This is a genomic window from Actinoplanes sp. CA-252034 (assembly GCF_050956125.1).
Classification (GTDB): domain Bacteria; phylum Actinomycetota; class Actinomycetes; order Mycobacteriales; family Micromonosporaceae; genus Actinoplanes.
On sequence record NZ_CP191846.1, the window covers coordinates 8,795,252 to 8,852,922 of the forward strand.

At 71.5% G+C, this 57,671-nt stretch carries 49 protein-coding genes (2 of these 49 running past the window's edge); 18 read left to right on the plus strand and 31 right to left on the minus strand.

Translation table 11 applies throughout. The features are described from left to right. The 8 genes from ACQPZW_RS39875 to glgX form a co-directional block, all read right to left on the minus strand. Nucleotides 1-2,409, minus strand: partial view of a putative bifunctional diguanylate cyclase/phosphodiesterase gene (locus ACQPZW_RS39875; RefSeq protein ID WP_433791217.1) — the 5' portion only. Its footprint begins 201 nt before the window's first position; only the first 2,409 of its 2,610 coding nucleotides appear in the window; the start codon lies at nt 2,407-2,409; its stop codon lies beyond the left edge, outside the window. Between the two features lie 45 nt (nt 2,410-2,454). After that, the gene (locus ACQPZW_RS39880) at nt 2,455-3,177 is read right to left on the minus strand and encodes a PP2C family protein-serine/threonine phosphatase (protein ID WP_433791218.1); all 723 of its coding nucleotides are present in this window, start codon (nt 3,175-3,177) and stop codon (nt 2,455-2,457) included. A gap of 81 nt (nt 3,178-3,258) precedes the next feature. Continuing rightward, complete coding sequence (locus tag ACQPZW_RS39885) at nt 3,259-4,308, minus strand: hypothetical protein (protein ID WP_433791219.1); 1,050 nt, start codon at nt 4,306-4,308, stop codon at nt 3,259-3,261. Continuing rightward, complete coding sequence (locus ACQPZW_RS39890; protein WP_433791220.1) at nt 4,305-5,540, minus strand: transporter substrate-binding domain-containing protein; 1,236 nt, start codon at nt 5,538-5,540, stop codon at nt 4,305-4,307. Before ACQPZW_RS39890 ends, ACQPZW_RS39885 begins: the two co-directional genes overlap by 4 nt. A 45-nt stretch (nt 5,541-5,585) precedes the next feature. Next, a complete protein-coding gene (yidD, locus tag ACQPZW_RS39895; protein WP_433791221.1) occupies nt 5,586-5,960 on the minus strand; it encodes a membrane protein insertion efficiency factor YidD in 375 nt (124 codons plus the stop codon). A gap of 27 nt (nt 5,961-5,987) precedes the next feature. Then, the gene (treZ, locus tag ACQPZW_RS39900; protein WP_433791222.1) at nt 5,988-7,718 is read right to left on the minus strand and encodes a malto-oligosyltrehalose trehalohydrolase; all 1,731 of its coding nucleotides are present in this window, start codon (nt 7,716-7,718) and stop codon (nt 5,988-5,990) included. Then, nucleotides 7,715-10,027 carry a malto-oligosyltrehalose synthase gene (treY, locus tag ACQPZW_RS39905; protein ID WP_433791223.1) on the minus strand — a complete coding sequence of 771 codons (2,313 nt, stop codon included), beginning with the start codon at nt 10,025-10,027 and terminating at the stop codon, nt 7,715-7,717. Before treY ends, treZ begins: the two co-directional genes overlap by 4 nt. 4 nt (nt 10,028-10,031) lie before the next feature. Further along, a complete protein-coding gene (glgX, locus tag ACQPZW_RS39910; RefSeq protein ID WP_433791224.1) occupies nt 10,032-12,143 on the minus strand; it encodes a glycogen debranching protein GlgX in 2,112 nt (703 codons plus the stop codon). 210 nt (nt 12,144-12,353) lie between these two features. Between glgX and ACQPZW_RS39915 the strand changes: the two genes are divergently transcribed. Together ACQPZW_RS39915 and ACQPZW_RS39920 are read left to right on the plus strand one after the other, a co-directional pair. Beyond that, nucleotides 12,354-14,249, plus strand: a complete 1,896-nt coding sequence (locus ACQPZW_RS39915; RefSeq protein ID WP_433791225.1) for an amylo-alpha-1,6-glucosidase — start codon at nt 12,354-12,356, stop codon at nt 14,247-14,249. Then, nucleotides 14,246-15,499: a glycosyltransferase family 4 protein gene (locus tag ACQPZW_RS39920; RefSeq protein WP_433791226.1), complete on the plus strand. Its 1,254-nt coding sequence runs from the start codon at nt 14,246-14,248 to the stop codon at nt 15,497-15,499. The genes ACQPZW_RS39915 and ACQPZW_RS39920 overlap by 4 nt, the downstream gene beginning before the upstream one ends. A gap of 294 nt (nt 15,500-15,793) precedes the next feature. Here the strand turns inward: ACQPZW_RS39920 and ACQPZW_RS39925 are convergent, their stop codons facing one another. The 5 genes from ACQPZW_RS39925 to ACQPZW_RS39945 are packed head-to-tail and all read right to left on the minus strand — an operon-like array spanning nt 15,794 to nt 19,807. Next, a complete protein-coding gene (locus ACQPZW_RS39925; protein ID WP_433791227.1) occupies nt 15,794-16,702 on the minus strand; it encodes a ketopantoate reductase family protein in 909 nt (302 codons plus the stop codon). Then, complete coding sequence (locus ACQPZW_RS39930) at nt 16,699-16,962, minus strand: UBP-type zinc finger domain-containing protein (RefSeq protein WP_433791228.1); 264 nt, start codon at nt 16,960-16,962, stop codon at nt 16,699-16,701. The genes ACQPZW_RS39925 and ACQPZW_RS39930 overlap by 4 nt, the downstream gene beginning before the upstream one ends. Continuing rightward, entirely contained in the window at nt 16,959-18,533 is a 1,575-nt protein-coding gene (locus ACQPZW_RS39935) for a Na+/H+ antiporter (RefSeq protein ID WP_433791229.1), read from the minus strand. Before ACQPZW_RS39935 ends, ACQPZW_RS39930 begins: the two co-directional genes overlap by 4 nt. 34 nt (nt 18,534-18,567) lie before the next feature. Next, nucleotides 18,568-19,170, minus strand: a complete 603-nt coding sequence (locus ACQPZW_RS39940) for a fibronectin type III domain-containing protein (protein ID WP_433791230.1) — start codon at nt 19,168-19,170, stop codon at nt 18,568-18,570. A gap of 31 nt (nt 19,171-19,201) precedes the next feature. Continuing rightward, nucleotides 19,202-19,807, minus strand: coding sequence for an EcsC family protein (locus ACQPZW_RS39945; RefSeq protein ID WP_433797752.1), 606 nt, complete (start codon nt 19,805-19,807; stop codon nt 19,202-19,204). 238 nt (nt 19,808-20,045) lie between these two features. On the opposite strand from ACQPZW_RS39945, the gene ACQPZW_RS39950 reads away from it, so the two are divergent. Then, nucleotides 20,046-20,951, plus strand: coding sequence for a proteasome assembly chaperone family protein (locus ACQPZW_RS39950; protein ID WP_433791231.1), 906 nt, complete (start codon nt 20,046-20,048; stop codon nt 20,949-20,951). Between the two features lie 3 nt (nt 20,952-20,954). On the opposite strand, the gene ACQPZW_RS39955 is transcribed toward ACQPZW_RS39950, so the two are convergent. From ACQPZW_RS39955 to ACQPZW_RS39965, 3 genes are all read right to left on the minus strand, one after another. Beyond that, nucleotides 20,955-21,698, minus strand: a complete 744-nt coding sequence (locus tag ACQPZW_RS39955; protein WP_433791232.1) for an alpha/beta hydrolase — start codon at nt 21,696-21,698, stop codon at nt 20,955-20,957. Between the two features lie 22 nt (nt 21,699-21,720). Further along, a complete protein-coding gene (locus tag ACQPZW_RS39960; protein ID WP_433791234.1) occupies nt 21,721-22,461 on the minus strand; it encodes a class I SAM-dependent methyltransferase in 741 nt (246 codons plus the stop codon). 142 nt (nt 22,462-22,603) lie between these two features. Next, nucleotides 22,604-23,026, minus strand: a complete 423-nt coding sequence (locus ACQPZW_RS39965) for a GNAT family N-acetyltransferase (RefSeq protein WP_433791235.1) — start codon at nt 23,024-23,026, stop codon at nt 22,604-22,606. Nucleotides 23,027-23,586: 560 nt separating this feature from the next. Between ACQPZW_RS39965 and ACQPZW_RS39970 the strand changes: the two genes are divergently transcribed. From ACQPZW_RS39970 to ACQPZW_RS39990, 5 genes are all read left to right on the plus strand, one after another. Next, nucleotides 23,587-24,201 carry a hypothetical protein gene (locus ACQPZW_RS39970; protein WP_433797754.1) on the plus strand — a complete coding sequence of 205 codons (615 nt, stop codon included), beginning with the start codon at nt 23,587-23,589 and terminating at the stop codon, nt 24,199-24,201. Nucleotides 24,202-24,976: 775 nt separating this feature from the next. Beyond that, nucleotides 24,977-26,056: a DMT family transporter gene (locus ACQPZW_RS39975; RefSeq protein WP_433791236.1), complete on the plus strand. Its 1,080-nt coding sequence runs from the start codon at nt 24,977-24,979 to the stop codon at nt 26,054-26,056. A gap of 1,259 nt (nt 26,057-27,315) precedes the next feature. After that, on the plus strand, nt 27,316-28,032 hold the full coding sequence (locus ACQPZW_RS39980; RefSeq protein WP_433791237.1) for a TolB family protein: 717 nt from the start codon (nt 27,316-27,318) through the stop codon (nt 28,030-28,032). A 180-nt stretch (nt 28,033-28,212) separates the two neighbouring features. Then, complete coding sequence (gene trmB / locus ACQPZW_RS39985) at nt 28,213-28,830, plus strand: tRNA (guanosine(46)-N7)-methyltransferase TrmB (RefSeq protein WP_433791238.1); 618 nt, start codon at nt 28,213-28,215, stop codon at nt 28,828-28,830. A 193-nt stretch (nt 28,831-29,023) separates the two neighbouring features. Continuing rightward, the gene (locus ACQPZW_RS39990) at nt 29,024-31,174 is read left to right on the plus strand and encodes an ATP-binding protein (RefSeq protein ID WP_433791239.1); all 2,151 of its coding nucleotides are present in this window, start codon (nt 29,024-29,026) and stop codon (nt 31,172-31,174) included. 6 nt (nt 31,175-31,180) lie between these two features. On the opposite strand, the gene ACQPZW_RS39995 is transcribed toward ACQPZW_RS39990, so the two are convergent. The 3 genes from ACQPZW_RS39995 to ACQPZW_RS40005 all read right to left on the minus strand — a co-directional run bounded on the left by ACQPZW_RS39995 (nt 31,181) and on the right by ACQPZW_RS40005 (nt 35,200). Next, nucleotides 31,181-31,762 (minus strand): hypothetical protein, encoded by a 582-nt coding sequence (locus ACQPZW_RS39995; protein ID WP_433791240.1) that lies wholly within the window; start codon nt 31,760-31,762, stop codon nt 31,181-31,183. Nucleotides 31,763-31,818: 56 nt separating this feature from the next. Continuing rightward, nucleotides 31,819-33,612, minus strand: coding sequence for a gamma-glutamyltransferase (gene ggt / locus ACQPZW_RS40000; RefSeq protein WP_433797756.1), 1,794 nt, complete (start codon nt 33,610-33,612; stop codon nt 31,819-31,821). A 67-nt stretch (nt 33,613-33,679) separates the two neighbouring features. Next, nucleotides 33,680-35,200, minus strand: coding sequence for an alpha/beta hydrolase (locus ACQPZW_RS40005; protein ID WP_433791241.1), 1,521 nt, complete (start codon nt 35,198-35,200; stop codon nt 33,680-33,682). A 102-nt stretch (nt 35,201-35,302) separates the two neighbouring features. Between ACQPZW_RS40005 and ACQPZW_RS40010 the strand changes: the two genes are divergently transcribed. Beyond that, complete coding sequence (locus tag ACQPZW_RS40010; RefSeq protein WP_433791242.1) at nt 35,303-36,391, plus strand: PQQ-dependent sugar dehydrogenase; 1,089 nt, start codon at nt 35,303-35,305, stop codon at nt 36,389-36,391. 4 nt (nt 36,392-36,395) lie between these two features. Here ACQPZW_RS40010 and ACQPZW_RS40015 read toward each other — a convergent pair whose 3' ends face one another. The 4 genes from ACQPZW_RS40015 to ACQPZW_RS40030 all read right to left on the minus strand — a co-directional run bounded on the left by ACQPZW_RS40015 (nt 36,396) and on the right by ACQPZW_RS40030 (nt 39,371). Then, nucleotides 36,396-36,647, minus strand: a complete 252-nt coding sequence (locus ACQPZW_RS40015; protein ID WP_433791243.1) for a hypothetical protein — start codon at nt 36,645-36,647, stop codon at nt 36,396-36,398. 89 nt (nt 36,648-36,736) lie between these two features. Continuing rightward, nucleotides 36,737-36,997: a hypothetical protein gene (locus ACQPZW_RS40020; protein WP_433791244.1), complete on the minus strand. Its 261-nt coding sequence runs from the start codon at nt 36,995-36,997 to the stop codon at nt 36,737-36,739. Nucleotides 36,998-37,010: 13 nt separating this feature from the next. After that, on the minus strand, nt 37,011-38,657 hold the full coding sequence (locus ACQPZW_RS40025; protein WP_433791245.1) for a sodium:solute symporter family protein: 1,647 nt from the start codon (nt 38,655-38,657) through the stop codon (nt 37,011-37,013). A 60-nt stretch (nt 38,658-38,717) separates the two neighbouring features. Beyond that, entirely contained in the window at nt 38,718-39,371 is a 654-nt protein-coding gene (locus ACQPZW_RS40030) for an HAD family hydrolase (RefSeq protein WP_433791246.1), read from the minus strand. Between the two features lie 331 nt (nt 39,372-39,702). On the opposite strand from ACQPZW_RS40030, the gene ACQPZW_RS40035 reads away from it, so the two are divergent. Further along, on the plus strand, nt 39,703-41,283 hold the full coding sequence (locus tag ACQPZW_RS40035; RefSeq protein ID WP_433791247.1) for a glycosyltransferase: 1,581 nt from the start codon (nt 39,703-39,705) through the stop codon (nt 41,281-41,283). A gap of 220 nt (nt 41,284-41,503) precedes the next feature. Here the strand turns inward: ACQPZW_RS40035 and fgd are convergent, their stop codons facing one another. From fgd to ACQPZW_RS40050, 3 genes are all read right to left on the minus strand, one after another. Further along, complete coding sequence (gene fgd, locus ACQPZW_RS40040) at nt 41,504-42,502, minus strand: glucose-6-phosphate dehydrogenase (coenzyme-F420) (protein ID WP_433791248.1); 999 nt, start codon at nt 42,500-42,502, stop codon at nt 41,504-41,506. A 69-nt stretch (nt 42,503-42,571) separates the two neighbouring features. Then, nucleotides 42,572-43,564, minus strand: a complete 993-nt coding sequence (locus ACQPZW_RS40045) for a glycoside hydrolase family protein (RefSeq protein ID WP_433791249.1) — start codon at nt 43,562-43,564, stop codon at nt 42,572-42,574. Next, entirely contained in the window at nt 43,513-44,391 is an 879-nt protein-coding gene (locus ACQPZW_RS40050) for an RNA polymerase sigma factor (RefSeq protein WP_433791251.1), read from the minus strand. The genes ACQPZW_RS40045 and ACQPZW_RS40050 overlap by 52 nt, the downstream gene beginning before the upstream one ends. A gap of 123 nt (nt 44,392-44,514) precedes the next feature. Here ACQPZW_RS40050 and ACQPZW_RS40055 point away from each other — a divergent pair, with 123 nt between their 5' ends. The 4 genes from ACQPZW_RS40055 (at nt 44,515) to ACQPZW_RS40070 (ending at nt 47,682) form a co-directional block, all read left to right on the plus strand. Next, on the plus strand, nt 44,515-44,907 hold the full coding sequence (locus ACQPZW_RS40055) for an ATP-binding protein (protein ID WP_433791252.1): 393 nt from the start codon (nt 44,515-44,517) through the stop codon (nt 44,905-44,907). Between the two features lie 194 nt (nt 44,908-45,101). Continuing rightward, nucleotides 45,102-46,244 (plus strand): PP2C family protein-serine/threonine phosphatase, encoded by a 1,143-nt coding sequence (locus tag ACQPZW_RS40060; RefSeq protein ID WP_433791253.1) that lies wholly within the window; start codon nt 45,102-45,104, stop codon nt 46,242-46,244. A 77-nt stretch (nt 46,245-46,321) separates the two neighbouring features. Then, on the plus strand, nt 46,322-46,783 hold the full coding sequence (locus ACQPZW_RS40065; protein WP_433791254.1) for a MarR family transcriptional regulator: 462 nt from the start codon (nt 46,322-46,324) through the stop codon (nt 46,781-46,783). A 23-nt stretch (nt 46,784-46,806) separates the two neighbouring features. Further along, complete coding sequence (locus ACQPZW_RS40070) at nt 46,807-47,682, plus strand: LLM class flavin-dependent oxidoreductase (protein ID WP_433791255.1); 876 nt, start codon at nt 46,807-46,809, stop codon at nt 47,680-47,682. Nucleotides 47,683-48,084: 402 nt separating this feature from the next. Here ACQPZW_RS40070 and ACQPZW_RS40075 read toward each other — a convergent pair whose 3' ends face one another. Continuing rightward, nucleotides 48,085-48,435, minus strand: a complete 351-nt coding sequence (locus ACQPZW_RS40075) for a histone-like nucleoid-structuring protein Lsr2 (RefSeq protein ID WP_433791256.1) — start codon at nt 48,433-48,435, stop codon at nt 48,085-48,087. 184 nt (nt 48,436-48,619) lie between these two features. Between ACQPZW_RS40075 and ACQPZW_RS40080 the strand changes: the two genes are divergently transcribed. Together ACQPZW_RS40080 and ACQPZW_RS40085 are read left to right on the plus strand one after the other, a co-directional pair. Continuing rightward, complete coding sequence (locus tag ACQPZW_RS40080; RefSeq protein ID WP_433791257.1) at nt 48,620-49,051, plus strand: hypothetical protein; 432 nt, start codon at nt 48,620-48,622, stop codon at nt 49,049-49,051. Between the two features lie 269 nt (nt 49,052-49,320). Then, nucleotides 49,321-50,550, plus strand: coding sequence for a D-alanyl-D-alanine carboxypeptidase family protein (locus ACQPZW_RS40085; RefSeq protein ID WP_433797757.1), 1,230 nt, complete (start codon nt 49,321-49,323; stop codon nt 50,548-50,550). 272 nt (nt 50,551-50,822) lie between these two features. On the opposite strand, the gene ACQPZW_RS40090 is transcribed toward ACQPZW_RS40085, so the two are convergent. Further along, on the minus strand, nt 50,823-51,323 hold the full coding sequence (locus ACQPZW_RS40090) for a DUF456 domain-containing protein (protein ID WP_433791259.1): 501 nt from the start codon (nt 51,321-51,323) through the stop codon (nt 50,823-50,825). Nucleotides 51,324-51,762: 439 nt separating this feature from the next. Here ACQPZW_RS40090 and ACQPZW_RS40095 point away from each other — a divergent pair, with 439 nt between their 5' ends. After that, entirely contained in the window at nt 51,763-52,686 is a 924-nt protein-coding gene (locus ACQPZW_RS40095) for a sigma-70 family RNA polymerase sigma factor (RefSeq protein WP_433791260.1), read from the plus strand. Nucleotides 52,687-52,873: 187 nt separating this feature from the next. Here ACQPZW_RS40095 and ACQPZW_RS40100 read toward each other — a convergent pair whose 3' ends face one another. Continuing rightward, nucleotides 52,874-53,758: a GNAT family N-acetyltransferase gene (locus ACQPZW_RS40100; protein WP_433791261.1), complete on the minus strand. Its 885-nt coding sequence runs from the start codon at nt 53,756-53,758 to the stop codon at nt 52,874-52,876. A 159-nt stretch (nt 53,759-53,917) separates the two neighbouring features. Continuing rightward, nucleotides 53,918-56,224, minus strand: a complete 2,307-nt coding sequence (locus tag ACQPZW_RS40105) for a HelD family protein (RefSeq protein ID WP_433791262.1) — start codon at nt 56,222-56,224, stop codon at nt 53,918-53,920. 175 nt (nt 56,225-56,399) lie between these two features. Here ACQPZW_RS40105 and ACQPZW_RS40110 point away from each other — a divergent pair, with 175 nt between their 5' ends. Then, nucleotides 56,400-56,924 carry a hypothetical protein gene (locus ACQPZW_RS40110; RefSeq protein ID WP_433791263.1) on the plus strand — a complete coding sequence of 175 codons (525 nt, stop codon included), beginning with the start codon at nt 56,400-56,402 and terminating at the stop codon, nt 56,922-56,924. Between the two features lie 50 nt (nt 56,925-56,974). Here ACQPZW_RS40110 and ACQPZW_RS40115 read toward each other — a convergent pair whose 3' ends face one another. Beyond that, a protein-coding gene (locus ACQPZW_RS40115) for a sigma-70 family RNA polymerase sigma factor (RefSeq protein ID WP_433791264.1) crosses the window boundary here: on the minus strand, nt 56,975-57,671 show its 3' portion. The gene runs 158 nt beyond the window's last position; the window shows 697 of its 855 coding nt (coding positions 159-855); its start codon lies beyond the right edge, outside the window; its stop codon occupies nt 56,975-56,977.

The window sequence follows — 57,671 nt, forward strand, 5'->3', positions numbered from 1 at the left end:
GACGTCGGTCAGGGTGGAGTCGAGTTTGACGATGTCGACCGGGATGGCGTGCAACTGGGCGAGCGCGTTGTAGCCGCTGCCGAAGTCGTCCAGGGCCACCCGTACGCCCAGGGCCCGCAGCCGTTCGACGAGCCCGGCGGCGCAGGGCAGGTCGGGGATCCGCAGCGTCTCGGTGATCTCGATGATCAGGCGGGCCGGGTCGAGACGGTGGCGGGCCAGCGCGGCCCGGACGGCGTCCTCCAGTCCCGGGCCGGCGAGACGGCCCGCCGAGACGTTGACGTGCACGTCGATGGGACGGCCGTAGAGCTCGGCCAGGCGTGCGGTGTCGGCGCAGGCCCGGTCGAGCACGAAGTCGTCGATCGCCGCCACCAGGCCGGTTCGCTCGGCCATCGTGACGAAGACGTCGGGGTGGACGGGGCCGGCTACCGGGTCGGTCCAGCGGGCCAGTGCCTCCACCGCGACGGTCGCGCCGTCACTGAGCCGGACGATCGGCTGGTAGTGCACGTCGAAACCGGCGGACGCGGGACTCCCGCCGGACAGCGCTCCGGCCAGAAGCTTCGGCAGGTCGGCGTGCTGGCCGGAGTCCTTGGGGCCGGTGTAGCGGATCAGCTCGCCCTTGCCCCGGCGCTTCACCGCGTACATGGCGGCGTCGGCTCGGCGCAGCAGCAGGTCGGCGCTCAGGTCGTCGCCGGGTTCGGCGGTGACCAGGCCGATGCTGACGCCGACCCCGACCGAACGGCCGTCGATGACGTACGGCTCGCGGAGGGTCGCCAGCACCCGCTGACCGATGGCTTCGGCCTCGGCTTCCCAGCCCTCGTCGAACTCGGCCGCCCCGTCCGACGAGGAGGACGAGGAGAACGACGAGGGCGAGGGCGAGGAGGACGAGGAGGGCGACGGCGACGGGGAGGCCCCGGCGGACGGCAGAGGACCCGAGGCGCCGGAAGGCAGAACGGACGCCGACGTGGCGACGGCCGGGGCTGCGGAACCGGTCGAGGCGTCCCACGAGGGCGACACGGTGGCGCCCCCGGCGAAGGCGGCTTCGGAGACCCGTACCCCGGCGGCGGAGAGGACGTACCGGCGCTGCCGCAGGACGCCGTCCGCCCGACGTCGCCAGGGCGCGCGGTGGCGGGGTGCCGGAACCGCGACGCCGCCCTGGTCGAGGACGATGGCGAACTCGTCGCCGCCGAGCCGGGCGACGAGGTCACCGGCGCGGACCCCGGCCCGCATCCGCTCGCCGATGGCCTGCAGCACCCGGTCGCCGATGGCATGCCCGAACGTGTCGTTGATGAGCTTGAAGTCGTCGAGGTCGGCGAAGAGCACGGCCACGGGCGTGCCGCGTCTCTGGTGGGCGTCGATGGCGAGGACGAGTCGTTCCCGGAAGAGCGCGCGGTTGGCGAGGCCGGTGAGCGGGTCGTGGTAGGCCTGGTGGTGCAGGCGGCGCTGGGCGGTGGCGACCCGGTCGAAGAGGAGTGTGTTGTCGACGATGGTGATCATCTGGCGGGTGACGACGAGGGCCAGGCCCAGCCAGCCGAGGTAGGCCTCGAACGGGCTGAGCGAGCCTTCGGCGACGGTACGCACGACGAGCACCACCCCGGTGACGACGACCGGCCCGTACGGAAGGAGGAGCCGGAACCAGTCGCGTTCCAGGACCTCGGGGTCGGGCTGTGGCGTCGGGATCCGGTTGGGGCTGAGCGCCGCCATGGCGATGAACGCCGGCCCGAGCAGGTGCCCGAGCCCTTCCAGCCAGGTCGGCCCGCTGCCGAGGAGGCGGACGGTGTCGGCGACGCCGAAGGCGAGCAGCGCCGATCCGACGAGCCGCAGCGGCCGCCGCCCGGCCGGGGAGTCGGGCCGGGTGGTGAGCAGCAGCATCACCATGGTGAACAGCACCAGGTCGGCGATCAGGTAGACCAGGTGGACGACGGTCAGGCCGCGGAGGGCGACCGAGCCGGGCAGCACCGACCAGAAGAGGGCGAGCACCGAGCCGGTGATGAGCAGGCTGTCGATGACGAGGGCGAGCTGGTCGCGCAGCGGTGACGTGGGCACCGGGCGGGGCCGGGTGTGCACCGCGCCGAGCAGCCCGACGAGCATGCAGACCGGCAGCACGAACAGCGCGGCGTCGGTGAGTACGCGCGGCGGCAACCGGTCGGCGCCGGCGACGTCCTGGATCACCCACCAGAGCCGGTTCAGGGACCAGACGACGAGCCCGGCGGCGGAGAGCAGCCGCCAGCGGCGGGGTGTGCCGGCGCGGTCCCGGCCGACGGCCAGGCAGACGGCGGCAGCGACGAGCCCGGCGACCAGTTGCGCCGTGTCGGTGTAGAGGCGGGGCGTGCCGAGGACGAGTTCGCCGAAGGCGACCACACCCAGGGTGAGCGCCAGCGTGCCGAGCAGTCGCGCCGTCGTGATCACCACCAGAGTCCGGGCCGCGAGACGTCGCGGCCGGAGTAAAATACCCGCTCAGTCCCCCGCGGTCACGTCGGCGACGATCACCGTGATGTTGTCCGGCCCACCGCCGCGCAGGGCGAGATCGATGAGCCTCTCCGCGCAGGCCTTCGGATCGGTCACGGTCCGCAGCTCTTCCTCGAGGACCGGGTCGGGCACGACGCCGGTGAGACCGTCGCTGCAGAGCAGCCAGCGGTCGCCGCGCTGCGGCTCGACGATGACGTAGGCCGGGGTGACCGGCTCGCCCTGGAGCACTCGGGTGACGACGGCCCGACGTGGGTGGGCGGCCGCCTCCTCGGGTTTGATCAGGCCCTGGTCGACGAGCATCTGGACGTACGTGTCGTCCTTGGTCAGCTGGTTCAGCCGGCCGGCGCGGAGCAGGTAGGCGCGGGAGTCGCCGACGTGGGCCATGGCCGCCCGCTCGCCGTTGAAGAGCACCGCCGTCAGCGTGGTGCCCATGCCGGCCAGCGTGGGGTCGAGGGCCACCTGCTCGGCGATCCGCCCGTTGGCGAGCTCGAGTGCCCGGTGCAGGGCGTCCATCTGGTGATCGGTGGCGATCGGCATGTCGAGCGCGACCATGGCTTCGATGGCGATCCGGCTGGCCAGATCGCCGGCGGCCATGCCGCCCATGCCGTCCGCGACGACGAGAAGCGAGTCACCGGCGAAGTGACAGTCCTCGTTGTTGCTCCGGACGTGTCCTTGGTCGGTGACGGCCGCCCACCGGAGGTGCAAGGTCATGGCGTGCAGCCTGCCAGGTCGGCGCCAACCTGTCTGCACGTGGTGGGCGGCATGTCGCACATGTCGTTGCTGAAATTACACTCATCCACCGCCTGAGCCCCGATTCAGGGGCCGGCCGAGGCACCGGGGATCGATTTCGGTCACCGGCCGTGTCGGTGCGATCCATTCCAGTGCCGGGGCCTCGATCGGCCAGCCGCGCACCGTGATGCCGCTGGCCGGGTCGTCGGCGGCCTGCGGGCAGAGCGTCTTCGACCGGACCTCGCCGTTGGGGATGAAGGTGACCTCGCCGGTGGCCTGGAGCATCGTGGTGGAGGTGTCGTCGACGGAGATGAGCTGACCACGGACGACCTTCATCGGCTCGCCCCCGGTCTCCACCTCGATGGCGCTGTCCGGCAGGACGGGGGCGCGCAGGAAGACGACGCCGACCATGAAGGGCATGGCGAAGGCGACCGCCACGGCGGGCCAGTGGGTGGCGATGCGCGCCCAGCGTTCCGGGACCGGCCCGGTGAGGACCGGGCCGAAGAGCGGAGGACCCAGCAGGAGTACGGCCGTCGCGTACTCACCGGAGCGGAGGGAGGCGACCACTCCCGGCCAAACGAAGATCCACACGATGATCGCGACGAGCACCGGCACGCCCAGGGTGAGCCAGCGCATCAGCCACGGCTCACCGTGCTCACCCTGCACCGCGGTCAGCCCGAGGATCGCCACGACCAGCATCATCAGCAGCGGGAGCATGCGCAGCTGCCAGGTGAAGGCGGCGATGCCGACGGCGATCACGACGACCCAGCCGGGCATCCGGAACGCCGCCACGGCCAGGAACGACGTCGCCGTCTGGCCCGGGGAGCTGACCAGCGAGATGCCGCCGAGCACCCGGACCAGCAGGATGGCCGCGGGCACCGTCCAGCTCAGCGTGACGAACAGGGCGCCGAGCATGCCGAGCGGGTTGATGTACTGGACGAGCAGCAGCATCGTGGGCAGGTCCTGCCGGCTCAGATACCACAGCCGCAGCACGAGCAGCAGCAGCGGGAAGCCGGGCAGCACGGCCAGCAGCCAGTTCAGCTCGGCGCGGTAGCCGGGGCGGGAGCGGACGCGGCCCTTCGTGACCCGCCCGGTCCGGATGTCGGTCGTCATCCGAGCGGATCCTCCCATGGCATCCAGCCCACCTCCGGCCGCTCGGCGCGGGGCTGCTCGCCGACCGCGATCGCGGTCTTCTTGACCGGGTCGATCTCCACCTGGAGGTTCTGCTCGAAGGCCTTCTCCCAGCGGGTGTCCTTCGGATCCGCCCAGGACCGGTACAGGGTTAGATTGACGAGTTTCTCGAGCGCCGGGTTCTCACCCACGTTGATGCCCCATCGCTCGTTGGACTCCAGCCCCAGATCCCAGTGCTCGTACTTCTCCGGGAACTCGTGTTTCCAGCCGGCCAGGATGGCGGCGTCGGTGCTGATCGCGTCGACTGTGCCGGCGTCGAGTTCGGCGAAGCACTCCTTGACCCGGTTCTTCTGGGTCACGATCGCCTTGGCGTCGGTCAGCGCGTTCGCACTCGTCGACGTGGAGAGTGTGCAGACCCGCTGGTCCTGAAGGTCCTTCAGGGCGACGACCGGCCCGTGCCGGCCCTTGAGGGTGATCACCGATTGCTCGGTGTAGAGGTAGGGCTGGGAGAAGTGGACACCCTCGATCTTCCGCTTCTCGGTGATGCTGTAGCTGGCGATCACCAACTGGACCGGCACCCGGTTGCGATCGGCATCGGTCGCCTGCATGCGCGCCCGGTCCTCGCTCTCCAAGCCGTAGAAACGCACGTCCTCGCGACGAAAACCGAGATCCTCGGCGATCATGTAGGCGATGTCGATGTCGAATCCCGTCCAGATACCCGCTGCGTCGCGGTAGGCCGTCCCGTACTGGTCGTCCTTGACGCCGATGTCCAGCGTCGTCCACGTGTCGACTCCGGACTCGGCCCGCAGCTCGGCGACCGACGGCGGGCCGCCGACCAGCAGACGGCCCAGGGAGACCAGCAGGGTCAGGACGATGAGCACCCCGAGCCCGGCCAGCCGCCACACCTTGAACTGGTTGTCCCGCCGGGTGATCGCCGCGTGCTCCGCCTCGGCCCGGGCCTGCTCCATCGCCGCCTGCGTGGCGATGTCCCGGGAGGCGAGCTCCTCGACGGTCATCTCCTCGACCGGAACGACCGGGACGACCGGAACGACCGGGACGGGCGGTGGTTCCGGCGGGGCGGCGGCGGTCACGAACCGGCGCAGCGCGGCCAGCTGCTTCGGCGGAAGCTGTTGCAGCGTCCGCAGAAGCCAGCTGTCATCCGGCGGAGGCTGGCGTGGCGCAGCGCCGTCGTCGTCGTTGTCGGTGTCGGCCATCGACCCGTCCCTTCGTCCCCAGACGAGTCATCGTGCCCGACATCCTCAGGGAACGGGATCCCCGGTACCGAACGGAACACCCGGACGGCACCGGGCGAGGCGCGCGGCGGTCAGCCGCAGCCCGGCCCGGAGGCCGTGCCGCTCGATGGCGAGCAGCGCATAGGCGCTGCAGGTGGGCTGGTAGCGGCACCGGGTGGGCAGCCTCGGCGACACCTTCCGATAACCGCGGATGGCGGTCGTCACCGCCCGTTCGGCCCGGGAGCCTCCAGGGGTACGGCTGAGCGCCGCGAACAACCGCAGCATCATGCTCAGCGAGAAGCAGTCGCATCCCGGGATGTCACAGTCGCAGTTGGTGTTGGGGTTGCACGAGTCGAGCCAGGAGTGCTTCTTTTTCTTCTTCCGTGATCTTCCGAAACTCACGATCACATGATGGCGGAAGCCCGCACGTCACCGGACCGAGATCACCGCGGCGCTCTCCGGTGGCAGCACGAGCCGGTCCCGTTCGACGACGACGCCGGGCTCGGTGGCCAGCAGCACCGACCGTGGCAGGGCCCGCACACTGACCGTCTGCGGCATGCCGGCGAGGTTGGCGGCCACCACGTTCGGGCCGCGCCGGATGACCACGTGCTGGTCGCCGTGCCACACCTCCACCTGGTGCAGCCACGGGTCGGTGAGACCGGGGGTGCTCCGGCGCAGCGCGATCAGTTTGCGGTACAGGTCGAGGATCTCGGCGTGGCCGGCCTTGCCCAGCTCGGACCAGTCGAGCTTGGAGCGCTCGAAGGTCGCCGGGTCCTGCGGGTCGGGCACGTCGGCCTCGGCCCAGCCGTGACTGGCGAACTCGCGCCGGCGCCCCTGCTGCACGGCGGCGGCCAGGTCGGGCTCGGGGTGCGAGGTGAAATACTGCCACGGGCTGCTGGCCGCCCACTCCTCACCCATGAAGAGCATCGGCGTGAACGGGGAGGTCAGCAGCAGGGTGGCGGCGACCTTGAGCAGGCCGGGCGACAGGGTGGCGGTGAGCCGGTCACCGATCGCCCGGTTGCCGATCTGGTCATGGTTCTGCAGGAACGCGACGAACCGGTGGCCCGGAGTCCGCTGCCGGTCGACCGGGCGGCCGTGCCGGCGGCCACGGAACGACGACCAGGTGCCGGCGTGGAAGAACGCGCCCTCCAGGACGGTACGCAGGCAGTCGAGCGACCCGAAGTCGCCGTAGTAGCCCTGGCGCTCCCCGGTGAGCAGGGTGTGCAGGGCGTGGTGGACGTCGTCGTCCCACTGCGCGTGCAGCCCGTACCCCCCGGCTTCTCGTGGGGTGATCAGTTTGGCGTCGTTGAGGTCGCTCTCGGCGATCAGCGACAGCGGCCGGCGCAGCCCGGTGGAGAGCGTCTCCACCTCGACGGCCATCTGCTCGAGCAGGTGGACGGCGCCCTCGTCGTGCAGCGCGTGCACGGCGTCCAGCCGCAGCCCGTCGACGTGGTAGTCGCGCAGCCACATCAGCACGCTGTCGACGATGTAGCGGCGCACCTGCTCGGAGCCCGGCCCGTCCAGGTTGACCGAGTCGCCCCAGGCGTTGCTGTTGCTGCTGAGGTAGGGGGCGAACATCGGCGCGTACGCCCCGGACGGCCCGAAGTGGTTGTAGACCACGTCGAGCACCACACCGAGGCCCTTGGCGTGGGCCGCGTCGACGAACCGTTTGAGGCCGTCGGGCCCGCCGTACGCCTCGTGCGGCGCGAACCAGCAGACCCCGTCGTAGCCCCAGTTGTAGGTGCCGTTGAAGGCGTTGACCGGCAGCAACTCGACCAGGTCGACACCGAGGTCGACGAGGTGGTCGAGCCGCTCGATCGCGGCGTCGAACGTGCCCGCCGGGGTGAACGTGCCGATGTGCAGCTCGTAGAGGACCGAGCCGGGCAGCTGCCGGCCGGTCCAGCCCTGATCGGTCCACGCGAACGCCGAGTGGTCGTAGACGCGGCTCGGCCCGTGCACGCCCTGCGGTTGCCACGCCGACCGCGGGTCGGGCAGCGGGCTCTCGGCGTCCGGCAGCAGGAAGGCGTAGTCACTGCCGGGCTCGGCCGCGGGCACGTCGAGGTGCCACCAGCCCTCGTCACCGGGCTCCATCGCGCGGTCCTCGCCGGCGACACGAAGACGAACGGGCTTGTCCGGCGCCCACACCGAGAAGAGAGTCATTCTTTCACCAGGAGAGCGACGGGATAGGTGTGCAGCACCTCGGCCACGGCCAGGCGATTGCCACCGTAGCTGGTATTCGTGAAGACTTCCGTCCAACTGTGTCCGTCCAGTGACAGCGTGGTGTCTCCCCAGCCGCCGTGCCGTGACAATCCGACCGGGAGCCGGGTGGCGACCGCCACCACGCCGCCGCGGTCGAAGGCGAGCACGTGCTCCGGGACACGGCCGTCGGCGAAGACCGGACGGTAGCCGGCGAACAGCTCGGGCCGCTGCCGGCGCAGGCGTAGCACCCGGCTGGTGACCAGCAGCTTGGCCGCGCCGGTCTCGTCGACCGGTGGCAGCCAGCCGTCGTCGATCCGGCCGAGCAGCTCACGGCGGTCGGCGAAGTCGACCGGGCGGCGGTTGTCCGGGTCGACGAGCGAGTGGTCCCACAGCTCGGTGCCCTGGTAGACGTCGGGGACGCCGGGCATGGCGAGCTGCACCAGCTTCTGGCCGAGCGAGTTCGACCAGCCGGGCGGGGCGATCGAGGAGGCGAAGTCGGCGACCTCCCGGTGCAGCGCGGGATCGTCGAAGATCCGGTCGACCATCTGCCGCAGGGCCGACTCGAAACCCTCGTCCGGGCTCAGCCAGTTCGTGCCTGTTCCGGCTTCGCGGGCGGCCTTCACGGCGTACGCCTGAAGTCGCTCCCGGGAGATCGGCCACGCGCCGACCGTGACCTGCCAGATCAGATGGGCCAGCGCCGGATCCGGAAGCGGAGCGGAGCGGACCCACCGGCGAACCACCTCGGTCCAGTCGCCCGGCACCTCGGAGAGGACCGCCAGCCTGGCGCGTACGTCCTCGCCGCGTTTGGTGTCGTGGGTGGCCAGCGACGTCATGGTGTCCGGCCAATCGGCGAGACGCTGCTCGGCGGCGTGGTGGAACTCGTCGACGGTGACGCCGAACTTGACCGGGTCGTTGCCGACCTCGTTGCGGGCCACGAACCGGGTCCACCGGTAGAACGCGTTGTCCTCGACGCCCTTGGCCATCACCGCGCCGGTGAACTGCTGGAACCGGATCGCCAGCTCGTCGGCGGGGTTGCGCAGCCGGCCCGTCAGCTGGTCGAGCACGGTGATCATCTGCGGGCGGCGGCGGCCCGCCTCGGCCCGGGCGGTCGCCAGGTCACGGCTGCCGGCCGGCAGGTAGGAGCGGTAGACCGGGAAGCACGCGGCGAGCTCGGCCAGCGCCTTGGGGGCGGCCTCGACCTCGGGTACGAGCGCCGCGAGCCGTGCCAGCTCGGCGGCCAGGACGTTCGTGGCCACGTGCAGCTTGGCGTCGTGCACCAGGTCCTGCCAGGAGGTGGTGGCGCCGGTCAGGTGGTGGTCGAGGGTGTCGAAGAACGCCTCCGTGCCCGGGTCCACGAAGACGCCGTTGACCTCGGCCATCGCGTCGTAGCCGGTGGTGCCGGCGACCGGCCAGGCCGGCATCTTCTCGCCCGGCTCGAGGATCTTCTCCACCACGATCCACGCGTCCGGGGCGGCGTCGCGCAGCCGGTTGAAGTACTCCCCGGGGTTGCGCAGCCCGTCCGGATGGTCGACCCGGATGCCCTGCGCCAGGCCCTCGTTGTACCAGCGGAGGATCTCGGCGTGGGTGGCGGCGAAGACGTCCGGGTCCTCGACGCGCAGGCCGGCCAGGTCGGTGATGGCGAAGAACCGCCGGTAGTTGATCTCGGAGTCCCCGCGGGTCCAGTCGGCCAGCTCGTAGTGCTGCCGGTCGTGCACCTCGCGAGGTGTCCCGTCGCCGGTGCCCTCGGCGATGGGGTAGCGCTTGTCGAAGTAGCGGAGCTCGCCGTCCTCGATCCGCAGGTCGTCGAGCGCGTTCGGGGCGGCGGCCAGGACGGGCAGCAGGATCCTGCCGCGCGACCAGTCGATGTCGTAGTGACCCGAGAACTCCGAGTCCCGGCCGTTCTTCAGGACGTCCCACCACGACGGGTTGGTGTGCGGGACGCCCACTCCCGCGTGGTTGGGCACGATGTCGACGACCAGCCCCAGATTGGCGGACTTCAGGGCGCCGCTGAGCGTGTTCAGGCCCTCCGCCCCACCCAGAGCCGGGCTGACCTGCGAATGATCGACGACGTCGTAGCCGTGCTGCGACTCCGGCGCCGCGGTCAGCAGCGGAGCCGAGTAGAGGTGGCTCACCCCGAGATCGGCCAGGTAGTCGGCTATCTCGGCGGTACTGCTCAGGGGGAACTCGGGGCGGACCTGCACTCGGTAGGTACCGGAAGGAGGCTTCTCATCCTTTTGACGGGCGGCGGCGGGTTGGTTGGATGAGGGCATCAGATCAGACCGTCCTGTCCAGCACGATGAGGGACCGGTCCGGCACCCAGATCTTGTGTCCGGCCTCCACGACGGACGGGCGATCAGGGGACGGCTCGGCGGTTTCGATGACCTTCTCCCACTTCTCCCCGTACTCCGCGGGAGGCGTGGCGAACTCGAGCGGCGCGTCGTGCGCGTTGAAGAACAGCAGGAACGAGCTGTCCACGTGGCGCTGGCCGTACTGGCCGCGCTCGCGGATGCCCTCGCCGTTGACGAAGAGCGCCACCGCCCGGCCGAAGTCGTTGCCCCAGTCGTCGCCGGCCATCGGCCGGCCGTCCGGGGTGAACCACTCCAGGTCGGGCAGCGGGTCGCCGCCGCCACGGGCGGTCACCGGCAGGCCGGTGAAGAACCGGCGACGCTGGAAGACCTGGTGCCGGTGCCGGAACGCGGTCAGCTTGCGGGAGAAATCCAGCAGCTGCTCGTCGGCGTTCTCCCAGTCGATCCAGGCGATCTCGTTGTCCTGGCAGTAGGCGTTGTTGTTGCCCTGCTGGGTACGGCCCATCTCGTCGCCGTGCGAGATCATCGGCACGCCCTGGCTGAGCATCAGCGTGGCCAGGAAGTTGCGGCGCTGACGGGCCCGCAGCGCGAGCACGGCGGAGTCGGTGGCCGGCCCCTCGATGCCACAGTTCCAGGACCGGTTGTGGCTCTCGCCGTCCCGGTTCTCCTCGCCGTTGGCCTCGTTGTGCTTGTCGTTGTACGACACCAGGTCGTTGAGCGTGAACCCGTCGTGCGCCGTCACGAAGTTGATCGAGTGGAAGGGCTTGCGGCCGTCGTCCTGGTAGAGGTCGGCCGAGCCGGTGATCCGGGACGCGAACTCGGCCAGCGTCGCCGGCTCGCCGCGCCAGAAGTCACGGACCGTGTCCCGGTACTTGCCGTTCCACTCGGTCCAGTTCGGCGGGAAGTTGCCGACCTGGTAGCCGCCCGGCCCGACGTCCCACGGCTCGGCGATCAGCTTCACCTGGCCGACGACCGGGTCCTGCTGCACCACCTCGAAGAAGGTGCTGAGCCGGTCCACGTCGTAGAACTCACGGGCCAGCGTGGACGCCAGGTCGAACCGGAAACCGTCGACGTGCATCTCGGTCACCCAGTACCGCAGCGAGTCCATGATCAGCTGGAGGCTCTGCGGGCTGCGCACGTTCAGGCTGTTACCCGTGCCCGTGTAATCCATGTAGAACTGCGGCTGATCGTCCACCAGACGGTAGTAGGTCCGGTTGTCGATGCCCTTCAGCGACAGCGTCGGGCCCAGGTGGTTGCCCTCGGCCGTGTGGTTGTAGACGACGTCGAGGATGACTTCCATGCCGGCCGCGTGCAGCGCCTTGACCATGCCCCGGAATTCCTGGGTCTGCTGGCCGAGCGAGCCCATCGCCGAATAGCCGTGGTACGGCGCGAAGAACCCGAGCGTGTTGTAGCCCCAGTAGTTGTTCAGGCCCAGGTCGTGCAGCCGGTTGTCGTGCACGAACTGGTGAACCGGCATCAACTCGACCGCGGTCACGCCGAGGCTCTTCAGGTGCTCGATGATCGCCGGGTGGCCGATCGCGGAGTAGGTGCCGCGCATGTCCTTCGGGATCTCCGGGTGCCGCTGGGTGAGCCCCTTGACGTGCGTCTCGTAGATCACCGAGTGGTGGTACGGGATGTCCGGCCGGCGGTCGTTGCCCCAGTCGAAGTACGGGTTCACCACCACGGCCTTGGGCATGTACGGCCCCGAGTCCAGCTCCGACATCTGATCCGGGTTGTCGAAGTCGTACGCGTACAGCGACGGGTGCCAGTCGATGTCCGAGTCGACCGCCCGCGCGTACGGGTCGAGCAGGAGCTTGTGGGGATTGCACCGCAGCCCCCGGTGTGGCTCGTACGGGCCGTAGACGCGATAGCCGTACCGCTGCCCCGGCTCCACCCCGGGCAGATAGGCGTGCCAGACGAACGCGTCCTGCTCGTGCAGGAGCACCTTCCGCTCGTTGCCGGCCGGGTCGAACAGGCACAGCTCGACCGCCTCGGCCACCTCGGAGAAGATTGCGAAGTTCGTGCCCGTCCCGTCGTACGTGGCGCCCAATGGGTACCGATGACCAGGCCAGACCTGCATAACCGTGCTCCTACCCCTCGGCCGTGTCCCTGTAGATCGAGGCCGGCGGGCGCTTTCTATGCCCGTCCGTGGGACGGACTAACCTCGCAGGCCGCGTCACCGGCCATTCTGGCGGACTTCACTGCTAACGTCGGCCCGACTGTCCGGTTAGCCGCCGATATCTCCCCGTCCGGGGGTTTGGCGCATATCAGATTGAGCATTCGAGGGACCGTGCCGCGGAATGATCAGTTCGCCTTCGGGCCGCAGGTCTGCGGCTCCCTCTCCGCCGACGCGGGTGGCGGCCGGGAATGGCTGGTCACCGATGGTCTGGGAGGCTACGCGTCGGGCACCGTCAGCGGCCTGCGCACCCGCCGCGAACACGCTCTGCTGACCGTTTACGGCCACGTCGCGCTCGCCTCGCTAGACCTCACTGTGACTCTTCCCTCAGGCGCCAAGGTCCCGCTGTACACGCACGCCTGGGAGTCCGGGTCGGTCGAGCCGTCCGGGCACCGGCACCTGGAGACCTTCACCCTGGAGCAGGGCCTGCCCCGCTGGCGCTGGCGGATCGGCGACGTCGTCATCGAGCGGGAGCTGGCCATGCGGCACGGCCACCCGTCGGTCGCCGTCGTCCACCGCGTGCTGAGCGCGCCCGGGCCGGTCGGACTCGCCGTCGCCGCGATGTGCACCTGGCGGACCGCGCACACCAGCCGCCGCGCCGACGGTCCGGGCCTCGCCGTCGAGCCCGTCGCCGGCGGCGTGATCCTCGACGGCGCGTACCGCCTGCACGGCCCCGGCTGGCAACCCGCCGGATCGTGGCACCTCGGCGTACGCACCGGATCCTCCTCCTCCGCCGGGACCTCCCCCTCCGGCGACCTCGTCGAGGACCTCTGGCACGCCGGCACGTTCTTCCGGCAGGCCGGGCCCGGCGGGGCCTGCGAGATCTCGGCCTGGGCGGGACCGCTCGGCGAGACCCCGCCACCACCCCCCGCGGTCATCGCCGCGGAGCGCGAGCGGGCACACCGGCTGGTCGCCCTCTCCAAGACCGAGGGGTACGCGGAGACGCTCGTCCTCGCCGCGGACCGGTTCGTGGTCCGGACCGCGGACGGGCCCGACGTGGTCGCCGGATATCCGGGACAGGGCCGCTGGCAGAGCGACACGATGATCGCCTACGAGGGGCTGTTCCTCGACACCGGCCGCGTCGACGAAGGCCGTGAACTGCTGATCGCCCGGACCCGTTCGGCCGCCCACGACCTGCGCACCCCGGACGCGCCGTGGCTGCGGCACGACGCCCTCGACGCGCCGCTGTGGCTGGTGCACGCGGTCGACCGGCACGTCACCCGTACCGGCGACAGCGCCCTCGCCGTCAAACTCGCCGCGCCGCTCGGCCGTCTGCTGCGCCACCACCTCGGCGGGTCCGGTCCGCTCAGCATCGACCCGGTCGACGGTCTGGTCCGGCTCGCCTCCCCCGGCCCCGAGACGCCCCGGGTCGGCAAACCCGTCGACCTCAACGCTCTCTGGGTGAACGCGCTGGCCGCCATGTGCGACCTGCTCGGCGAGGGCGGGCACGACGACAGTGAGCCGCGAGCCCGGCACGCCCGGGCGCAGGCGTCGTTCACGTCCCGGTTCCCCGCGCCCGAGGGTTGGCTGTACGACGTGATCGAAGGACCCGCGGCGGCCTACCCGCTCGGCGCCGGCGCCCACCACGACGATCCGTCACTGCGGCCCCATCAACTGCTCGCCTGGTCGCTGCCGCACGCCCCGATGCGCGGCCGCCCGTCCGCCGCCGTGCGCGCCGTCGGCGAGTTCCTGCTCACCCCGCTGGGCCCGCGCACCCTGGCCCCCGGCGAGTACGGCTACCAGTCCCGCCGCCCGGCCGACCCCGACATGGCCCACCACCAGGGCCCGGTGTGGACGTGGCTGATCGGACCGTACGCCGACGCCTGCGCCGCCACCGGCCGCCCGGTCGACGGCCTGCTCGACGCTTTGGACGCCCACCTGTCCGAAGCGGGAGTCGGCTCCCTCGGCGAGACCGCCGACGGCGACGCCCCCCACCACGCCTCCGGCGTCCCGTTCTCCGCCCGCTCGGTGGCCGAGGTTCTACGAGTCAAGCAGAGGTACCTGACGTGAGCCGGATCCTGATGCTGTCGTGGGAGTACCCGCCGCTACTGGTCGGCGGGCTCGGCCGGCACGTGCACGCGCTCGCCACCACCCTGGTCCGGGCCGGGCACGAGGTCACCGTGGTCACCCGGCACGCCCCGGGCGCGCTGCTCGAGGAGTACACCGAGGGTGTCCGGGTGGTCCGTGCACCCGACGACCCACCGGCCTTCGACGTGACCGGCGGCAACCTGCTGGCGTGGGCTGTCGCGTTCAACCACACGCTCACCCGGGCCGCCCTGCACGCCACCCGTACCGGCGGTTTCGACGTGGTGCACGCCCACGACTGGCTGGTCGCGCACACCGCTGTCACGCTGCGCGAACACCTCGACGTCCCGCTGGTCGCCACCATCCACGCCACCGAGTCCGGGCGCCACCAGGGCTACCTGCCGTCCGCCCACAACCGCACCATCGACGACGTCGAACGCTGGCTGGCCGCCGAGGCGGTACGCGTGATCGTCTGCTCCGGCTACATGAGACACGAGATCAGCCGCCTCTTCGACGTGCCGCCGGACCGCGTCGACGTGGTCCCCAACGGGGTCGACGCGCTGCGCTGGCGGGCCCGGCCCCGCGCGGTGGCCGCCGCCCGTTCCCGCTACGCCGGCGACGGCCCGCTGGTCAGCTACGCCGGCCGGCTCGTCTACGAGAAGGGTGTCCAGCACCTGATCGACGCCGTGCCCACGCTCCGCTCCCGGTTCCCCGGCCTGCGACTGGTGATCGCGGGCGACGGGCCCTACCGGCCGGACCTGGAGACCCGCGCCTCCGGTACGCCCGAGGTGAGCTTCACCGGCTTCCTGGGCGGACACGAGCTGACCGCGCTGATGGGTGCCTCCGACTGCTACGTGGTGCCGAGCATCTACGAGCCGTTCGGGATGGTCGCGCTGGAGGCGGCCGCGGCCGGAACCCCGGTGGCCGTAGCCGGCACGGGAGGCCTGGACGAGATCGTCGACCACGGCGTGACCGGCGTGAAGTTCGCCCCCGGCGATCCGGCCGCACTGGCCGAGACGACCGGCTGGGTCCTGGGCGATCGCGACTTCGCCCGTTCCCTGGCCCTGCGCGCCCGCGAACGGGTCCGCTCCGACTTCAACTGGCCGGCCATCGCCGACCGGACGGCCACCGTCTACGACCGGGCCCGGGCCACCGACGCCGACCGCGTGGCTCGTGAGGCCGAGCAGGTCCTGTCCCGCATCCCGTCCCCCACCCGACCGCACCCGGCCAGCTGATCCGCGCGCGCAACCGCACCCCCGGCCCGCACCGCCGGCCACCAGAAACGCCCAACAGCGACCGCACCGCGGCCCGCACGACCGGGCCCGGCCCGCACGACCGGCCACCGCACCCCGGCCCGCACGACCCGCCACCGCACCCCGGCCCGCCCGGCCGGCCACCGGCGGCCGGCCGCACCGCACCGCGGGCCGCACGGCCCGCCACCGCATACGCCCCGGCGGGCGCGCTGGGATCCGGTGTGCCGCCTGCCTCGCGGGTCGGCACGAACAAGGGCTCGCGTAGCCCGTACGAGATCAGAGGTTTGCCGAATAGACCGCCAACCCGGTGTGGGCCGCCGCCAGCAACGGCACGCTGACCTGGTGTTTCGCCGCCTCGGCGACCATGTCGCCGACGATCGCGCCGCCCTCCACCGGCAGACCCTGGACGAGGTCGCGATACATCGACGAGGTCGTCGGCTCGGTCGTCACGATGGTGGCCTCCAGCATCGCCGCCGCCTTGCCGCGGATCGGGTGGCCGGCGGCTTCCGCGACCGCGGTCGTCTCGGCGGCCAGGGCATGCAGGAACTCGCTGCCGCCGGGCGCCTTGTTGATCGCTCCGATCGACCCGCGCAGCAGGGTCGTCGCCGCCCCGAGGGTCGCCAGCAGGACCCATTTGTCCCAGATCTCCTGGACGATGGTCGTCGAGGCCCGCGCGTCGAAGCCGGCGCCGGTCAGCGTGCCGGTGACGGAAGGCAGGCGGTCGTCGGCATCGCCGCCGTCGAGCGGGCCGAAGGCGAGCCGGTGTAGGCCGCTCATCTGATGCACGTCGCCGTCGTCGTCGAGCGTCGCGTGGATCATGCAGACGCCACCCCACGCCCGGTCCGCGCCGAATCGGCGGACCAGCGACTCGATGTGGCGGATGCCGTTGAGCAGCGGGATCACGACGGTCCGCGGGCCGACGGCCGGGGTCAGGCCGGCGAGGGCGGTCTCCAGCGAGTAGCTCTTGACCGCGACGAGCACCAGATCGTAATGCCCGTCCGGCTCGGTGATCGTGCGTGGTCGCAGCACCGTCTCGGCATCGGGGCTCTTGATCCGCAGCCCGCGATCGGCCAGCCGGGCCGCCCGCCCGGGCCGGACCAGGAACGTCACGTCCCGCCCGGCCAGGGCGAGGCGACCACCGAAGTAGCCGCCGGTCGCGCCCGCGCCGACCACCAGGATCCTCATCCGAGCTGCTCGTCCTCGTAGCACCAGCGCCACGACTCGCCCGGCTCGAACGAGCGCATCACCGGGTGGCGCTCGGCGGCGTGGTGCGCCGACATGTGCCGGGCCGGCGACGAGTCACAGCAGGCCACCAGCCCGCAGTTCATACAGAGGCGCAGGTGCACCCAGTTGTGGTTGCCGACAGCGTGGCACTGCGGACAACCGTCCTCGTAGGCGCTCAGCGGCGCCGGCTCGGTCGTCTCCTTGAGATGCTGACAGGTCAATCGTCACTCCGTTGCAGCTGGGACTCTTCCAGGTCTAGCTCACGCTGGGCGCGGACCAGCACCTCCTCGGGGATCCGCCCCTCGTTGCGGGCGATCTTGAAGACGTGCCGTTCCGCTCTGATCATCTCGCGGCGCAGCCGGCCGTACGCAGCCGACGGGGTTTCCCTGTCCTGACTGCCGAGTCGCTCCCAGGCGTTGTTGCCGCGGCTCTCGACCAGGTTACGCAGCCGGTCGACCACGCTCGGGGGCGCGTCGCCGGAGTGCTTCTCCAGCGCTTCGAGGGCGGCCCGGCCGGCGGCGTGCTGGACCCCGGCCTCGGCCAGCGCGTCCTGTGCGCTGTTGTCCTCGCGGACGCCGAGCCGGCGGGCCAGCCACGGCAGCGTGGTGCCCTGCACCAGCAGGGTCAGCACGATGATCGCGAAGGCCACGAAGATCAGCAGCTCGCGGGGATAGTCGGGCACGCCGTTCTCGCCGGGCGGCGGCAGGGTTTGCGCGGCGGCCAGGGTCACCACCCCGCGCATGCCGGCCCAGGCGATCACGGTCGGCACGGTGACCGGTGGTCGTGGCTCGCGGTTGCGGATCCGCGGGACGAGCCGGGCCAGGTAGGTCGCCGGATACATCCACAGGAACCGGATCAGCAGCAGCGCCCCGAACACCACCGCGGTGACCTGCACGGTGGTGGTGACGCTGGTCTCGATGGTGCCGATCACACCGCGCAACTGGAGGCCGACCAGCAGGAAGACGACGCCCTCCAGCAGGAAGTTGATCAGCCGCCAGACCGCTTCCATCTGCAGTCGCGAGGTGGGCGACAGCAGATAGGGGATGCGATGGCCGAGGTAGAGGCCGGCGATCACCACGGCCACCACGCTCGACGTGTGCAGCTTCTCCGCGATGATCACCACGACGAACGGGGTGAGCAGCGCCACCGCGTCGTCCAGCAGCGAGTCCTCGATCTTGCGGTGCAGCCAGGCCACGCCGGCCGCGAACGCCAGGCCGATCAGCAGGCCGCCACCGGCCGTCATCACCACCCGCAGGGCGATGTCTGCGAAGGTGGCCGCCGTCCCGCCCAGCGCGACGACCGCGACCCGCACCATCACCAGGGCGGTCGCGTCGTTGAGCAGGCTCTCGCCCTCCAGGATCGTCACGACACGGCGGGGGAGGCCCACCCGGCGGGCGATGGCGGTCGCGGAGACCGCGTCCGGTGGGGCGACGATCGCACCCAGCGCGATGCACGCGGCGAGCGGCACGCCGGGCAACAGCATGTGCACGAGAAAGCCGATCACCGTCGCGGTCAGCACCACGAGGCCGACCGCGAGCAGCAGGATGGGCCGTAACGCGAGTCGGAACGCGGGCACCGAGGTCTGCAGGGCCGCCACGTAGAGCAGCGGTGGCAGGATCCCGATCAGCACCAACTCGTGATCGAGATGCGCCTCCGGGAACCCGGGGACGTAGGACAGCCCCAACCCGGCGACGAGCAGCACCAACGGCGCGACGAACCCCAGTCGGCGGGCCAGAGCCGCACCGACGACAGCGATCGCGACCAGAACGACGGTGTCGACGATCGTTTCCATGCCGGGAAGCTTAGAGAATCCCTGTGACAAGTCCCTACGTGGTGCTGATTACCCCCGACCGCGCGATCGTCTGGGTGTAGACGCCCTCCAGGCTGAAGTTGTCCCGGGTGAGCACCACGTCGACGACGAAGGTGTACGGCGTCTTCGGGTCCAGCCCGGTGACGGTGGCACTGACGTCCCCACAGGTGGCCGGCGCGCTGCGGGTCCAGCCGACCTCCTTCTGGGCGCCGGTGACCAGGTCCTGGTTGATCGCCGTGACCCGGTAGTCGACGATGTTGCTGCCGCCCGGGTGGTACCAGGTGACCACGGCGCTGGTGCTGCCCGGCGTCACGGCCAGCCCGTCGATCCGCTTGATCCGCTGCATCGGCGTGCAGGTGCTGGTCGGTGTGCCGGACGGCCACGGGCTGCCACTGGGCAGCGGCGGCAGCGTGGTCGAGGGCGTCGGCGACGCCTTGCCGACCGGATCGGTGGGCGAGGGGGTGGGGTCACCCTCCTCCACCACGATCCAGTCGCGGCCGGCCGTGGCCGTCTCCTCCTCGCCCGGCCGGGTCGACGACGAGGACGAGGAGCAGCCCAGGAGCAGCAGCGGCAGCGCGACGGCGGTCAGAGCGACCGCGGACTTCCGAAATCCCAGCACGTCTGGTGCTTCGGGTCGGCGTCGCGGAATCTTAGGCGTTGCGGTAATGCTCCCGCGCACGTTTGGCCAGGTCCTTGGTGGCCGCCGAGTTGACCCAGGTGCCGAGGATGATGCCGGCGCCCGGGACCATCTTGGCGAACAGCCGCCTCGCCGCACGCACCCCGGCCATCTGTGCCAGTTTCACCCCGAGTCTCACCAGCACCCCGGCCAGCGGCCGGCCGGAGTCGCCGGTGAAGATCCGGCTGGCGCGCTCCCGGCCGGCCGCCACACCGAGCGCCGTCCGCGCGGTCTCCGCCACCTTGTGCACCCGCTGCAGCACGAGCAGGTCGGTGGCCCGCTCCGGGGCGGCCGGGTCGGCGCCGTAGGCGGCGGCGACGTGCAGCACGAGACGCGACTGGGTCCAGGCGAGGACGCCGACGTCGACGACCGCGCCGGGCAGGCCGGCCGCGCCGGAGACGGCCCCGGAGACCCGGGCCAGGGTGGTGAAGTGCTTGATCGCGAGGTTGGCGAGACCGTCGGCGTCGAGATCGGGGCGTTCCTGCCGGAGCCGGGCGTGCCAGGCGGCCGCCTCCGGGCCGAGCCGGCGCACCGCGTCGAGGGCGAGGTGCTCCGGCGCATACTGCGGGTCGGCCTTCATCCGGGCCCACAACGTGCTGGACGGGGCGAGGGACTCTGCGGACTGCTGTTGATTCAAAGATCACTCCGGTGGGCGCGGGGAGAAGGATCCGTTCCCATTGTGCGCGGTGCATGCACGTCTCCGCCGCCACGCTCGGTGAGTAATGATGGGAACGTGCCGGAATGAACGCCGGCAGCCGGCTGTTACCGCCGGAAACAGGCCCGCGTCAGCGGGCACCGCTCTCACGGAGGTTCACAGCGTGCTCGACCCCCACGGGCTCTACGAGGTGACCGGTGACCTGCCGGCTCTGGACGGCCCGGTGCTCATCCAGGCGCTCACCGGATTCGTCGATGCGGGCACCGCGATCCAGCTGGCCAGAGAAAATCTGCTGGAGCACCTGGAGAGCGAGATCGTCGCCACGTTCGACCTCGACCAACTGCTCGACTACCGCTCCCGTCGTCCGCCGATGATCTTCGTGGCCGACCACTTCGAGAGCTACGAGGAGCCGAGCCTCGCCCTGCACCTGGTCAAGGACCAGCTGGGCACCCCGTTCCTGCTGCTCGCCGGTCCCGAGCCGGACCTGCAGTGGGAGCGTTTCATCGCCGCGGTGACCGGCCTGATCGACCGTCTCGGCGTCAGCGTCACCGTCGGCCTCAACGCGATCCCGATGGCCGTGCCCCACACCCGCCCGGTCGGCGTCACGGCGCACGCCACCGACAAGCGGCTGCTCGGCGAGCACGAGTCCTGGCTGCAGCGGGTCCAGGTGCCGGCCAGCGTCGGCAACCTCCTGGAGTTCCGGCTCGGCCGGTCCGGGCGCGACGCGCTGGGCTACGCCGCGCACGTCCCGCACTACCTGGCGCAGACCGGCTATCCGGCGGCCGCCGAGGTGCTGCTGGACTCGGTGTCGGAGAGCACCGGCCTGGCCCTGCCGACCGGCAGCCTGCGCGAGTCGGCGAAGTCGGTCCGTGACGAGGTGGACAAGCAGGTCGCCGACGACGAGCAGGCCGGTCGCCTGGTCACCTCGCTGGAGGCGCAGTATGACGCGTTCCTGCGCGGCCGCCAGGGCAACCTGCTAGCCGACCCTGACAATCCGCTGCCCACCGCCGAGGAGCTCGGTGCCGAGCTGGAGCGGTTCCTCGCCGAGCAGAGCCGCGACGACAATTGATCGTCACCTCTTGAGCAGCCAGGCCAGCACCCCCGGCAGATGCCTGTCCCAGAACTCCCAGGTGTGGTCGCCCGGCTCGAAAGCGGCGTCGAGCTCGACCCCGGCGGTCGCGCACGCGGCCACGAACCGGCGGTTCTGCGCGACCAGATGATCGTCGCTGCCGCAGCGCAGCATCAGCCGCGGCAGCGACGACGGGTCGGCGACACGGATCAGGTGCATCAGATCCTCGTCGCCGCCCGCGACGATCCGGTCGGCGAAGACCCTGGCGACCAGGGCACGGATGTACGGGCGACGATCATGCTCCTGGATGTACGCCAGATCGAGCGCCCCGGACAGCGAAGCGGCTGCGGCGAACCGCTCCGGCTCCCGCAGCGCCCACTTGAGCGCGCCGTAGCCACCCATCGACAGACCGGCCACGAAGGTGTCCTGCCGTCGCGCCGACACCCGGAAGAACTGGCCGACCCGCTCCGGCAGCTCCGCCGACAGGAAGTCCCAGAACCTCATCCCGTACGTCTCGTTGGCGTAGAAGCTCCGGTCCACCGACGGCATCACCACCGCCACGCCACGCTCCTCGGCGTAGCGCTCCACCGAACTGAACCGGGTCCACGCGGTGTGGTCGTCGGTCAGCCCGTGCAGCAGGTAGAGCACGGGCGGCGGATCCGTCGCATCCCCGTCGGGCAGGATCACCGTCATCGAGGTGCTCATCTCCAGCGCCTCGGACCAGAAGTCACAGCGGACCAGTGCCATGCCTTCATTCTTCCTCGACGAACTACTCCTCCTCGATGAACTGCCGGAAGTCGTCGAAGGCCGGCTCGAACCGCTCGTCGGGAAGCCGGATCGCGCGGCAGCGCGGGTTTCCGGCCACCGTGCCGCTGCCGCGGATCATCTCCTCACCGGTCGTCGCGCCCTCGACGACCAGCGTGCCGCCGTCGAACGCGCCGGGCAGGACGCTCCAGCCCAGGTTGCGCTCGAAGTAGCGGACGGCGGTCCGGATCGACGGCGCCCAGTCGTCGTCGAGGACGATCAGGCCACCCGGCTTGACGATCTTGCGAAGGTAGTAGAGGTCGACGAAGACCTCGTGGAACCGGTGACTGCCGTCGACGAACGCGGCGTCCGCGACCAGACCCTCGGCCAGCAGCCGCGGAAGCGCCTCCGACGACGGCTCCCGGATCAGCCCGGCGATCCGGTCCAGGCCCGCACGGATCAAGAGATTCCAACCGACATCGTGGTACGCGTCCCGCTGAAACGGGTCGATCACGACGTGTCGTGGCGTCCCGCCGACGCTGAGCAGCGCCTCACCGATCGCCAGCGCCGAACTGCCGTAGGCGAGCCCCACCTCCACGACCGTCTGCGCGCCCTCGGCGACGAGCAGGTCACGGAGCAGGTCACAGTCACGCTCCGGCAGCGTCACGGTCGCGAAGTCCCGCTCGGGCCCCCGCGTCCACTCCGGACCCTCTTCGTTCAGCCGCCGCCGCACGTCCCGCAGTCGTTCCAGCCCTGTGGTCGTCATTGCGCCAGCATGCCTCCCCTTACCGGTCAGGTCGGCGCTGACACTCGCGTCCGTCAGGACAGGCGGTCTCTCGGCTCCAGCCAGGGCCGGATCCGGTCCGCCGAATCCGCTGGCAGGAACAGCTCGAGGAGCACCACACCCGTCAATCCCCAACCGGCTCCCAGAGGAGCATCTGCCGATGGTTGACGAAGCCGTTGCGCAGGTAGAAGTCGACCGCACGGCGGCCGGAGTGGACGGTCACGTGCAGCAGTCCCCGGGTGCGGGCCTCGGCAAGGATCGCGGCCATCATCGCGGCGCCGACACCCCGCCCGCGGTGCTCCTCGCGGACCATGACCGACTGGACGTCGCCGTACCGCCGGCTCATCGACCCGCCGCCGGGCACCCGTTCGGCGACGAACAGGAAGGCACAACCGACCACGCGGCCATCGACCTCGGCGACGAACGGCAGGTGCGTCTCCGCGTGGGCGATCAACCATTCCGCGTACGCGGGGAAGTCGCCCTCTTCGATGCCGCGCAACTCCGCAAGGGCCGTCACATCCGCCGGCCCCGCCATCCGCACGATCATCCGGGAAGTCTAGGAGACCATCCAAGGTCAGGGTGTCCACGTCTCTCCTACGTCAGTCCCGTCCTGCCTTCAATGGCTGTCTGACCCAAGGATCGCCCACCCGGCGATCGGTGATGATCAGTTCGCCGAGTATCACCGAGCCTCGGCCGCGAATGATCCTGACCTCGATGCCCGATCACTCCCGGCTCGCGCCCGCCCGGCCGGCACCGCACGGCGCTCGAAGCCCTGCACGCGGTGCCGACTGATGGCGCCGAAAGACACGCGCGCCATCCAGGCTCCCCCGCGGCACCGGGCACCGCTCGATGCGGCCGTCCGATATGGATCTGCGAGGTGGATCCGGAGACCGAGAGGCTCGTCGGACGAGACCCGGCAGAGGGCTGTTTCCGCGTTGGGAATGTCGTACCCGTCGATTAGAATGTATGTACGAAAGAGGGGACCTGAGCTGCGGATCTTCAGGCCTTCGGAGGCCCCTTGCGGCCTGATTTCCGCAGTGCGAGCGAGGAGACGACGTGACGATCTCGACCACCACCCCCGTGCCCGTGATCCCTCCCTATGCGACGATGCTCGGCTTCACCCGCTACGTGTCTCGCACCGGCCCGGCGAAGGCCACGTTCGTCGGCGGCCTGCGCAAGCAGCGTGAGCGCCGGAGCGGTTTCAACCCGCACGGCCAGCTGGTGAAAGCACTGAAGGCCGACATCGCATTCCGGACCGGCGGCAGCTACCTCGGCGGCGTGGTCGACGTGGTGAAGGACCGTTGGAAGCCGCTCTACGGCGCGCTGCGTGCCGGCGCCCGCACCTATCTGGCCTCGCTCGGCAACCCCGAGCAGGTCAATCTCGCCCAGACCCGCGACGCGATCGCCACCGTCGGCCCGCTGGCAGTGAAGATCAACCCACATTTCGGGCTGCGCTACGACGACGGGCGGCGCGAGGCCGTCCGCCTCCACTTCGACGAGGAGCCGCCGAGCAGCGAGGCCGCGATGGCGATGCTCCACCTGATGGCCCGCCACATGGACCAGATCCTGCCCAACGCCGAGCCGGTCCTGGTCGACCTGCGCCGGGGCGTCGTCCATCGCTTCGACCAGTCGGCCCGCCCGGCCGATGTCGAGAGCTGGCTGGCCGGCGAGGCGGCCGCGTTCACCGCGATGTGGGCCGCGACAGCGTCCCCAGCCGCCTGATCCTTCTCCCCGCTCCGGCCGGGCGCGTGCCACCCCACGCGCCCGGCCCACCCACCCGCGATCCGTCCGGACCAGGCAAGCCTCCACTCGCCACCCACGAACGGCCCTCGGCGCCCAGTCCACGGCGGCGAGGGCTTCAGCCGGCACTTGCGGACGTTGCCAGCACTTGCGGACGTTGCCAGCACTTGCGGACGTTGCCAGCACCTGCGGGCGCTTCGACCAGCAACTGCGGGCATTGGCCAGCGCCGACGCTTGCGGCCATTGGCCTGCACTCGCGCGCTTCGACGAGCACCTGCGGGCGGTGACCGACGCTCGCGGGCGGCTCCTCCGGCCGCCACATGGAGAGGCTGGGCAGCACCGGCACCGCCTCCCCCGGTTCTCGTGCAGGGCGAGCAGATCACGGACCAGCAGCACCGTGGTCGGCGCTCCGGGGCGGTGGCCGGCACTTGCGGAGTCCGACCAACACTTGCGGGCGGTGGGCGGCACTTACGGACTTCGGCCGGCGCTTGCCGGCGGCGGGCGGCGGACCGCTGTGCCGGGACGGCGGGTTCGGGCTCGGTGTGAGGGTGGTCCGGGGCTGGGGCTCGCATCGCCCTGCGGACCTGCCGGGCCGGGGAACGGCTAAGCTGCCTGGCGTGAGTCCCTTTCCCGGCGTTCTTCCGCCGCCGCGCTCCTGACCGGAGCGCCGCCGCGCCGATTCAGCACCGGCTGATCGGCTGCTCTGCCTTGCGCTCCGTCGCCGTTCTCTGACGACTCACTCTTTTTCGGAGCGCACGTGTTCATCTCGTACTTCTCGTCTGTCTTCTCGTCGGCTGCGGCCGGCGCCCGGCTCAGCCTGTTGCAGGTGTCCGCCGCCGGGATCCTCTGGGGCACCGCCGGTGTCGTCGTCCAGGTCGTCGCCGAGCACACCGGGCTCGGGGCCCTGGCGATCGGCTTCTACCGGCTCGCCGTCGCCGCTGTCGTTCTGCTGCTCATCGGGTTGCCGTCACGGCGGCGGATCTGGGCGGCGTTTCGTGGCGCGCCGGTCGCGGTCATCGCGGCGGGTGTCGGGCTCGCCGCCTATCAGGGCCTCTACTTCGTGGCCGTCCGGCTGAGCGGCGTCAGCATCGCCACCGTGGTCAGCCTGGGCATCGCGCCCGTGCTGCTCAGTGCCTGGGAGACGCTACGCACCCGGCAGCGCCCGAGCACTGCGACCCTGATCGCGTCGGCCGCGGCCGTCGGCGGCCTGGTCCTCATCGGCGGCGCCACCGTCGAACCGGGCGCGACCGCCGCCGGCCTCGGGCTGCTGGCCGCCATCGGCTCGGGCGTCGTCTACGCCGCGTCGACCGCGATCAGCCGGCACACCACTCAAGGGGTGGAGCCACTCACCCTGACCACCCTGTCGTGCGCGATCGGGGCGATCGCGATCCTGCCGGTCGCCGCCGTCGAAGGCCTCGCTTTCACCCCGCAGGCCGGCCCGGTCGCCCTGCTGCTCTATGCCGGTGCGATCACGACCGCCCTGGCGTACGCCCTGTTCTACACCGGTCTGCGCCGCATCTCGGGCAGCGTCGCCGTGGTGGTAACCCTCCTCGAACCGCTCACCGCCGCGCTCCTCGCCGTACTCCTCATCGACGAGCCGCTCGGCCTCGCCACGATGATCGGCGGGCTCCTGCTGCTCGGCGCGGTGGCCACCCTGTACCTGGACGCGAGCGATGATCCCGAGCACCCGACGCCCACGCCCTTGCCCGCCGACCCGCTCAGCACGACGGCCGTCACCGGCTCGGCCTCCGCCCGAGAACTGCCCGAAACCGGCCCGGCACCCGGCGCACCGAACCTCTCCCACCAGACATCGACGACCACGACGGCCCGATGCTGATCACCCGGCCGGCGGTGAGGCCACCCGCGACGAACCGTTCGTGGCCCGCCTCACCGCCGGTCGGCGGCCGGCACCCCAGACGGTCGCCCGTCGGCACGGCCCGTCGGCACACAGCCCGTCAGCACCGCCCGCCAGCACAGCCCGTCGGCGCACAGCCCGTCAGCACAGCCCGTCAGCACCGCCCGTCGGCACACAGCCGGTCGCCGGTCGGTACACAGCCGGTCGATGAGGCCGGGTCGATAAGGCCGATAGGGCCACCCATTGCAGCATCGTGAGGACGAGCCGCCCTTGGCACGATGATCGTCGCGGCCCGTTCGTGCATGCGGGTGCGGCTGCCGCCCGCAGGAGGGCGCCGACATCGACCAGACCCGACACCGGGTTCATCAGTGGCTCCAGCTGACTGCGGCCGACCTCAGTCAGTGGGAACCGCACCTCTGGATTCACTACTCGACGGGGCTTCCATGGTCGAGGCCTGCGCTACGCCGGTCCCGGATGTCTGGTTGTGAGATGCGCGGCGGTCCGGCACGCCGCTACACGATCGTGCGGCTGAGCAGGTGTGGCACCCGAGTTCCACGCCGGGTTTGGTGGAGACCGTCGAAGCCGGGGCGTGACACCGGCCGGGTAGCGGCTGACCGGAACGCGACCGGGCGCGTGCCCGACCACCCGGAGCCGCTGATCGGTGCCATGCGACCACGTCGTCGGGCCGATCTTCCTGGTCGGGCCATGGGCCGATAGGGCATCGAGGATGGCTCGGTGGGCATTTTTCGGGTTGCGGTGCGGGAACGGCTCAGGTGCAGAGCGGTTGCGACGATGCCTCCTGTTGTCAGGACGTAGGCGGAACCTCGGGGGGCGTTCGGCCATGGGAAAGCTCGGTCAAGTAGCGGGAAACGTGACGCTGGCGGCTGCGGTGGGCCTGAGCGGATCGCTGATCCTGACCGCGGAGGCGAACGCGACGCCGCCCGCCCCGGCACGGGCGACGGCCGCGGGACCGCCGATGACGGCGACGGATGCGCGGCGACCGGCCCAGTCAACGAAGGCGGCGCCGCGCGAGGCAAACACTGGGCCGCGCGAGGCAAATGCGGGACCGCGAGAGGCGGCGACGGGGCTGCCGCGGGCGGTGGCGTTCGTACGGGACGGCGACGTCTACGTCAGCAGGGGCCTCACGGAACAGCGCCTGACCACCGGGGCGGGCATGCTCGGCCCCGGTGGTCGCCGGACGGGGGCGGATCGCTGTTCTGAACAGGGGGCAGGTCTGGGTCATGAAGGCGGACGGCAGCGGGCAGCGGCGGCTGAGCACCCGGCCGGCGGGTGGGCCTTCGTGGTCGCCGGACGGGAAGTGGGTCGCGTTCGCGTCGCTGTCGTGCACCGGTGGGCAGGGCGTGTACCGGATCTCGACGGCGGCGGCGCCGGCTCGGCCCGAGGTGCTGTTCCCGCGGGACTGCCGTGGTGAGGAGCTGCCCGAGGAGACCACGGCCGGGCCGGTCACGGGGTCGCTGCGGGAGCGCCTGCAGTACGACAACGCGGTGGCCTGGTCCCCGGACGGCGCGCGGGTGGCGTTCCGGGGTGGGGACTGCGAGTCGACGTACGACGCCTGCCTGAGCATGGGAACGGTGGCGACCGGGGAGGAGCAGACCGTCGTGGCCTACGGTGGCGGAGGTACGCAGAACCGGGGCTTCGCGGTGGTGCCGAGCTGGCGTTCGGACGGGGTGAAGCTGTCCTGGACCGCCTACGAGGAGGGTGAGACGGCCGCCGGGAACAAGCCGGTTCACCTGGTCGAGTACGACACGGCGACCGGGGCGCGGCGGACGGTCGGCAACGCGCTGGACCGCGAGTTGTCCTATGTCGACGCGGATCACGCGATCGTCACCAGCCGCAACAACCGCGGCTCGTGGCTGACCGTGCTCCGCCTGGGCGACGGGACGCGGACCCTGCTCCGTTCCGGCTCTCAGCCGAGTGTTCAGCCACTGACCCGCTGACGGCCCGGACTTCGGATCCGCCCGGACGGGAGGGACGTGTCCGCGGGACCGGCCGACGCGGCGGGAGAGGTGAGGATTTCGTCGTGGCCGGGGAGGGGTTCTATCGTTGGCCGCGCCATGAGTGAGACCGAGAGCCCCGCAGCCAGGCCCATCCGCACTTTCCATCCGCGCCGTGGGCGGATGAGCAGCCGCCATTCGGACGCGCATGCGGCGTTGTGGCCGCGGTTCGGGTTGACGGTTCTCGACGGCGATCGGACTCCGCTGGATCTGGTGGAGTTGTTCGGCCGGGACGTTCCGGTGGTTCTGGAGATCGGGTTCGGGATGGGTGACGCGACCGCGGCCATGGCGGCGGCGGATCGCGGGCGGGGCTATCTCGGCGTCGAGGTGCACACGCCGGGCATCGGCAATCTGCTGGCGCTCGCCGGTGAGCTGGGTCTCGACAACGTCCGCGTGGCTCACGGCGATGCGATGCAACTCGTGCACCAGCTCCGGCCGGGCAGCCTGGACGCCGTGCACGTGTTCTTCCCGGATCCGTGGCCGAAGGCCCGCCACCACAAACGGCGGCTCGTCCAGCCGTCGAACGTGGCTCTGCTCCGGGAGCGGCTGCGCCCGGGTGGCGTGCTGCACTGTGCGACCGACTGGCCGGAGTATGCGGAGGCGATGGCGGAGACGCTGGACGCCGACCCGGGCCTGCGGCGCCTTCCGGCCATGCCGCACGGGCGACCGGAGACGAAGTTCGAGCGGCGCGGCGCCGAGGCGGGCCGCCCGATCACCGATCTACGGTACGAACGTCGCTGATCCACCGCACCCGAAGAGCCGCGGGGTGACGGGTCCGGGCGAAACTCCGGCCAAAGGGTCCGGCGATGGTGGCCGACACTGAAGGTTGAGGGGTGGATCGCAGTCACCCCGCCGCGAGGGGCCTTGAACGCGCGCCGCGTCATTTGCCGGTTTTAGCCCTTTCGCGCATCTAGGCTTGAGGTGGAGGTCGGCCATGCGGCGAGAAGGCCCCGGCGATGCCGGGCGGTCCGGACGGACGCACGCGGCGGAAGCCGCGGTTCCCGCACGCACGGCCGCGCCTTACGGGGGGACGGCCGTCGACGAGCATCACGGCTCGCCGGCGGCCGCCCGCTTTTTCGGGTCCTCCCCGCATCGCGGCGTCCTGACCAGCGGATCCGCCGACCAGCTGGCGGCCCTGACGGCCCGGGCGGCGAGCGCGCCCAGTGCCTGTGTCCAGTTCGTCGAGGGCGAGCAGCTTCGCCTGTACGGCAGCTGGGGCGTGGCCGCCGATTGGGACGAGGTGAGCCATGTCGATCTGGAGACGTCGCTCGGCGGGATCGTGGTACGCACCGGGGACACCCTGGCCGTGACGGACGCGCTGATCGACGGGCGGGTGCCGGCGGGGGCGTTACGGGAGCCCGGGGGCGCCTACCTGGGTTATCCGGTGCACGACCGGATGGGCATGGTGCTGGGCGTGTGCTGCGCCTACGACACCCGGCCGCGGGAGTGGACGTCCGAGCAGATCGCCGCGGTGGCGGAGGCGGCCGAGGTGGCGACGCTGCTGATCGGTGAGCAGCTGGCCCGGCACGAGCTGGAGCAGCAGCACCGGTTCCTGGACGCGGTGCTGGACAGCCTGCACGACGGGGTGGCCGCCTGTGACGCCGCCGGCCGGGTGGTGTTCGTCAACGAGCGGATGCGCCGGCTGTGGGGCGACTCGCCGGTGGAGGACGTGACGGGGCTGGCCGACGGGTCGGGGGTGCCGTTGCTGCGCGAGGAGCTGGGGCTGTTCCGGGCGTTGCGGGGCGAGCAGGTCCGCGACGAGCCGATCACCGTGCACGGCCGGAGCCGCCGGACCAGGTTCTTCCTGATGGACGCGCAGCCGATCCGCGGGCGGGACGGCCGGGTGGTGGGCGCCGTGCAGGCGGTGCAGGACGTGACCCGGCAGCGGCGGGCGGAGCGGTTCCGCAGTTGTGAGCTGGCGGTGACCACGGCACTGGCGGGGGCGCCGAGCATCGAGGCGGCGGGGCCGCGGGTGCTGGAGGCGGTGGTCGCGACCCTGGACTGGGTGCACGCCGAGTTGTGGATGGTCGACGACGGGACGATCCGGGCGGCGGCCCGCTGGAGCACGCCGGGCTGGCCGTCGGGGATCCCGGTGCCGGAGCGCCTGGCGTACGGGCAGGGGCTGGCCGGGCGGGCCTGGCAGGTGGACAAGCCGCTGTGGATCCGCGACGTGGGCCGCCCACAGAGCCTGATCTCCCCGGACACGTCGGCGGACCGGCTGCACACGGCGCTGGCGATCCCGGTGCACGACGGGTCGGGGCCGATCGGGGTGCTGACGGTCTTCGCCGACTCGGTGGAGGACCCGGAGGACGAGCTGGTCGCGCTGATGTCGGGGATCGCCGCGCATCTGGGGCAGTTCGTGGAGCGGCGCCGGGTGGAGGATCTCCAGCTGCAGCTGACCCGGAGCAAGAACGAGTATCTGGCGCTGATCGGGCACGAGCTGCGCACCCCGCTGACGTCGATCAGCGCCTACACGGAGCTGCTGCGCGAGGCGGACGAGCCCACGCTTGTCCGGGACGGCCCACGGCTGATCGCGGTGATCGAGCGCAACACGAACCAGCTCCGGGAGATCATCAACGAGCTGCTGGAGCTGTCGGCGCTGGACGCCGGGCACGCGGACGTACGCCGTACCCCCATGGATCTCGCCGAAGTGGTCCGTGACGTGGTGGACCGGGCGCGGGTGGCGATCGACGGGGCGCCCGTGGTGATCGACGCGGACCTGCCGGGTGAGCTGATCGTGCCGGGCGACCGGGACCGGCTGCGGCACATCGTCGAGAAGCTGCTGGGCAGCGCGGTCCGGTTCAGTCCGGACGGCGGGCACGTGGCGGTGTCGCTGCGCAGCACCGGGCGCACGGCCGAGCTGGCGGTGTCGGACGCGGCCGGGGACGTGCCCCATGCCGAGCGGGAGCAGCTGTTCACCGGCCATTTCCGGACCGCCCGCGGTAACGACCGGGTGTTGCCGGGCAGCGGCCTGGGCCTGACCCTGAGCCGCGCCGTGGTGGCGCGGCATCACGGCAGCATCGAGCTGACCGGCGGCGACGCGGGCACGACCGTGCTGGTCAAGCTGCCACTCGAGGTGAGGTAGGCGCCCCTACTCGCCGGGACGGCCGCGGCGCTCGATGTCGCGGTGGACCTCCGGGTCCCACTTGGAGGCGTCCCAGTCGTCGCTCTGCAGGATGCTCCGCCGGCGGCCGCCGAGGTCCGGCCGGCCGGTCTCCCGACGGATCCGGGCACGGGTGGCGACGACCCCGGCGAGCAGGGCGGCACAGGCGCCGATCCGCAGGCCGGCCTGGAGGAGCAGCGTCAGCGGGAGGATGTAGCTGAGGCTGATCGACAGCAGCGCGACGAAGAGCCCGCCGTAGCCGACCGCGCCGGGGCCGGTGGGCGACACCTTGTGGGCGCTGACGATCCAGACGACGGCGGAGGCCAGCAGGCCCACCATGCTGACGAAGGTCACGAACCCGGCGATCGTGACGGTGAGCAGGAGCGGAGCGCTCGACAACAGCGCGGACGGGTCGGCGGCGTTCCGCACGGCCGTCACACTGCCCGCCACGATGCCGGCGAGGAGCAGCAGGACCACCAGGAAGGCGATGCTGAAACGGATCATCCGGCGGGTGGCCAGGCTGAAGGTCTCCAGGTTGCCCTCGTGCGGCGCCATGCTCTCGAAACTCATTGCCCTCCCCGATCGACCGCACCATGATGGCCGACCGATCGGGGAGCCGCAAAACCTCAGCGCGCGGGCCGGACCACTCCGGCGGCTCCGCCACCTCGGCGTACCGGCTCGGCCGAGGCGATGAACCCGCCGCCGCGGGTGAACTCGATGGCGGTGGCCGCGCCGAGCTCCGGGGCGTCGGCGCCGAAGGTGTGGCCGAGCGGGGTGAGCGCCGGGCCGTACCGGAGACGGAACGCGGCCTCGGCCTGGATGCCGGCGCTGTTGCGCTGGGAGGCGCGCGGCGCGGCCATCGCCTCGGGCAGGGTCATGTCCAGTTCGAGGCGGTTGAGCAGCAGCTGGGTGACGGTGGTGATGATGGTGGCGCCGCCGGGCGAGCCGAGCGCGAGGAACGGCCTGCCGTCCTTGAGCACGATCGTCGGCGACATCGAGCTGCGCGGCCGCTTGCCCGGGCCGGGCAGGTTGGGGTCGGGCGCGGAGCCCTGGGTGGGCGCGAAGTTGAAGTCGGTCAGCTCGTTGTTGAGGACGAAGCCGCGGCCCGGCACGACCATGGTGTTCCCGCCGGTGGCCTCGATGGTGAAGGTGTACTCGACGATGTTGCCCCAGCGGTCGGCGACGGTCAGGTTCGTGGTGCTCTGCCCCTCCTCGACCGGCCGCCCGGCCGACGCGACCGCGCAGCCGGAGCCGTTCAGATCACCCGGGGCGACCGGCTTGACCAGCGCTCTCGCGGGGTCGACGAGGCACGCACGCTGCCCGGCCCAGCGATCCGAGATCAACTTCTTCACCACCGACGGCGAGGTGTACGCCCCCACGAACCTGTTCCGGTCGGCGAAGGCCAGAGCGGTCGCTTCGAGGTACCAGTGGAGCTTCTCGGTCTCGGTCGCCGAGGTGGGCAGCCCCGTTTCGAGGATGTTGAGCGCCTCGGCGACCGCGACGCCACCGCTGGACGGCGTGTTCATGCCGTAGACGGTCAGCCCGTGGTAGTCGGAGCGGGTCGGCGCCGGGTGCCGTAGCCGGTAGGCGGCCAGGTCGGCCTTGGTGAGGACACCGGGCCGGATCGGGTACGCCCACGTGCCCCACGGGTCGGCGGCGACCGGCGGGTGCTGGACCGTGTCGACGATGTCGTCGGCGACGGCCCCCCGGTAGAAGACGGCGGTCCCCTTCCGCGCGATCAGCCGGTAGGTGCCGGCCAGGTCGGGGTTGCGCTGGATCGAGCCGACCGCCGGCGGCGCCCCGCCCGGCAGGTAGAGCTCCCGGCTCGACGTGAACTGCCCGAACGCGGCGGCGTTGTCGGCGACCTGCTGACGGAACGTGGCGTCGACGGTGAAGCCGCGGTCGGCGAGGCGGGCGGCCGGCTCCAGCGAGGCCGGCAGCGACCGGGTGCCCCAGCGCCGCAGCGCGGTCTCCCAGGTGGCGAGGGTGCCGGGGACCCCGGTGGAGAGGCCGCTGACCCGGGCCTCGTTGAAGTCGTACGGAAGCCCGTCCGCCGGATCGATGAAGTACCGCTCGGTGGCGGTGGCCGGCGCGGTCTCCCGCCCGTCGATGGTGGAGACCCGCCCGGTACGCGCGTCGTAGTGGACGAAGAAGCCGCCACCGCCGATCCCGGCCGAGAACGGCTCGGTGACGCCGAGGGCCGCCGCGGCAGCGACCGCCGCGTCCACCGCGTTGCCGCCACGGCGCAGCACGTCGAGCCCGATGGCGGTGGCGTCCGCGTCGACCGTGGCGACCGCTCCGCCGTACCCGATGGCGGTCGGCTCTTTGATGATGCCGCCGGCAAGCGCCGGTGGCGAGGCGGCCACGAGTCCCAGGGTGGTGAGTGACAGCGCTGTCAGCGCGGGCAGGAACCGCATCAGTCCTCCAGTTGGACATTGCCGGTCGTCCATATCTGCCTACCGGGTCGTGACCATGAAAGGCAACAGGTCAGCCGACGCCGAACGGTTTGGGCTCGACCGCCGGGCAGGTCGCCCCGTCGGCGGGCAGGGTCAGGTCGAGCAGGTAGCGGTCGACGGCCGCGCTCACGCACTCGCTGTGCCTGTAGGCGACGTGCCCCCAGCCCTGGTAGGTGAGCAGCCGCGCGGACGGCCCGAGCTGCCGGGCCACCTGTTGCGCCCAGGGGTAGGCGGTGGCCGGGTCGTACCGCGAGTTGACGACGAGGACCGGCCCGGCCGCCCGGGGAATCGGCCGTTGCGGGTTGACCGGCGCGGCGGCGCGGCCGAGGCAGCCGGCGACGGCGGTCAGCGCCAGTGGCGAGACCCGCATCTGCGGAGCGTGGGCGGCCAGCGCCCGCAGCCGGTCCCGGTACCCGGTGAACCCGTCGACCGGCAGCCACCAGTCCTGGCAGATGACGGCGGGAAAGCTGTGCGGGGTGAGCTCTTCGAGCAGCGGGACGGCCCGCCGGGCCAGCGCGGAGGGCGCGGCGGGCGCGGGGGTGTACGCCTCCTCGATGTAGTGGGCGAACGAGTACCACTGCGGGTCGTAGAACGCGCTGAACGCCGCCGACACGAGCTCCCACGGGCCGAGCAGGTTGGGCGGATCGTACGGGTCGGGCAGCCGCCCCGCCTCGGCCCGCCGCATCAGCTCGGCCCACATGGCGCGGATGTCGCGACCGCGCAGCGCGCACTTGTCGTCGCGCGCGCACCAGGCGACGAACTGGTCGAACGCCCCCTGCGCGGCCTCCGCGGTCTGGCTGAGGAACGCGTCGATCCCGGCACTGTGGTCCATCACGCTGTCCAGCACCAGGGCCCGGACCCGGTCCGGGTAGCGCTCGGCGTAGACCTGGCCGAGCAGGGTGCCGTAGGAGGCGCCGAAGAAGCTGATCCGCTCCTCACCCAGGGCCAGCCGTACGGCCTCCAGGTCCCGGGCCACACTGACCGTGTCGGCGTGCTCGTACACCGGTCCGCTGCGGCCCCCGCAGTCCTCGGCCAGGCGCCGGTTGTGCTCCTCGGTCCTGCGGTAGTCGGCCTCGGTGGTGAACAGCGGTGACGGTTTCGCATCGACCAGACCCTGATCGCACAGGATGGGCGCGCTGCGGCCGACGCCCCGCGGGTCGACGCCGACGATGTCGAACCGGCGGCGCACCTCGGCGCCGAAGAACGCGTGGTCGAGGGCGAGGTTGACGGCCGACACCCCGGGGCCGCCCGGGTTGACCATGAGCACGCCGAGCTTGGCGGCCGGATCACCGGCCGGGCTGCGGGCCAGTTGCACGTCGATCTGCGGGCCGAGCGGGGCGGTCCAGTCCACCGGCACGCGCATCAGCCCGCACTGCACGCTCTCGTCCTCGGGGCAGGGCGACCAGTTGACCGGCCCGGCGGCGGCGTCGTGGCGCGTGATCCAGGGCGGCGCGCCGACGGACCGGTCGGCCAGGGCCGGTTGTGGCGCGTACCCGAGAAGGGTGGTGAGGGTGAGGATCGCGGCCGTGAGCGGCCGTCCCAAAGCTCGCATCGGGCTCATCTTGGCCCGGATCCTCGCCGTGAATACGGCAAACAACATCATTTACCGCAGACGAGGCATGCCGTTCGGCGATCGTCGTGGCACGGTGGAGGAGTGACCATCACGCGACTCGCCGCGGCAGCCGCCGGTCTGGCCGTTCTGACCGCCTGCTCCTCCGACGGCTCGGCCGCGCCGCCGACCGTCGCCCCGGTTCCGTCGGTGACCGGGGCGGTGACGCCCACGGCCCCGTCACCGGCCGTGACCGGCACACCGGACCTGGGCGCGCCGCAGACCGTGGCGACCGGTGTCGACGTGCCGTGGGGCCTGGCCTTCCGGCCGGACGGCAGCGCGCTCGTCGCGGAGCGCAACACCGGCCGGATCCTGTCGGTCGTGCCGGGCGGCGAGCCGCGCGAGGTGCACCGGGTGGGGGGTGTGGAGTCCGGCGGCGAGGGCGGTCTGCTCGGCCTCGCCGTCCGCGACGACTGGGTGTATGCCTACTTCACCGCGTCCGAGGACAACCGGATCGTCCGGTTCAAGCTCGGCGGCGAGCCGGAGGTGATCTTCGACGGGATCACGCGGGGCTCACGGCACAACGGCGGGCGGATCGCGTTCGGCCCGGACGGCATGCTCTACGTGGGCACCGGCGACGCGAGTGACGAGTCGCGCTCCCAGGACCGCGACGATCCGTCCGGCAAGATCCTGCGGCTGACTCCGGAGGGCAGGCCGGCGCCCGGCAACCCGTGGGCGGGCTCGCCGGTGTGGAGTCTCGGCCACCGCAACGTGCAGGGCCTCGCCTGGGACTCGCAGGGGCGGATGTACGGTATCGAGTTCGGTCAGAACCGCTGGGACGAGGTCAATGTCATCGAGCCGGGGAAGAACTACGGCTGGCCCGAGGTCGAAGGGCGGACCGACGACGACCGGTATGTGAACCCGATCGTTCAGTGGGGCACCGACGAGGCGTCCCCGAGCGGCGCGGCCGTGGCCGGCGACACCCTCTACGTCGCCGCCCTCAAGGGCGAACGACTGTGGACGGTGCCGCTCGGCGGCGGCTCGACGAAGGCGGAGTTCACCGGGCGGTACGGACGGCTGCGCACGGTCGCCGTGGCGCCGGACGGTTCGCTGTGGCTGACCACCTCGAACACCGACGGCCGCGGCGACACACGCGACGGCGACGACCGGATCCTGCGATTCCCGGTGAGATGACCGTTCAGCCGGCGGGCGGTAGTTGAGGCAACGCCGAGATGGCCGTCGCGTACTGGGTCACCTGCCGGTTGTTGGGCACCACACCGTAGACGCGCAGCTGGTCCTGGATGGCCTGCTTGACGACGTCCTCGGATTGGCCGCGATGCGTCTGCATCACCTTGTTGACGACATAATCGACGCGCAGCTGCACCTGCCAGCCGACAGGCCGACGGCCGGCCTCGGTAGCGAGGCCGCTGATTGAGGCGAGGGGTTCCATGCCCCGGTAATCGGTCGGACCGGGGCCCGGGTTGACGATTCACGGGCCCCCTCTAACCCGATCGCAACCCGGGCACACCCGACCCGTAATCAGGCCACGCGGTCTGACTCTTCCTCCGCCGGCTCGGCCGGCTCCGGCGGCGGGTTGAGACGCAGCCAGAGCAGCATCAGCAGGCCCACGGCGAGCATGCCCAGACCCATCCACAGATTGATGCGTACGCCCTGCGCCTTCTCCAGTTCCGAGGGGCCGTCGAGGACGCCGATCAGGGTGACGATCACGCCGTACACCACGAACAGGCCACCGATCACCCGCCGTACGTCGAACAGCCGGGCCAGTTTGCGTTCCGCCATGGTCGTTCCTCCTCTACCAGACGGGGATGTACAGGGCGAGGGCGAGGACCACGGCGATCACACCGAGCAGCACCGGGTTGCGCCACCAGACGCGGTCGGCGGCCAGAGCGTCGCCGGTCGAGCCGCCCAGGCCGTAGACCAGGCCCTGCAGCTCGTCGTCGCGCTTGCCCGGTGTGAACGGGGTGATCAGCAGAGCCACCACGACCGCGGTCACGAAGGCCAGGCCGGCGCCCCAGAAGCTCTGCTCCAGGTCGGAGTTGAACTTCACGATCTCGGTCAGGTGCAGGATGTAGAGCACGAACGCGGCCAGGAAGCCGAGGAACAGCGACCAGAAACCGGCCCACGCCGACATCCGCTTCCAGAACATGCCGACGATGAACGTGGCGAAAAGGGGCGCATTGAACAAAGAGAACAAAGCCTGGATGTAGTTCATGATGTTGTCGAAACCGGCCGCAATGAACGCCGTGCCGATGCCGACCACGATGCCGGCCACCGTCGCGATCCGGCCCACCCGTACGTAATAGGCGTCGTCCCGGTCCTTGCGGACGTAGGTCTGCCAGATGTCGTAGGTGAAGACGGTGTTGAAACCGCTGACGTTCGCCGCCATACCGGCCATGAACGACGCCACCAGACCGGTCACCGCCACCCCGAGCACGCCGTTGGGCAGCAGGTCACGCATCAGCAGCGGGATGGCGTTGTTGTAGACCAGGTCGCCCTCCTCGGCGCCCAGCCCCTGCACGGTGACCAGGGCGATCAGGCCCGGGATCACGGTGACGGCCGGGATCAGCAGCTTCGGGAAGGCGCCGATGATCGGGGTACGCCGGGCCGCGCTCATGTCCTTAGCGCTCAGGGCCCGCTGCACCTCGGCGAAGTTGGTCGTCCAGTAGCCGAACGACAGCACGAAACCGAGGCCGAAGACGATGCCGATCCAGCTGGCGCCGAGCGTGTTGTCGGTGCCGCCGGTGGTCGACCAGGTGTGCAGGCCGGCGTCACCGAGCGCGGAGCTGCGCACCTTCTCGAACAGCCCGTCCACGCCGCCGACCTTGACCAGCCCGATGATCGTGATCGGCAACAGGCCGGCGATGATCACGAAGAACTGCAGGACCTCGTTGTAGATGGCCGCGGAGAGGCCGCCCAGCACGATGTAGGACAGCACGATCACCGCGCCGACCACGATCGAGGTCCACAGCTGCCAGCCCAGCAGCGCCTGCAGGATCAGGGCCAGGGCGTACAGGTTGACGCCGGCGATCAGCACCTGCGCCACCGCGAAACTCACCGCGTTGAACAGGTGGGTGGGCCGGTTGAACCGCAGCCGCAGGAACTCGGGGACGCTGCGCACCTTGGAGCCGTAGTAGAACGGCATCATCACGATGCCGAGGAACACCATGGCCGGCACCGCGCCGATCCAGTAGTAGTGCAGCGTCATGAGGCCGTACTGCGCGCCGTTCGCGGCCATGCCGACGATCTCCAGAGCGCCCAGGTTGGCCGAGATGAAGGCCAGACCGGTCACCCACGCGGGCATCGACCGCCCGGAGAGGAAGAAATCGGCGCTGCTCTTGATCGCCCTGCGGGCGGCGAAGCCCACGCCGAGAACGGTGGCGAAATAGATCGCCAGAATCAGATAGTCGACGAACCCCACGTCGAGCCGGAGTCCCGCCACGGGTCACCTCCATGAGTGTGGCCCGCGACGTACCCCTATCGAAGAAGTTTCACACCAAGCTCACAGGTTTGAAACGACGTCCGGGGTCACCTCGGTGATCGCCTTCACCACCAGGGTCGCCCCGGCCAGCGCGTCCTCGGCGGGCGGGTAGACACCGTGCGGCACGGCGATCACCGTCAGCCCGGCCGCGGCGGCCGAGCGCAACCCGTTGCTGGAGTCCTCGACGGCGGCGCAGACGGCCGGCGTGAGACCCAGCTTCGCGACCGCGGCGAGATAGACGTCCGGCGCCGGCTTGCCACGCGCCACCTCCTCGGTGGAGAGCGTCACCTCGAAGACGTCGGCCAGCCCGGCCGTCGCCAGCACCTGGTCGATCAGGACCCGCGCCGACGAGCTGGCCAGCGCCAGCCGATACCGGGCGGCGAGCGCCCGGACGGTCTCGACCGACCCGGGGATCAACGGCAGGGCTTCCCGATAGCGTCCGGCCATCCGGCCCAGGACGTCCGCGGCGACCTCCTCAGCGGTACGGGCCACGCCGACCTCGTCAGCCAGGTGCGCCGACCACTCCCCGGTGCTCATGCCCATCATCCGATCCTGGGAGTCGGGCAGGAACTCCCGCCCGTGCTCGGCCACATAGCCGCGGCGGACCTCCTCCCACACCTCCTCGGTGTCGATGATCACGCCGTCCAGGTCGAACACGACCGCCTCGATACTCACAGCCCCGCCACCGCCTTCACCATCCGCGCGAACTCCCCGGCCCTCGGCCACGGCTCCCGGACCGGGCCGTGCGTCACCCTCATCCGGAGCCCGGCCGGCTGCGGATGGAGAGGTGCGGGCCGAGTCTCACATCGATCACCCTATCCAATTTCGGTACGGTCGGTGACGGCCCGGCAACGCACACGGGCAGTCACCGGCGGTTCGGTCCGCGCAGATGATCACCATCAACCGATAGGCCAGGGTGCAGCCAGGTTGCGGGCCGGTAGCTTCGGGCCCAGCAACGCCGCCGAGCCGGGAGCCGTATTTCATGCCAGTGCCGCAGTCACCCTCCGTGAGCGTTGTGATTCCCCTGACGTCGGCTTCCCGGCTGCCGCTCCTCTTCGCCGGCCTGCCCGCGGTCAGCGAGATCATCGTGGTCGTCGGCCCCGAGGACGACACCGTCCTGCCGCTGCCCCGGGCCGCCCGGGTGATCCGGCAGACCCGCCACGGCGTCGGCAACGCGATCTCCTGCGGGGTGGCCGCCGCAACCGGCGATGTGGTCGTCACGCTCCCCGGCGACGGCTCCTGCGACCCGGCCGAGTTGCCCCGCCTCGTCGAAGCGCTTGGCACCCCCTTCGACCGGGCCTTCGGCCGCCCCTCCGACCGCGCCGCCAACCGCGCCTCCGACCGCGCCGTGCCTGGCGCCTCCGGCCACACGGTGCCGGGCTCCTCCGGCCGCGCATCCGACCGCGCCGCGCCGGGCGCCTCCGACCCCACCACGCCGGCCGACTCCGGCTTCGTCCTCTCCGGCGCCGGCCGTGCTTCCGGGGTCCGTGCCCCCGGTGTGGGCGGTGCTTCCGGCGCCGGAGCCGACGTTGCGGAGGGGGTCCGGACCGCTCGAACCTCCGACCTGATCCTGCTGTGGTTCATGGGCGTGCTCCTCGGCTGCCGCCCGTCCGGTCCCGGCGCCGGCTTCCGCGCCTTCCGCCGGGACCGCGCCGCCGCCCTGGGCCTGCCCCGGGTGGCCGGCACCGAACCGGACCACGGCGACGGACGGGACGTGGAGGCGCTGCTGGCGGCACGGTGCCGGGACGCCGGGTTGCGGGTCGCCGAGGTGCCCGTGACCTACTACCCGCAGAGCGGCCGCGGCGCCGTCCTCACCGGCCTGGCCGCGATCTTGCGGGAGCGCCTGGCCCGGCGGCGTGTCGCGCAGGCGGGCGGCGAGGAGAGCATCGTGGTGCTGACCGGCGGTCCGTCCCGCCGTGCGGGTGACCCGGGCCGCCCGTCCCTGACCGACCTCTCCCGCCGTGCGCCCGAGAGACCGTCCCGGACGAAAGATCTCCCCCTGCCTGCGCCCGGCGCCGCGTCATGGCCTGCGCCCGGCGCCGCGTCACGCCCGGCGTCCGCCGCCGCATCATGGCCGGCACCCGGCGCCGGGTCACGGCCCGACGCCGGGTCACGGCCCGACGCCGGGTCACGGCCCGACGCCGGGTCACGGCCCGACGCCGGGTCACGGCCCGATGCCGGGTCACGGCCGGCGCTCGGCCCCTACTTCGCCGGGCCGGTCAACACCCCGCGCAAGCCGGCCGCCGATCATCGGCCCACCGATCCGGGTCTGCGCCGCTGGCCGGCCCCGAACCGGATCGCCGCGGCCGCTGCCGATCACCCCAACAGCGCGGGCATCGGCCTGGCCGAGCGTCGCCGTGGCGGCGACCGCCGCGCAGCGGAACGCCGCCGCACCGACACCACACCCGATCGCCGGACGGCCGCGGGCCGGCCGGGCAACGACCGCCCGAACGCCGAGTCCCCGGTCCGGCGCCGCTGGCGCGACGGCCAGACCGACCTGAACCTCGGCCGCCGCCCCGACCTGCGGGTGATCAACGGCGAGGGCACCGGCTCCGGAGGCGGCCGGGGCCACCTCCGCTCGGTGTGACGACCGTCGGCCGTCGCTGAAACCGCATGACCCGGCAGACTCACCGCGGTGAGGGACGGCCGAGACAGCCAACCGCGATGTCGCCGACCGGACGACAACGGCGAGCGACGGCCAACCGCATGGTCGCCGACCGGACCACAACGGCGAGCCACGGCCGAGACAGCCAACCACGGTGCCGCCGACCGGACGACAACCGCGAGCGACAGCGGGCGGCTGGGATCTAGGCGTGGTTGCGCAGCTGCGGGAGGATCTGCTCCGAGTAGAGGCGCAGGAAGCGCTCCTGGTCCGGGCCGGGCGCGTGGAAGACCAGGTGCTTGAAGCCCATGTCGAGGTACTCGGCGACCTTGGCGACGTGCTCGTCGGGGTCGGACGAGACGATCCACCGGGTGGCGGTGCGCTCCACCGACAGCGCGTCGGCGAGGCGCTGCATCTCGATCGGGTCCTCGACGCCGGTCTTCTCCTCCGGCGACAGCGCCAGAGCGCCCCAGTAGTGGGTGTCGTTGCGGGCCCGCTCGATGTCGTCGTCGAAGGACACCTTGACCTCGATCAGCAGGTCCAGGTCGTCGATCTTGCGGCCGGCCTTCTCGGCGCCCTCGGTGACGGCCGGGAGCAGCGTGTCGGTGTAGAGCGCGTGCCCCTTGCCGCTGGTGGTGATGAACCCGTCGGCGATCCGGCCGGCCAGACGGGTGGCGGCCGGACCGGAGGCCCCGATGTAGACGGGGACCGGCTGATCGGGCTTGTCGTAGATGGTGGCGTTCTCGGTCTTGTAGAACTGCCCCTCGTACGTCACCCGGTCCTCGGCCCACAGCTTCTGGATCAGCAGGACCGCCTCCTTGAGCCGGGCGAACCGCTCCTTGCCGTCCGGCCACTGCGTGCCGAGCAGGACCTCGTTGAGGGACTCGCCGGAGCCCACGCCGAGGATCGCACGGCCCGGGGCGAGGCAGCCGAGGGTGGCGAAGGCCTGCGCCACCACGGCCGGGTGGTAGCGGAAGGTCGGGGTCAGCACGCTGGTCCCGATCAGCACCCGCTCGGTACGGGCGGCCAGCGCCCCGAGCCACGGAAGGGCCGCCGGGGCGTGGCCGCCGTCGTGCCGCCACGGTTGCAGGTGGTCGCTGACGAAGACCGAGTCGAAGCCCAGCTCCTCCGCCATGATGCCGTACTTGAGCAGCTCAGCCGGCGCGAACTGCTCCGCCGACGCCTTGTACCCGAACCGAATCATTACCGAAGACTAGCCTCGACCCGGCGGTGGGACCCCGCGTTCAGCCGGAGCGCTCCAGTGTGGATCCGGTCACCCGGCCGCCCGGTACGCCCTCCCGGCCGCCGTCGGGCTGTCGGCGTCGCGGTAGAGCCCGAAGTCGACGCTGTCCCCCACGGCGGGTAGCCCGAAATAGGCGTAGCGCTCGACGTACGACCGTTTCTCCAGCCCCGTCGTGGTGCCCTTGATGAACGCCACCTTCTGCGCGTCGCTCGCGTATTTCGGCGAGCCGCTGAAGTTGATCAGGCCGAACTCGGTGATCCAGATGGGTTTCCGGTACCGCTTGTACACGGCGTCGACGTAGCCGAGGAACTGGTCGACCGAGGCGGCACTGAAGTCGGAGCCGTACCAGTGCAGAGCGATCGCGTCGACTCGCAGCCCCTTCGACTTCGCGCCGGTCATGAAGCGGTCCAGCCAGCCGCCGGCCGTGTCGCCCCCGAACGCGACGGCCGGGCTGACCAGCCTCATCCCGGTCGCCTCCAGCTTCGGCCAGGCGGCCAGGGCGGCCTCGACGGTCATGTTCGACTGCTCGGCCAGGTCGGGCTCGTTGAAGCCGAGCAGCACGTCCCCCTCGGCCTTGACCTCCCGGAGCGTCGCGTCGGTGACGTTGGCGGCGCCCCAGACCATCGGCACGAACTCGACGTCCGCCGGGCCGGGCACCTCGTTGTCATTGGCCGACCAGGAGTAATACCAGGACGCGCCGACGTCGTCGAGCGCCCCCTTCGCGCCGGCGAACTTCCACACCGCGGCGCCCTTCTTGGCCGAGGCGCTCACCACCGGCGGCGCGGCGGGCGCCGAGGAGGACGGACGGGAGGCCGACGGCGACGGCCTGGCCACCGACGGCGTGGGCGAGGGCGCGGCGGCCGACGAGGGCGGTGCTTGCGGTGAGGCGACGGCGGCCGCGGGGGTCAGCGGCTCCGCCGGGGTGTTGTACGACCAGACGGCCGCCCCGCCACCGGCCACGACTCCGGTGGTCAGCAGGCCGGCGAGCACCTTCTGGGCCACGATGCCACCGGTCTTCGCCACGATCGAGGTGGGCGCTGCGGACGCCGCGGTGGAAACGGCGCCGGTGGCCGTACCCCTAGGGTGTTGATTTTGAAAAGCGCGAGGCCCGGTGGCAGGGGGATGAGCGCCATGCCGGCCAGCAACCGCTCCGCCTCGACGAGGTTCTGCCAGGCCGGGGAGCAGAGCCGGCAGTCGCGGGTGTGCCGCGCGATGCGCTTGCGCCAGAGCGCGCTGGGACGACCGTCCCAGCCGGTGAGAACGCCGGCCAGCTCCGCGCAGTGCGGGCCGCGCAGCGCCCGGACCACCGCCCGTGCCGTCTCCAGCTGGGCCTTCATCCGCTGGATGCGGACCGCCGCGTGCTGGCGGCCGAGGCCGCTCGCCTCGACGATCTCGTCCCGCGTGAGCTCGCCGGAGGCCTCCAGCCACCAGAGCGAGAGCAGCTCGCGGTTGTCGTCGTCGAGCCAGCGGGTCGCCTCGGCGGTCTCGCGGCGCTGGCCGGAGAGCTCCAGCCGGGTGATCGCCAGATCGGTGAAGTCGGCGCCCGGATCGCGCAGATCGGGGTCGAGCGGGTCGGCCGGCGGCCGGGCGCGGAAGCGTTCCCGGACCTGGCGCACGGTGATCGCGACCAGCCAGGAGCGGAACGCCGACGGGTCGCGCAGCTCGCCGAGGTTGCGCAGGACCCGGAGCATGACCTCCTGGACCACGTCGTCGACGTCGGCGTGCCCCTCCAGGGCCCGGCCCACGATGGTGTAGACCAGCGGCAGATATCCGGCCACCAGCCGGTCGACCGCCACCGGATCGCCGGCGCGGGCCGCGATGACGGTCGCCGTGTCAGGTTGTCCCACCATGTCTCTCCACTCCGTGTATCCGCTGCACAGGGAGACGGGCGCGGCCCACATGGATAACACGAATCAGTGACCCGGTCATCCGCGTCACGGTTAAGAGGGCGGCCGATCGGGCACAGAAACGTCATGCGCATGTCGGTTCGGCTCAACTTGCCCCGCGAGGTGGACAGTGTCCCCGCCGTGCGCCGGCTGTTGCGGTGCGCCCTGACCATCCTCCGCGTGGACGGTCAGGCCGGCGCCGATCTGGAGATCGCACTCACCGAGGCGTGCGCCAACGTGGTGAAGCACGCCGCCGGTGCTGAGAAGTTCGAGGTCCGCCTGGACGTCGGCGAGGACCGGTGCTCCATCGACGTGATGGACAACGGCGCGGGGTTCGACCCCGAGGTGGACGCCGTCCCGTCGCCGACCAGCGAGCGCGGGCGTGGCCTTCTCCTGATCAAAGCGCTGGGCGAGAACGTTCGCATGCACTCCAGCCCGCGCAGTGGCAGTCTGATCCACTTCGAGAAGTCCTTCGCCTGAGGCCGGTCGCGCCGGGTCGCCCCTGGGTGGGGTGCACCGGCGCGATTTTGGTTGCCGTATAACAAATAACCAGCCGTCGTACCTTGCGCCGGCCGCGGACGCTCGCCGTCCGCCTTCTCGTCGTCCATCGGCGTCTTCCGCCGTGGCCATCGTTCGCTGTCGCTCAGCACGCCGCTTCGTGAGAGGAGTCTGGAATGTCCGATCAGCCGGCACCCCTCGGCTCGCTCCTACGAGCCGCGCCACCCGACCGCCTGCCCGAGGTCGCCGCCGAGCACTTCCGGCAACACTTCGCCGCCGTCGACGTGCAGGTGCTCGTGCCCGATCTCACCGGCACCCGCCTGCACCCGTTGATCGGCGATCCCGAACCCGCCGACGCGACCACCGCCATACGCTGCTTCGGCAGCCAGCGGACGAGCACCGAGCGCGCCCCCGGCGGCCAGGTCCGGCTCCACCTTCCCCTCACCTGCTGGGGCGAGCGGGTCGGCGTGCTCCGCGTCGAACTGCCCACCACACCCGCCGACGACCCGTCCGAGCGGCTCGCCGCCGACAGCGACGACCTGGCCATCGCGCTGCGTGCCGCCGAGACGGCCACCGACCGCTACCACCGCGCCCGCCGCCGCGGCCGGCTCACCATGGCCGCCGAGCTGCAGTGGGACCTGCTGCCCGGCCGGGCACTCGGCGACGACCGGTTCCTGGTCGCCGGTCAGCTCGAGCCGGCGTACGACGTCCGCGGCGACCACTTCGACTGGGCGCTGGAGGGTGACCACCTCACCCTGACCGTGCTCAACGGCCACGGGGACGGGATGGAGGCCGCCCTGCTCACCTCCCTGGCCGTCAACGCCATGCGCAACGCCCGCCGCTTCGGGGCCGACATCGTCGAGCAGGCCGAGCTCGCCTCCGACGCGATCCACGCCCGGTACTCCGGGGCTTACCACGCCGCCACACTGCTCCTCGATGTCGATCTGGTCAGCGGTGGCGTGGCCGCCGTCGACGCCGGCTCGCCGCACTGCCTCATCGCCCGCGGCAGTGGCATCGAACAGGTGACACTGGAGCAGCAACTGCCGCTCGGCATGTTCGGCGAGGCCCACTACGAGATCCAGCGATTCCAGCTCGAACCCGGCGACCGGATGCTGGTGGTCAGCGACGGCGTACACGCCGCCACCCCCACCGGGCTCCCCCACTTCGGCGAATCCGGGCTGCTCAGCGCACTTCGCCGGACACGGTTGCAGCCGGCCACCGAGGCGGTCGGTACGGTGTTGCGGGGTCTGCGCGAATACCACGCCGGCGCCGATCCGGAGGATGACGCCGTCATGGTCTGCCTGGACTGGCGACGCTGATCATGTTTCCAAGGGCGCCCGACCGGGTATAAATGCAGGCTGACGAGCCCGCTGACTTGCGATGACGGGGATACGGGATGGATCGTGCCACCGAGATCGCCGCGGCTGTCGAGTCGTCGGTGGAGGCGCTGGTGGCCGTCCTCGAACGGGCCCGCAACGCCCAGCAGCCCACCGTTCCCCCCGCTCAGCTTCGCGTGCTCACCATCGTCGCCGCCAACCGGCACACGAACATGAGCCGGCTGGCCGAGGCCCTCGACGTGGTGCCGTCATCGGCGAGCCGCCTCTGCGACCGTCTGGAGGCGACCGGCCTGCTACGCCGGGTCGCTGACCCGCGTGACCGTCGCGAGGTGCGGCTGCTGCTCACCTCGGCGTCCCGGCGGCTCCTGGCCGACCTGCGGGAGCGTCGCCGCGCCGCGCTCGCCGAGGTGCTGGAGCGGATGCCGGTGGGCGCTCGACAGGACCTGCTGGGGGCGTTGCAGTCGTTCGAGACCGCCGCCACCCCGGAGGCCCGCGGCCGACAGGACCGGCGGAGCGCCTGACCCCGCCCCGGTAGGCTTCGGCGGTGCGTATCGGCATCGTCATCCTCCCCGACCAGCGCTGGGCCGTCGCCGGCCGCCGCTGGCGCCTCGCCGACGAGTACGGCTTCGACCACGCCTGGACCTACGACCACCTCGGCTGGCGTGACCTGATCGCCGGCCCGTGGTTCGACTCGGTGCCGACCCTGACGGCGGCCGCCACGGTCACCTCCCGGATCAGGCTGGGGACATATGTGGCCACGCCGAACTTCCGGCACCCGGTGCACTTCGCCCGCGAGGCCACCGCCCTCGACGACATCTCGGCCGGCCGGCTCGTCCTCGGCCTCGGTGCCGGCGGCATCGGCTTCGACTCGGCGGTGCTCGGGCAGCCGCAGCTCACCCCCCGCGCCCGGGTGGACCGTTTCGCCGAGTTCCTGGAACTGCTCGACACGATCCTGCGGCAGCCGTCGACCACCTGGTCCGGGGACTGGTTCTCGGCCGTCGACGCCCGCAGCATCCCCGGCCCGATCCAGCAGCCACGGCCTCCGTTCGTCATCGCCGCCAACGGCCCGCGGGCACTGCGCCTCGCCGCCCGGCACGGCGACGGCTGGGTCACCACCGGCCCGCAGGTCGACAGCGCCGAGCTGTGGTGGAAGGAGGTCTCCGTGCTCAACGACCGATTCGCCGCGACGCTGGAAGCGACCGGCCGGCCGCTCGACTCGGTGGACCGCTACCTCAACCTGGACACGTCACCGACCTTCTCGATGAGCAGTGTGGAGGCTTTCACCGACGCGGTCGGGCGCGCCCGCGAGCTCGGGTTCACCGACGTGATCGCGCACTGGCCGCGGGAGTCGAGCTGGTATGCCGGCGACGAGAAGGTGCTGGAGGCGGTGGCCGCCGAACTGCCCCGGCTGCGCCTTTGACGACCGCATCGCCGGTTCGACCGCCCGACGTCACCGGGTTCGCCGCGCTCCCGGCCGGCATTCTGTTGCTGACGGCCGGATCGCGCTTCTGACCGTCGGGCGGTCCTGCGTTGACCGGCCGCTGGACCGCTCGTCGGCCGGTCCTCTGCGGCGCGGTGCCCCGGTCCATGGTCCCCTGCGGCCTGCCTTTCGGGCATCGCGGTTGGACCTTTGCTGACAGCCGCCCGGGCTTTTGCTGCTCGTCGCGCCTTTGGTGCTCGGCGTCCGGAAAGTATTTCCCAGTCCAATTCGGACTGTTAACGATTCAGCGAAGATCGAGTGGGATTTCTCACCCGGGGTGCTCCGAGGGCAGCGGCCACTCGCCGTGCCGGTCCGGCGCCGGCACGGCGACAACGGTGCGAATCAGCGGCCGTGCGCGGCCCGGTAGGCGTTGCTGACCTCCTGCGGAATGCGGCCCCGCTCGGAGATTTTGTGCCCGTTGCTGATCGCCCACTCGCGGATCAACCGGTTCTCGTCACGCGAGCCGGCGGTACGGACCGGGGCAGCACCACGCGACGGGATGCGCCCCGACGTGTTGCGACCCAGGCGAGTGCCCGCGCTGATGAACGGGTCCAGAGCCTTACGCAGCTTTCCGGCATTGGCCTCGGAAAGGTCGATCGTGTAGCTGACGCCGTCGAGACTGAACTCGACAGTCCGATCCGCCTTGTTGCCGTCCAGATCGTCGATCAGGGTGGTGATTACCTGCCGCGCCATAACGACTCCCGAGATGAATAATTCAACCGCGCCCAGTCTGGCGCGGAACCGGGCCGCCGCGCAACTCCTGACCGCGATCCGGCAATTCTTTCCCGTCGGTTATCGGAATGGGACCGGGAATGGGAGCCGAATCCGTCAAAGCCCGGTTGGCCGAGGGCCGGGTTGCCACGTTAGGGTCGGCGCCATGCAGGACGAGCAGGCCGCCTGGCGGGAGCAGCAACGGCGTGCCGTGGCCGTTCGTGCCGCCGCTCTGGAGGCCGACCGGGCCGCGGAGACCCGGCGCGCCGAGGCCCTGCTCGACGACTTCGTCCACCGCGCCGGCGAGCACGGGCTGCGGCCGCACGTGCTGACCGCGCGGAGTCTGGACGGCCGGTCGACCTACAAGACACACGTCCGCGGGTGGTATCTGAAGTCGGACCGCTCGGTCGCCGTCGGTGAGGACGGGGGCTACTACGTCCTCACCGTCGCCCCGTCGCTGCGGGCCCGGTTCGCCGGAGCCGACCTCTCCCCCAGCGCCGCCCGCCTGATCGTGGGTGCGGGCGGCGGTGACGGTGAGACGATCCCCCTGGCCACCCTGCTGGAGCGCCGGTTGACCGCCGGCGACCGCTGGCCGTGAAGACCCTGCCGGCGGCGCTGGCCGCGGTCCTGCTGGCCGTCCCGCTCTCCGGCACGCCGGCCGCCGCCCACCGCACCACCGGCGCCTCACCCGGCACGCCACAGCCCGTCAGCGCATCCGTGGCCCTCGCGCGGGCCGTGACGTCGCACGGCACCACCTCGCAGGCCGTCGCCTCACCCGTGGCCGTCTCGCGGGCCGTCGCCTCACCCGTGGCCGTCTCGCGGGCCGTCGCCTCACCCGTGGCCGTCTCGCGGGCCGTCGCCTCACCCGTGGCCGTCTCGCGGGCCGTCGCCTCACCCGTGGCCGTCTCGCAGGCCATCGCCGAAGTGCCCTGTCCCAAGCCGAAGGTCGCCAAGCCGAGCGCGCCGCCGCGGCCCGTACCACCCGCCGAGGTGGCCGAGGACATGGCGGTCGGCGGCCCGGCCCTCGCGACACACGGCCTGGTCGTGCCGGAGGGCAGTGCCGGCCCGCCCGCGCTCACCGCGACCACCTGGCTGGTCGCCGACCTCGGCACCGGTGAGGTGCTCGGCGCGTGCGGCCCACACGTGCACCAGACCCCCGCCAGCGTGCAGAAGATGCTGCTGGCCGCGACCGCGATCGATCAGCTCGACCCGGCCCGGAAGATGACCGTCACCGACGGCGACCTCGACATCGAGCCGGGCAGTTCGGCCGTCGGCCTGGTGGTCGGCGGCACGTACTCGATCTCGACGCTGTGGCTGGGCCTGATGCTCAACTCCGGCAACGACGCGGCCAACGCGCTCGCCCGTCTGGCCGGTGGCGGCGGCCCCGATGGTCTACAGAAGACGGTCGCCGCGATGAACGCCAGGGCCGCCTCGCTCGGCGCGCGCCAGACGCATGCGGTCACCCCGTCCGGCCTCGACGGTCAAGGGCAGTTCACCAGCGCGTACGATCTGGCGCTCATCGCCCGGGTCTGCTTCGCCAGCGCCGACTTCCGCAAATATGTGCTCACGAAGACGGCGCAGATGCCCGCCCAGAAGAAGCCCAAGGTCGGCGGGTTCCAGTTCCAGAACGAGAACAAGCTGATCTACAACTATCCCGGCGCGCTGGGCGGCAAGACCGGCTTCACCACCCTGGCCCGGCACAGCTACGTCGGCGCCGCCACCCGCAATGGACGGACCCTGGTCGCCACCCTTCTCGGCGCCGAGGCCCGGCCGTTGCGCGGCTGGGAGCAGGGCGCCGCACTCCTCGACTGGGGTTTCGCCCTGCCGGCCGGCACGTCGGTCGGCAAACTGATCACACCGGAGGAGGTGGCGGCGGCCGCCAGAGCGTCGTCGGTCACCACCGAGGCGACCAGCGCGGCCGGGGGCGCCGCCGTCCAGGCAGCCCACCCGAGCGGCCCGACCGGGCTCACCGTGGTGGCGGCCGTCTCGGTGGCAGCCACCTTGATCGCCATCCCGCTGCTGCTCCTGCTGACCCAACGCCGCCAGCGCCGCCAACGGAGTCCAGCCGACCAGCGACCACCGACTCCTGCCGCCTAGCCCCTTTCAAGTCGGGGTCTGCCTCGGCACAGCGTGATCGGGTCGGCGAGCGTCGACGCCCGGTCGGTATGCCACCCGGTCGGCGGTTCGGGTGGGCGCGGCGCTCTTGGCTGGGGGCGGATGGTGTGCCCGGTGGCGGTACCGGGTTCGATCACCGCCGATAGGGGGCGGCAAGAGTGCCCGGACCCGTTACCGGGTGCGCCCGCCGTCTCCGCCCCGACAGGGGCTGCCTGAAACACGGTCGGGCGGCGCCTAGGGCAGTCGGGCGGCGCCTAGGAGAAGGCCAGGCCGAAGAGCCAGAGCACGGCGATCAACAGGGCCGACGCGAGTTCCACCAGGAGGGACAGGCCCACTGCGGCGATCGCCGCGCGGGTGGACGGCCAGGCACGCTCGGAGCCCAGGCGGCGGAGCTCCATCAGCCAGACGCCCAGGATGAAGCCCAGCACCAGGCCGACGACCGGCACCACGAAGAAGCCGATCAGGCCGAGGATGCCGCCGACGGCCACGGACGGGGCCGGGATCCCGGTGTCCTTCAGCTTCTTGCCGGGCCACACGAACTTGACCACCAGCCCGGCTCCGGCGATCAGCGTGGCGATCACGGCGACGAGCAGCCGGGCGCTGCCCGAGCCGCCGCCGAAGATCGCCCAGAGAAGCACCCCGCTCCAGGTCAGCAGCAGTCCGGGCAGGATCGGCAGAAGCACCCCGATCACCCCGGTCAAGATCACCGCGCCGGAGATGAGGGTGACGGCCGCGCTCGTGTCGCTCAGGTCCATGCGGCACACCTTGCCGCACCGGCACGAGAAGTCTCAACCGACCCCCTGGCCCGCCGATGGAAGGCCATCGCGAAACACAGCGAACCGGAACAAGCAGGGCCGCCCGAGCTTCCGACACCGGAAAGGCGGACCAGGCAGGGAAGGCGGGCCAGGCCAGACGGGGCCAGGCCAGACGGGGCCAGGCCAGACGGGGCCAGGCCAGACGGGGCCAGGCCTGACCGGAGGAGGCAGAGGACCGAAGCAGGGCCGGACCGAAGCAGGGCCGGGTCGGAGCAGGGCCGAGGACCTCGGAGGCAGCCCCGGAAGAGCGGGCGGATTTGAAGCAACCGGTAGGCAACTGTCCGTGACCAGAGCGTGCACCCTCCGCGCTTGAAAGTTTCTCCTGTCAGCCGGTGCCCACCCAGCCAGGGGCGCCGACGAGCAACCGGGGGAAACAAACATGACCAGCACCGTGACGACCGCTGCCGACCTCATCGCCGACACCGCTTCCGCCACGCCCGTGCTCACGGTGCGGGAGCAGGAGGACCTGATCCGTACGCACATGCCGCTGGTCGGTCACCTGGTGCGGGACATGCTGAGCCGGATCCCGAACCACATCCACCGCGACGATCTGACCAGCGCCGGCCTGCACGCCCTGGTCACCGCGGCCCGCGGCTGGGACCCGCAGCGTGGTGTCCCGTTCCACCGCTTCGCCGGCACCCGGATCCGCGGCGCCCTGCTCGACGAGCTGCGTGCGCTGGACTGGGCGACCCGTTCGGTGCGGTCGAAGGCCCGCAACACCGACGTCACCCGTCAGCAGCTGACCACCACGCTGGGCCGCACGCCCACCCCGGAGGAGCTGGCGCAGGCGCTCGGCACCACCACGACCGACCTGCACCAGACCGACACCGACGTGCAGCGGGCGACCGTGCTGTCGCTGCAGGGTTTCACCACGAGTAGCGCCGACGACCTGGTCACCGAGCGTGAGCCGGGCCCGGAGGAGATGCTGCTGCGCCGTGAGCAGATCGGCTACCTGCACCACGCCATCGGCTCGCTGCCGGAGCGCCTGCAGACCGTCGTCAACGAGTACTTCCTGCAGGAGCGCCCGATGGCGGACATCGCGGCCGACCTGGGCGTCACCGAGTCGCGGGTCTCACAGCTGCGTGCCGAGGCGCTGTCGCTGCTGCGGGACGGCCTGAACACGCACCTCAACCCGGACATGGCGCCGGTCCCGGACAACCCGGACAGCATCACGGCCCGCCGCCGCGCCACCTACTACGCGAACATCGCCGGCAACACCACGCTGCGCAGCCGCCTCGCGATGACCAACGCGCACGGCCACACGGCGATCGGGCGCGGCTTCAAGCCGGCCTCCGCCGCCTGACGATTCCGGCAACGATGGGCTCGGCGTCCCCGGACGCCGGGCCCATCACCGTCTCTTCAAGATCAAATCCATTCAGCGGTACGGCCACGAGCCCCCAGCCGACATGAGGAGCACAGGCGCCCCGTCGTGATGGCACGAGGACCGCCAATCCACCCAGCGGGGCCGGCCCAACTCGCGGGACGACGGGTCAGCCGAGCTCGAGGGACGTGACCGCGTAGATTCCCGCCCGGTTGATCTCCGGGACGCCGCCGGTGTACATCCGGGCCGTGTCCCAGGCGGGCTTGAGTCCGGCTCGTTCGGCGAGCCGGGTGGCCGCCTGGTTGCCGGCCGGCACGTCGATCATGACCGGCACCTCGTCGCCGTCAGCGGGCACGACGCCGCCGAGCAGGGCGGTGCCGCCACTGATCAGTTGTGCCCCGCTCGGGCCGGGCGGCCGCACCCCCGCGGGCACGCTCAGCGCCGCCAGCAGCGATTCGGCGATCTCCGGTGAGTCGGCGAAGAGCGGCCCGATCCGGTCCACGTCGCCGGCCGGCCGTCGCGCCGCGAAGCCGACGACCGTCCCGCCGCGCCGTGCGACGACGGCCCGCCGCCCGGGCAGGGTGATCCACAGGGCGAGGAAGGCGTCCCGTGCGGCCGGGAAGTGCCGTCGGTCGTACGCGGCGAGGTCGTCGAACCCGACGCTGCGTGCGTCGGTGACCTCGATGGCGGAGTCACGCCGCAGCCCGCTCAGCACACCCTGGTAGCGGGTGGTGGTCCAGGCGTCCCGGAATCCCGACTTGCGATAGTTGTCCTGCTGCGCGACCACCCCGTCGAGTCCGATGTTGCGTCCGGCGAGCCGTTCGACGCCGGCCTGCCAGGTCCGGTATCCGAAGCCCCGCCCGCGGAACTCCGGGACGGTCAGGTAGAGCCCGATGAAGCCGTGCTCCGTCCCGTACCGGATCGCGGAGATCGACGTGATCGGCTGCCCGTCCAGCCGTCCGACGAGGAATCCGCCCGGGTCCGTCGGAAAGAAGGCGCTCTCGTCCCCGTCGCCCGGGTTCCAGCCCTCGGCCACCGCCCATCCGGCGATCACCCTTACATCGTCAGCACTGGCCGCCGACACTCTGAATTCAGCCACGCGGCCACTCTAGTTTCGCATTACGGACAAATACGCCAGCCCCGCCGCAGCGATCCCGGCAACCGGAGCGTGGTGACCCGTGACCCGACGCGCGCCACGGGTCACCACGCGGGGTCAGCCCAGCGAGCCCAGGACCTTCGGGAGGTCGGCGGTGTGCAGGACGCCGAGCCGGCGGGTGGCCCGGGTGACCGCCACGTACAGGTCGGACAGTCCCCGCGGCGACTCGGCGATGATCTCGTCGGGGGCGATCACCAGCACCGAGTCGAACTCGAGCCCCTTCGCCTGGCGGACCGTCATCAGGGCCACGTGGTTGAGCAGGTCGGGCTGCTCGCCGACGGCCGCTCCGGGCACGGCGGCGACCAGGGCCGCCCCGAGCGATTCCTCGAGCCGCTCCGGGACGAGGACACCGAGACGGCCCTCCTCGATGAGGGCGGCCTCCTTGCGTACCTCCGCGATGAGCTCGTCGGTGAGGGTGGGCGGCGTCACCTGCCGCGCCCACGGGCTCACGCCGGCCGACCGCACCGACCGTGGCGGCCGCAGCGCGGGATCGACGGCGGCCAGCACGTCGGCCGCGACCGCCATCACCTCGGCCGGCGTGCGGTAGTTGACGCTGAGCTCGACGATCCGCCAGCGCTGGGCGACGTACGGCTCGAAGACCTGCTCCCAGCTGTTGGTCCCGGCGAGCTCGGACGTCTGGGCGACGTCGCCGACCGCGGTGATGGAGCGGCTCGGGCAGCGGCGCATGAGCAGGCGCCAGGCCATCGGGGACAGCTCCTGCGCCTCGTCGACGATGATGTGACCGAACACCCAGGTACGGTCGGCGGCGGCCCGTTCCGCGGCGGTGCGGGTGTCGATCACCTCGTGCCGCTCGACGAAGGCACCCGCGTCGACCACGTCCAGGGCGGACAGGATCTCGTCCTTCTCGGCGCCCTCGTCCTCGAAGTCCAGCGACCGGGAGCCTTCGACGATCTCGAGGACACCTTCCGCGTACTCGATGGCCGCTCTTCTCTGACGCTGCCGCTCGCGGACCTTGAGGGTGTCGTCGACGCCGAGGAGCTCGGCGAGCTCGTCGAGAAGAGGGACGTCGGCGGGTGCCCAGCCCGCCGACCGGTCGCGCAGCAGCTCGGGCGGCAGCCCGGCCGACTCCAGCCGGCCGACGTCGCTGAGCAGGTCGCGCAACACCTGACGCGGGGTGAGGACCGGCCAGAAGTCGAACAGCGCCTGCTGGACGTCGACGTCCTCGCGCAGCTCGCGCCGGGTCTCGGCGAGGTCGGCCTCGGAGAGCAGGTTGTCGCCGCCGAGCGGGTCGGCGCCGATGCGCTCGGCTATCTGCCGGGACAGCTGGTGGATGGCCTCGGTCACGAAGATCTGCCGGGCCACGTTGTGCGGGCGGCCGGAGCGGCGGGCCGCGGTCCGTGCCGCGAGCAGCACCTCACGCTCGATGCGCAGCGGATATCCGTCGTGGTCGACCTCGACGAAGTCGTCGGGCAGGGTCTGCCGGTCGGCGACCGCGTTCTCCAGGGCGTCGAGCATGTCGACGCCGCCCTTGATCGCGGCGACGGCGGGCGGCTCGGTGGCGCGCGCGCGGACACCGGGGAACATGTCGCCCAGGGTGGCCAGCAGCACACCGGTCTCGGCGAGACCGGGCAGCACCTGGGAGATGTAGCGGAGGAACGTGGGGTTCGGGCCGAGGATCAGCACACCGCTGCGGGTCAGCTGCTCGCGGAACGTGTAGAGCAGGTACGCCGCCCGGTGCAGGGCGACCGCGGTCTTGCCGGTGCCCGGCCCGCCCTGGACGACGAGGACGCCGGGCAGCCCGGACCGGATCACCTCGTCCTGCTCGGACTGGATGGTCTCGACGATGTCGCGCATCCGGCCGGTCCGGTTGGCGGTCAGCGCGGAGAGCAGCGCCGCCTCGCCGGTCACGTCCTCGCGCCCGGTGCCGTCGCCGGCCTCGATGTCGAGGGTCTCGTCGTCGATGCCGGTGAGCACGCGGCCGCGGGTGCGCAGGTGGCGGCGCCGGGTGACGCCCTCCGGGTGCACGGCGGTGGCCAGGTAGAACGGCCGGGCGGCGGGGGCCCGCCAGTCCACCAGGAGCGGGCCGGCGTCGCGGTCCTCGGCGAAGAGCCCGAGTCGGCCGATGTAGCGCGGGCTGTCCGCGGAGAAGTCGAGCCGCCCGAAACAGAGCCCGTTCTCGACGGAATTGAACTGTGCCAGTTGTTCGGCATAGTGGGCGCGGGTGGCCTCCCGCTGCGTGCGGCCCTGCGGGGTGCCGCCCGCCTCCAGGAGGATCGCGCGCAACCGGTTGTCGGCCTGCTCACGCAATTGATCCAGGCGCTGGTAGAGCGTGGTCAAGTACGCCTGCTCAGAATCGATGTCGGCGCTCGAGCTTGACAAAGTCGCCCCTTTTTGTGGTATCATTCCGGCGTTCGGCAGCCATTCTTATGGTTGCCTTTTTGTTTGCCCGTGGAGCATTCGGCAAACGACCAGAATAGCCGAGACGCGGCGGGTTACGGCCGCGGGCGCAAGTGTCCGGAAGTAGTCATCGACACGCCGGGGCCGTTACGCCCGGTGGGCGGTCGCCATTAACCGTGACATGGACAACAGCCACCCGAAGCACCTGCGGCTGGGCGCCGTGGCCCTCGCCGCGATCGCCACCCTCACACTCTCCGCCGCCTGCACCGAGGAGACCCCCGAACCGGCCGGCAACGCCGCCGCCGCCGCGGCCGAAGCCGGTGGCCCCCAGCCGAAGACCCTGGACGGCGCCAAGGCCGCCGCGCAGACCGTGTTCGACCGGTTCAGTGGCGGCGACTTCGCCGGAGCCTGGGACATGTACACGGCGGCCGGCAAGAAGGCGATCAGCAAGGACGACTACGTCAAGCTGAACACCGCCTGCTCCCGCAAGGGCCTGGCGATCCAGCTGACCAGCGCCCGGCTGGAGGGCGCCGACAAGGCCGTGGTGATCGCGAAGCAACTGGTCGCGGCCCAGTCGTACACCATGGTCTACGAGCAGGACGCCTGGAAGCTGGAGCCGGCCAAGGAGGGCCTGAGCCTCTACAAGATGGGCGCCACGAAGGCGATCGCCGCCCAGAAGAAGGCCGGAACCTGCGCCAACGCGTGAATCACGGTGGCCCGCCACGAACCGCGGCGGGCCACTCCCACCCGCGGGGTCTAGGCGGCCACCACCGGCAGGCCGTCCGGGCTCGTCATGGCCAGCCGGGTCCGCAGAGTGCCCCGGCTGGCGATCTTGTCGTAGTACGCGGCCCGCCGCCGGGCCACGCAACCCTCCTTCGGCGGAGTCTGGGCCGCCATCGCCGGGTCCAGGTGGGTGTTCAGCCCGTCCCGGAGCAGCATCAGCGCCTCGGCCCGCAGCTGCGACACCCGGGACTCGCTGACCCCGAGCTCCGCGGCGATCTGGGCCATCGGCCGCTCGCCGTAGAAGTAGCCCTCCACCACGACGCGCAGCCGCTCCGGCAGCGCGTCGACCGCGTGCCGCAGGTAGCCGAAGCGCTCCCGGCGCAACAGCATCTCCTCCGGGCCCAGACCGGGCTCGGTGACGATGTCGTCGGCGGTCGCGGTGGCGAAGCCCTGGAGGCTGAAGACCGTGGCGCGGTGCACGTCGCCCTCGCCGTGCTCGATGTCCTCGACGCTGCAACCGAGCTTGTCGGCGACCTCCTGGATCGTCGGGGTGCGGCCCAGCTCGGCCATCAGCTCCTCGCGGGCCGCATCGGTACGCCGGGCCCGCTGCCGTACCGACCGGCTGGCCCAGTCGAGCCCGCGCAACTCGTCCAGCAGTGCCCCGCGTACCCGTGCCGCCGCGAATCGCGGGAACGGCACCCCTCGCTCGGGATCGAAGCCCCGGGCGGCC

Coding starts and splice junctions, on each gene's coding strand:
- ACQPZW_RS39880 (WP_433791218.1), bottom strand. CDS start 3,177: ATGACCTTGCACCTCCGGTGGGCGGCCGTCACCGACCAAGGACACGTC.
- ACQPZW_RS39885 (WP_433791219.1), bottom strand. CDS start 4,308: ATGACGACCGACATCCGGACCGGGCGGGTCACGAAGGGCCGCGTCCGC.
- ACQPZW_RS39960 (WP_433791234.1), bottom strand. CDS start 22,461: ATGACGACCACAGGGCTGGAACGACTGCGGGACGTGCGGCGGCGGCTG.
- ACQPZW_RS39890 (WP_433791220.1), bottom strand. CDS start 5,540: ATGGCCGACACCGACAACGACGACGACGGCGCTGCGCCACGCCAGCCT.
- ACQPZW_RS40020 (WP_433791244.1), bottom strand. CDS start 36,997: ATGGCGGAACGCAAACTGGCCCGGCTGTTCGACGTACGGCGGGTGATC.
- ACQPZW_RS40110 (WP_433791263.1), top strand. CDS start 56,400: ATGGACAACAGCCACCCGAAGCACCTGCGGCTGGGCGCCGTGGCCCTC.
- ACQPZW_RS40075 (WP_433791256.1), bottom strand. CDS start 48,435: ATGGCGCGGCAGGTAATCACCACCCTGATCGACGATCTGGACGGCAAC.
- ACQPZW_RS40055 (WP_433791252.1), top strand. CDS start 44,515: ATGCGCATGTCGGTTCGGCTCAACTTGCCCCGCGAGGTGGACAGTGTC.
- ACQPZW_RS39995 (WP_433791240.1), bottom strand. CDS start 31,762: ATGAGTTTCGAGAGCATGGCGCCGCACGAGGGCAACCTGGAGACCTTC.
- ACQPZW_RS40105 (WP_433791262.1), bottom strand. CDS start 56,224: ATGATACCACAAAAAGGGGCGACTTTGTCAAGCTCGAGCGCCGACATC.
- ACQPZW_RS39970 (WP_433797754.1), top strand. CDS start 23,587: ATGCTCGGCTTCACCCGCTACGTGTCTCGCACCGGCCCGGCGAAGGCC.
- ACQPZW_RS39990 (WP_433791239.1), top strand. CDS start 29,024: ATGCGGCGAGAAGGCCCCGGCGATGCCGGGCGGTCCGGACGGACGCAC.
- ACQPZW_RS40095 (WP_433791260.1), top strand. CDS start 51,763: ATGACCAGCACCGTGACGACCGCTGCCGACCTCATCGCCGACACCGCT.
- treY (WP_433791223.1), bottom strand. CDS start 10,027: ATGCCCTCATCCAACCAACCCGCCGCCGCCCGTCAAAAGGATGAGAAG.
- ACQPZW_RS39965 (WP_433791235.1), bottom strand. CDS start 23,026: ATGATCGTGCGGATGGCGGGGCCGGCGGATGTGACGGCCCTTGCGGAG.
- ACQPZW_RS40060 (WP_433791253.1), top strand. CDS start 45,102: ATGTCCGATCAGCCGGCACCCCTCGGCTCGCTCCTACGAGCCGCGCCA.
- ACQPZW_RS39945 (WP_433797752.1), bottom strand. CDS start 19,807: ATGAAGGCCGACCCGCAGTATGCGCCGGAGCACCTCGCCCTCGACGCG.
- treZ (WP_433791222.1), bottom strand. CDS start 7,718: ATGACTCTCTTCTCGGTGTGGGCGCCGGACAAGCCCGTTCGTCTTCGT.
- trmB (WP_433791238.1), top strand. CDS start 28,213: ATGAGCAGCCGCCATTCGGACGCGCATGCGGCGTTGTGGCCGCGGTTC.
- ACQPZW_RS40015 (WP_433791243.1), bottom strand. CDS start 36,647: ATGGAACCCCTCGCCTCAATCAGCGGCCTCGCTACCGAGGCCGGCCGT.
- ACQPZW_RS40050 (WP_433791251.1), bottom strand. CDS start 44,391: ATGGTGGGACAACCTGACACGGCGACCGTCATCGCGGCCCGCGCCGGC.
- ACQPZW_RS39925 (WP_433791227.1), bottom strand. CDS start 16,702: ATGAGGATCCTGGTGGTCGGCGCGGGCGCGACCGGCGGCTACTTCGGT.
- fgd (WP_433791248.1), bottom strand. CDS start 42,502: ATGATTCGGTTCGGGTACAAGGCGTCGGCGGAGCAGTTCGCGCCGGCT.
- ACQPZW_RS40080 (WP_433791257.1), top strand. CDS start 48,620: ATGCAGGACGAGCAGGCCGCCTGGCGGGAGCAGCAACGGCGTGCCGTG.
- glgX (WP_433791224.1), bottom strand. CDS start 12,143: ATGCAGGTCTGGCCTGGTCATCGGTACCCATTGGGCGCCACGTACGAC.
- ACQPZW_RS39955 (WP_433791232.1), bottom strand. CDS start 21,698: ATGGCACTGGTCCGCTGTGACTTCTGGTCCGAGGCGCTGGAGATGAGC.
- ACQPZW_RS39935 (WP_433791229.1), bottom strand. CDS start 18,533: ATGGAAACGATCGTCGACACCGTCGTTCTGGTCGCGATCGCTGTCGTC.
- ACQPZW_RS40065 (WP_433791254.1), top strand. CDS start 46,322: ATGGATCGTGCCACCGAGATCGCCGCGGCTGTCGAGTCGTCGGTGGAG.
- ACQPZW_RS40005 (WP_433791241.1), bottom strand. CDS start 35,200: ATGCGAGCTTTGGGACGGCCGCTCACGGCCGCGATCCTCACCCTCACC.
- ACQPZW_RS39980 (WP_433791237.1), top strand. CDS start 27,316: ATGAAGGCGGACGGCAGCGGGCAGCGGCGGCTGAGCACCCGGCCGGCG.
- ACQPZW_RS40090 (WP_433791259.1), bottom strand. CDS start 51,323: ATGGACCTGAGCGACACGAGCGCGGCCGTCACCCTCATCTCCGGCGCG.